62 protein-coding genes, 1 pseudogene and 1 riboswitch (2 of these 64 running past the window's edge) are annotated in these 57,069 nt (G+C 49.6%); of the genes and pseudogenes, 59 read left to right on the top strand and 4 right to left on the bottom strand.

Annotated features, from left to right (window positions below; genetic code table 11):
- The 27 genes from CAGA_RS06280 to CAGA_RS06415 all read left to right on the top strand — a co-directional run.
- Positions 1–303, top strand: the 3' portion of a protein-coding gene (locus CAGA_RS06280) for a helix-turn-helix domain-containing protein (RefSeq protein WP_013623327.1). Its footprint begins 288 nt before the window's first position; the window shows 303 of its 591 coding nt (coding positions 289–591); its start codon lies off the left edge, out of view; it ends in the stop codon at positions 301–303.
- Positions 304–622: 319 nt separating this feature from the next.
- The gene (locus CAGA_RS06290; RefSeq protein WP_013623325.1) at positions 623–1,351 is read left to right on the top strand and encodes a DUF4314 domain-containing protein; all 729 of its coding nucleotides are present in this window, start codon (positions 623–625) and stop codon (positions 1,349–1,351) included.
- Complete coding sequence (locus CAGA_RS06295; protein ID WP_135659039.1) at positions 1,344–2,834, top strand: antirestriction protein ArdA; 1,491 nt, start codon at positions 1,344–1,346, stop codon at positions 2,832–2,834. The genes CAGA_RS06290 and CAGA_RS06295 overlap by 8 nt, the downstream gene beginning before the upstream one ends.
- A gap of 78 nt (positions 2,835–2,912) precedes the next feature.
- Entirely contained in the window at positions 2,913–3,200 is a 288-nt protein-coding gene (locus tag CAGA_RS06300) for a hypothetical protein (RefSeq protein ID WP_013623323.1), read from the top strand.
- Positions 3,201–3,336: 136 nt separating this feature from the next.
- Entirely contained in the window at positions 3,337–3,672 is a 336-nt protein-coding gene (locus CAGA_RS06305; protein WP_330616073.1) for a hypothetical protein, read from the top strand.
- Between the two features lie 8 nt (positions 3,673–3,680).
- On the top strand, positions 3,681–4,511 hold the full coding sequence (locus CAGA_RS06310) for a DNA adenine methylase (RefSeq protein WP_013623321.1): 831 nt from the start codon (positions 3,681–3,683) through the stop codon (positions 4,509–4,511).
- Between the two features lie 63 nt (positions 4,512–4,574).
- The gene (locus tag CAGA_RS06315) at positions 4,575–5,147 is read left to right on the top strand and encodes a hypothetical protein (RefSeq protein WP_013623320.1); all 573 of its coding nucleotides are present in this window, start codon (positions 4,575–4,577) and stop codon (positions 5,145–5,147) included.
- Between the two features lie 41 nt (positions 5,148–5,188).
- The gene (locus CAGA_RS06320; RefSeq protein WP_013623319.1) at positions 5,189–5,743 is read left to right on the top strand and encodes a YodL domain-containing protein; all 555 of its coding nucleotides are present in this window, start codon (positions 5,189–5,191) and stop codon (positions 5,741–5,743) included.
- A gap of 23 nt (positions 5,744–5,766) precedes the next feature.
- The gene (locus CAGA_RS06325) at positions 5,767–6,063 is read left to right on the top strand and encodes a DUF6133 family protein (protein ID WP_227020152.1); all 297 of its coding nucleotides are present in this window, start codon (positions 5,767–5,769) and stop codon (positions 6,061–6,063) included.
- A 33-nt stretch (positions 6,064–6,096) separates the two neighbouring features.
- Positions 6,097–6,456 (top strand): SpoVG family protein, encoded by a 360-nt coding sequence (locus CAGA_RS06330; protein WP_013623317.1) that lies wholly within the window; start codon positions 6,097–6,099, stop codon positions 6,454–6,456.
- 10 nt (positions 6,457–6,466) lie between these two features.
- Positions 6,467–10,378 carry an S-layer homology domain-containing protein gene (locus tag CAGA_RS06335; RefSeq protein WP_135659042.1) on the top strand — a complete coding sequence of 1,304 codons (3,912 nt, stop codon included), beginning with the start codon at positions 6,467–6,469 and terminating at the stop codon, positions 10,376–10,378.
- Positions 10,379–11,072: 694 nt separating this feature from the next.
- Entirely contained in the window at positions 11,073–12,953 is a 1,881-nt protein-coding gene (gene ltrA, locus CAGA_RS06340; RefSeq protein ID WP_167875175.1) for a group II intron reverse transcriptase/maturase, read from the top strand.
- A 216-nt stretch (positions 12,954–13,169) separates the two neighbouring features.
- Positions 13,170–13,400 (top strand): DUF6133 family protein, encoded by a 231-nt coding sequence (locus tag CAGA_RS06350; RefSeq protein ID WP_013623314.1) that lies wholly within the window; start codon positions 13,170–13,172, stop codon positions 13,398–13,400.
- Positions 13,390–13,842, top strand: a complete 453-nt coding sequence (locus CAGA_RS06355) for a prepilin peptidase (RefSeq protein ID WP_013623313.1) — start codon at positions 13,390–13,392, stop codon at positions 13,840–13,842. Before CAGA_RS06350 ends, CAGA_RS06355 begins: the two co-directional genes overlap by 11 nt.
- Positions 13,839–13,973 carry a hypothetical protein gene (locus tag CAGA_RS12925; RefSeq protein WP_013623312.1) on the top strand — a complete coding sequence of 45 codons (135 nt, stop codon included), beginning with the start codon at positions 13,839–13,841 and terminating at the stop codon, positions 13,971–13,973. Before CAGA_RS06355 ends, CAGA_RS12925 begins: the two co-directional genes overlap by 4 nt.
- 28 nt (positions 13,974–14,001) lie before the next feature.
- Entirely contained in the window at positions 14,002–14,826 is an 825-nt protein-coding gene (gene cpaB, locus CAGA_RS06360; protein ID WP_013623311.1) for a Flp pilus assembly protein CpaB, read from the top strand.
- Positions 14,826–15,641, top strand: coding sequence for a P-loop NTPase family protein (locus tag CAGA_RS06365; protein ID WP_013623310.1), 816 nt, complete (start codon positions 14,826–14,828; stop codon positions 15,639–15,641). Before cpaB ends, CAGA_RS06365 begins: the two co-directional genes overlap by 1 nt.
- A complete protein-coding gene (locus tag CAGA_RS06370; protein WP_013623309.1) occupies positions 15,635–17,167 on the top strand; it encodes a type II/IV secretion system ATPase subunit in 1,533 nt (510 codons plus the stop codon). The genes CAGA_RS06365 and CAGA_RS06370 overlap by 7 nt, the downstream gene beginning before the upstream one ends.
- Complete coding sequence (locus CAGA_RS06375) at positions 17,164–18,093, top strand: type II secretion system F family protein (protein WP_013623308.1); 930 nt, start codon at positions 17,164–17,166, stop codon at positions 18,091–18,093. Before CAGA_RS06370 ends, CAGA_RS06375 begins: the two co-directional genes overlap by 4 nt.
- A gap of 10 nt (positions 18,094–18,103) precedes the next feature.
- A complete protein-coding gene (locus CAGA_RS06380; protein WP_013623307.1) occupies positions 18,104–18,976 on the top strand; it encodes a hypothetical protein in 873 nt (290 codons plus the stop codon).
- 12 nt (positions 18,977–18,988) lie between these two features.
- On the top strand, positions 18,989–19,645 hold the full coding sequence (locus tag CAGA_RS12755) for a hypothetical protein (RefSeq protein WP_013623306.1): 657 nt from the start codon (positions 18,989–18,991) through the stop codon (positions 19,643–19,645).
- The gene (locus CAGA_RS06390; RefSeq protein WP_013623305.1) at positions 19,639–20,034 is read left to right on the top strand and encodes a DUF4320 family protein; all 396 of its coding nucleotides are present in this window, start codon (positions 19,639–19,641) and stop codon (positions 20,032–20,034) included. The genes CAGA_RS12755 and CAGA_RS06390 overlap by 7 nt, the downstream gene beginning before the upstream one ends.
- Positions 20,031–20,579 carry a hypothetical protein gene (locus tag CAGA_RS06395; protein WP_013623304.1) on the top strand — a complete coding sequence of 183 codons (549 nt, stop codon included), beginning with the start codon at positions 20,031–20,033 and terminating at the stop codon, positions 20,577–20,579. The genes CAGA_RS06390 and CAGA_RS06395 overlap by 4 nt, the downstream gene beginning before the upstream one ends.
- A 108-nt stretch (positions 20,580–20,687) precedes the next feature.
- The gene (locus CAGA_RS06400; protein ID WP_013623303.1) at positions 20,688–21,260 is read left to right on the top strand and encodes a DUF6550 family protein; all 573 of its coding nucleotides are present in this window, start codon (positions 20,688–20,690) and stop codon (positions 21,258–21,260) included.
- Positions 21,261–21,326: 66 nt separating this feature from the next.
- A complete protein-coding gene (locus tag CAGA_RS06405) occupies positions 21,327–23,027 on the top strand; it encodes a hypothetical protein (protein WP_013623302.1) in 1,701 nt (566 codons plus the stop codon).
- Between the two features lie 13 nt (positions 23,028–23,040).
- Complete coding sequence (locus CAGA_RS06410; RefSeq protein ID WP_330615988.1) at positions 23,041–23,400, top strand: hypothetical protein; 360 nt, start codon at positions 23,041–23,043, stop codon at positions 23,398–23,400.
- 180 nt (positions 23,401–23,580) lie between these two features.
- The gene (locus CAGA_RS06415; RefSeq protein WP_013623301.1) at positions 23,581–23,919 is read left to right on the top strand and encodes a DUF3852 domain-containing protein; all 339 of its coding nucleotides are present in this window, start codon (positions 23,581–23,583) and stop codon (positions 23,917–23,919) included.
- 111 nt (positions 23,920–24,030) lie between these two features.
- On the opposite strand, the gene CAGA_RS06420 is transcribed toward CAGA_RS06415, so the two are convergent.
- Together CAGA_RS06420 and CAGA_RS06425 are read right to left on the bottom strand one after the other, a co-directional pair.
- Entirely contained in the window at positions 24,031–24,378 is a 348-nt protein-coding gene (locus CAGA_RS06420; protein WP_018213991.1) for a hypothetical protein, read from the bottom strand.
- 310 nt (positions 24,379–24,688) lie between these two features.
- Positions 24,689–24,898, bottom strand: a complete 210-nt coding sequence (locus CAGA_RS06425; protein WP_080632397.1) for a helix-turn-helix domain-containing protein — start codon at positions 24,896–24,898, stop codon at positions 24,689–24,691.
- Here CAGA_RS06425 and CAGA_RS06430 point away from each other — a divergent pair.
- On the top strand, positions 24,877–25,215 hold the full coding sequence (locus CAGA_RS06430) for a (4Fe-4S)-binding protein (protein ID WP_230974964.1): 339 nt from the start codon (positions 24,877–24,879) through the stop codon (positions 25,213–25,215). The genes CAGA_RS06425 and CAGA_RS06430 overlap by 22 nt on opposite strands.
- Positions 25,216–25,610: 395 nt before the next feature.
- Positions 25,611–25,904, top strand: a complete 294-nt coding sequence (locus CAGA_RS12820; RefSeq protein ID WP_242841522.1) for a cupin domain-containing protein — start codon at positions 25,611–25,613, stop codon at positions 25,902–25,904.
- A gap of 58 nt (positions 25,905–25,962) precedes the next feature.
- On the opposite strand, the gene CAGA_RS06440 is transcribed toward CAGA_RS12820, so the two are convergent.
- Both CAGA_RS06440 and CAGA_RS12645 read right to left on the bottom strand, forming a co-directional pair.
- The gene (locus CAGA_RS06440) at positions 25,963–28,500 is read right to left on the bottom strand and encodes a cation-translocating P-type ATPase (protein WP_018214001.1); all 2,538 of its coding nucleotides are present in this window, start codon (positions 28,498–28,500) and stop codon (positions 25,963–25,965) included.
- Between the two features lie 113 nt (positions 28,501–28,613).
- Positions 28,614–28,718: riboswitch (NiCo riboswitch) on the bottom strand.
- A gap of 267 nt (positions 28,719–28,985) precedes the next feature.
- Positions 28,986–29,153: a hypothetical protein gene (locus CAGA_RS12645; protein ID WP_167875176.1), complete on the bottom strand. Its 168-nt coding sequence runs from the start codon at positions 29,151–29,153 to the stop codon at positions 28,986–28,988.
- Positions 29,154–29,350: 197 nt separating this feature from the next.
- Between CAGA_RS12645 and CAGA_RS06445 the strand changes: the two genes are divergently transcribed.
- From CAGA_RS06445 to cls, 30 genes and pseudogenes are all read left to right on the top strand, one after another.
- Positions 29,351–30,256 (top strand): conjugal transfer protein TrbL family protein, encoded by a 906-nt coding sequence (locus CAGA_RS06445; RefSeq protein WP_013623299.1) that lies wholly within the window; start codon positions 29,351–29,353, stop codon positions 30,254–30,256.
- Between the two features lie 19 nt (positions 30,257–30,275).
- On the top strand, positions 30,276–30,659 hold the full coding sequence (locus CAGA_RS06450; protein ID WP_013623298.1) for a DUF7768 domain-containing protein: 384 nt from the start codon (positions 30,276–30,278) through the stop codon (positions 30,657–30,659).
- Complete coding sequence (locus CAGA_RS06455; protein ID WP_135659048.1) at positions 30,659–33,046, top strand: DNA cytosine methyltransferase; 2,388 nt, start codon at positions 30,659–30,661, stop codon at positions 33,044–33,046. Before CAGA_RS06450 ends, CAGA_RS06455 begins: the two co-directional genes overlap by 1 nt.
- A complete protein-coding gene (locus CAGA_RS06460) occupies positions 33,022–33,279 on the top strand; it encodes a hypothetical protein (RefSeq protein ID WP_013623292.1) in 258 nt (85 codons plus the stop codon). The genes CAGA_RS06455 and CAGA_RS06460 overlap by 25 nt, the downstream gene beginning before the upstream one ends.
- Positions 33,280–33,281: 2 nt before the next feature.
- Positions 33,282–33,869 (top strand): hypothetical protein, encoded by a 588-nt coding sequence (locus CAGA_RS06465; RefSeq protein ID WP_013623291.1) that lies wholly within the window; start codon positions 33,282–33,284, stop codon positions 33,867–33,869.
- Between the two features lie 82 nt (positions 33,870–33,951).
- Positions 33,952–35,781: a VirB4 family type IV secretion system protein gene (locus CAGA_RS06470; RefSeq protein ID WP_013623290.1), complete on the top strand. Its 1,830-nt coding sequence runs from the start codon at positions 33,952–33,954 to the stop codon at positions 35,779–35,781.
- 20 nt (positions 35,782–35,801) lie between these two features.
- Positions 35,802–36,281 (top strand): hypothetical protein, encoded by a 480-nt coding sequence (locus CAGA_RS06475; protein WP_135659050.1) that lies wholly within the window; start codon positions 35,802–35,804, stop codon positions 36,279–36,281.
- A 13-nt stretch (positions 36,282–36,294) separates the two neighbouring features.
- Positions 36,295–37,332 carry an amidoligase family protein gene (locus CAGA_RS06480; protein WP_013623288.1) on the top strand — a complete coding sequence of 346 codons (1,038 nt, stop codon included), beginning with the start codon at positions 36,295–36,297 and terminating at the stop codon, positions 37,330–37,332.
- Positions 37,333–37,342: 10 nt separating this feature from the next.
- Complete coding sequence (locus tag CAGA_RS06485; RefSeq protein ID WP_013623287.1) at positions 37,343–37,846, top strand: gamma-glutamylcyclotransferase family protein; 504 nt, start codon at positions 37,343–37,345, stop codon at positions 37,844–37,846.
- 22 nt (positions 37,847–37,868) lie between these two features.
- Positions 37,869–39,359 (top strand): peptidoglycan DD-metalloendopeptidase family protein, encoded by a 1,491-nt coding sequence (locus CAGA_RS06490; protein ID WP_333782980.1) that lies wholly within the window; start codon positions 37,869–37,871, stop codon positions 39,357–39,359.
- A 69-nt stretch (positions 39,360–39,428) separates the two neighbouring features.
- Positions 39,429–39,689, top strand: a complete 261-nt coding sequence (locus CAGA_RS06495) for a DUF6103 family protein (RefSeq protein WP_013623285.1) — start codon at positions 39,429–39,431, stop codon at positions 39,687–39,689.
- The gene (locus CAGA_RS06500; protein WP_013623284.1) at positions 39,686–39,958 is read left to right on the top strand and encodes a hypothetical protein; all 273 of its coding nucleotides are present in this window, start codon (positions 39,686–39,688) and stop codon (positions 39,956–39,958) included. Before CAGA_RS06495 ends, CAGA_RS06500 begins: the two co-directional genes overlap by 4 nt.
- A gap of 400 nt (positions 39,959–40,358) precedes the next feature.
- Positions 40,359–40,775, top strand: coding sequence for a hypothetical protein (locus tag CAGA_RS06505; protein WP_013623283.1), 417 nt, complete (start codon positions 40,359–40,361; stop codon positions 40,773–40,775).
- Entirely contained in the window at positions 40,775–43,651 is a 2,877-nt protein-coding gene (gene mobP3, locus CAGA_RS06510) for a MobP3 family relaxase (protein ID WP_135659052.1), read from the top strand. Before CAGA_RS06505 ends, mobP3 begins: the two co-directional genes overlap by 1 nt.
- Positions 43,652–43,797: 146 nt before the next feature.
- On the top strand, positions 43,798–45,216 hold the full coding sequence (locus tag CAGA_RS06515) for a DUF3991 and toprim domain-containing protein (RefSeq protein WP_013623281.1): 1,419 nt from the start codon (positions 43,798–43,800) through the stop codon (positions 45,214–45,216).
- A 66-nt stretch (positions 45,217–45,282) separates the two neighbouring features.
- Positions 45,283–47,106: a VirD4-like conjugal transfer protein, CD1115 family gene (locus CAGA_RS06520; RefSeq protein WP_013623280.1), complete on the top strand. Its 1,824-nt coding sequence runs from the start codon at positions 45,283–45,285 to the stop codon at positions 47,104–47,106.
- Positions 47,107–47,117: 11 nt separating this feature from the next.
- Complete coding sequence (locus tag CAGA_RS06525; protein ID WP_013623279.1) at positions 47,118–47,384, top strand: helix-turn-helix domain-containing protein; 267 nt, start codon at positions 47,118–47,120, stop codon at positions 47,382–47,384.
- 189 nt (positions 47,385–47,573) lie between these two features.
- Positions 47,574–47,714 (top strand): hypothetical protein, encoded by a 141-nt coding sequence (locus CAGA_RS12650; RefSeq protein WP_167875177.1) that lies wholly within the window; start codon positions 47,574–47,576, stop codon positions 47,712–47,714.
- A gap of 160 nt (positions 47,715–47,874) precedes the next feature.
- Positions 47,875–48,210 carry an ArsR/SmtB family transcription factor gene (locus CAGA_RS06530; protein WP_013623278.1) on the top strand — a complete coding sequence of 112 codons (336 nt, stop codon included), beginning with the start codon at positions 47,875–47,877 and terminating at the stop codon, positions 48,208–48,210.
- A complete protein-coding gene (locus tag CAGA_RS06535; RefSeq protein ID WP_013623277.1) occupies positions 48,203–48,748 on the top strand; it encodes a DUF2703 domain-containing protein in 546 nt (181 codons plus the stop codon). The genes CAGA_RS06530 and CAGA_RS06535 overlap by 8 nt, the downstream gene beginning before the upstream one ends.
- The gene (gene arsB, locus CAGA_RS06540; RefSeq protein WP_013623276.1) at positions 48,745–49,797 is read left to right on the top strand and encodes an ACR3 family arsenite efflux transporter; all 1,053 of its coding nucleotides are present in this window, start codon (positions 48,745–48,747) and stop codon (positions 49,795–49,797) included. Before CAGA_RS06535 ends, arsB begins: the two co-directional genes overlap by 4 nt.
- A pseudogene (locus CAGA_RS12995) lies at positions 49,798–49,902 on the top strand ((2Fe-2S)-binding protein); the annotation flags it as partial.
- 99 nt (positions 49,903–50,001) lie between these two features.
- Positions 50,002–50,373 carry an arsenite efflux transporter metallochaperone ArsD gene (gene arsD / locus CAGA_RS12825; RefSeq protein ID WP_027096099.1) on the top strand — a complete coding sequence of 124 codons (372 nt, stop codon included), beginning with the start codon at positions 50,002–50,004 and terminating at the stop codon, positions 50,371–50,373.
- The gene (gene arsA, locus CAGA_RS06550) at positions 50,374–52,110 is read left to right on the top strand and encodes an arsenical pump-driving ATPase (RefSeq protein ID WP_013623275.1); all 1,737 of its coding nucleotides are present in this window, start codon (positions 50,374–50,376) and stop codon (positions 52,108–52,110) included. It abuts the gene before it with no gap.
- A 10-nt stretch (positions 52,111–52,120) separates the two neighbouring features.
- Positions 52,121–52,516 carry an arsenate reductase ArsC gene (locus CAGA_RS06555; RefSeq protein WP_013623274.1) on the top strand — a complete coding sequence of 132 codons (396 nt, stop codon included), beginning with the start codon at positions 52,121–52,123 and terminating at the stop codon, positions 52,514–52,516.
- 388 nt (positions 52,517–52,904) lie between these two features.
- The gene (locus tag CAGA_RS06560) at positions 52,905–53,261 is read left to right on the top strand and encodes an ArsR/SmtB family transcription factor (RefSeq protein WP_013623273.1); all 357 of its coding nucleotides are present in this window, start codon (positions 52,905–52,907) and stop codon (positions 53,259–53,261) included.
- Between the two features lie 25 nt (positions 53,262–53,286).
- Positions 53,287–53,508 (top strand): cation transporter, encoded by a 222-nt coding sequence (locus CAGA_RS06565; RefSeq protein WP_013623272.1) that lies wholly within the window; start codon positions 53,287–53,289, stop codon positions 53,506–53,508.
- Between the two features lie 161 nt (positions 53,509–53,669).
- Positions 53,670–55,511, top strand: coding sequence for a heavy metal translocating P-type ATPase (locus tag CAGA_RS06570; protein WP_013623271.1), 1,842 nt, complete (start codon positions 53,670–53,672; stop codon positions 55,509–55,511).
- Between the two features lie 393 nt (positions 55,512–55,904).
- Positions 55,905–56,477 carry a signal peptidase II gene (locus CAGA_RS06575; protein ID WP_013623270.1) on the top strand — a complete coding sequence of 191 codons (573 nt, stop codon included), beginning with the start codon at positions 55,905–55,907 and terminating at the stop codon, positions 56,475–56,477.
- 31 nt (positions 56,478–56,508) lie between these two features.
- Positions 56,509–57,069: the beginning of a cardiolipin synthase gene (cls, locus tag CAGA_RS06580; RefSeq protein WP_013623269.1), read on the top strand. Its footprint extends 981 nt past the window's final position; only the first 561 of its 1,542 coding nucleotides appear in the window; its start codon is at positions 56,509–56,511; the stop codon falls past the right edge of the window.

The raw sequence follows: 57,069 nt of genomic DNA on the forward strand, positions 1-57,069 counted from the left end.
ATAGATGCGGGTAAATTCATGGAGATGCTAAAGAAAAAGTGGAGCAGCTTTCCGGATGCCCTTACCGTGGGCGATGTCATAAAAATGACGGGCTACAGCCAAACCGCAGTATCACAATGGATATCCAAAGAGAAATTATTCGGAGTGTGGTACTACAACAAATACTTGATACCAAAGGACTGCCTGATAGAATACATGGCAACCAAAGCTCACCGCATCACTCAGAAATCAAAGAAGCATATGGACTTGATACAACAGTACCAAGTTGGACAGACACCGACTGAATGTCGAAAAACCTCATAATCAATTATCCAGTTAAAGAGCCGGAGAATCGGAGTGCAGAATGCGCTTCAATTCCCCGGCTTTTTTTGTTTTTCAGAAGGGAGGAAATCATGTTAGTGCATTACAAGAAAAATAAAAAACCAGCTTGTTATGATTCGGATTCCATCATAACAACAGGCAGAATACCGCCTGACGAGCGGCCCCACGGCCCGTTCAAGAGCTGTGGCAACTGCCCATATCCCTCGCATGGATTTATCTGTTACGGCTCCGAGGGTGACTGCCTAAGAACAGATATGCAGAGGATTCACAGTAGAAATAAGCAGAAAAAGGAGGAACTCACATGAGACATCAGCAAGAATTTCTGAAATTTATAAAAGAACAGTATCCGCCCGGCACCCGCATTCGGTTAACAGAAATGCAAGACCCCTATGCGCCTGTGCCGTCAGGTATGGAGGGAACAATTAACTTTATTGACGATGCAGGCCAGTTCCACATGAAATGGGATAACGGCCGATCCCTCGCTCTCATCCCAGGCGTAGATAAATTTTCGGTTATCCCACAGCCCCTCCAAACGCTAAAGCTGTATATGCCTCTGGCTGTGATGCAGTATGAACGCGATGAATGGGGCTCTTTGGAGGAATACCCCTCGGAACTCGACCAGGGAACGATACTTTCCTATCACGACCGAATCCTTGCCGCCATCCTCAAGGAGCGGATGCCGGAGGAAACGGAACGAGGACTCATGGAATATTATCACGGGGATGACAGCGTAAGTCAGAAAGTGAAGTCCCTCTTTTTCACAGTGGAGCAAGTTGGGAACAAGCTGATGGGTGTGGCTGAATGCCGGGTACAAGGGGATTTGAATGATGCGGAGCTGGAGCAGCTCAAAGATTATGCTTCTGGTCAGGCATCAGATGGTTTCGGTGAGGGCTTCGAGCAGCATCCGATTAAGATTGGCAGCGATGAACTATATGTCAGCCTTTGGACGGCGTCAAGGGACTGGAGCATAACGACAAAGGATGAATTAGAGGCTATGAGCCAGCAAATGGGAGGAATGCATCTTGGATAAACAATCAAGGAATAGGCTTCCCGAACAGTGCCTGTTCATGAATGCGAATGGCGAAATTATGCGCATTGAATATGGGAAGCCAGGATTCAGCCGCTCCGAACTCAACACGGAGAATAGAAAGGCAAACCAGGTAATTGTCAACAGCTACAATGAGAAGCACGGCATTACAGCCGAACAGGTCGATACCATGCATCAAGGGGCGCTGTTTGGCTGGAATGTTCCCCAGCTTTCCCAACAAGAGCATTCCGGCATGGAAGGCGGCCGTATTTTTGAAGTGGAAATTAGCCGCCCCGGTTCATTTGGTGCGGAGACTTCCTCCACTCTCAAGCTCCCTGCTACACCATACCAAATATTGGATGCGCTGGACAAGGCCCGCATCACCGATAAACGTGTCATCTATTCTACGAAAATCATAGGCTGCGAGCTGGACTATCTGCCTCAGTTTATCGGCACGAATGCGAACCTATATGAGCTGAATCATCTGACCGAGCGTTTGTCCTCATTAAACGAATGGGAGCTGGACTGCTTCGAGGGGATGGTCATGATGGATACCATCCGGACCCAATACTCCCCCATCGCAATAGACCGCCTCATCAACATGACCCACAGCATGAAGGACTGCCATGTCGTCTATGAAGCCCATAACGACAGCACCCTCGGTAAATTTTATGCGGATAACGACTTTGTGCCGGAACTCGAAAATGTGCCGGATGAAATTTACGAATGCCTGGACTTCGGTAAAATTGGCAAAGAGATGCGTGAGGGCGAGGGTGGCGTATTCACTCCACATGGCTATGTGGTCCAAAATGGCGAGATTTCGCAGACCTACCATAGCGGTGATGCCGTCCCCTTGGAAAAACCGGATTATACCGTGCTTCTCCGTATCACCAAAGGGTATTTTAACGATCCGCAATATGATAACAATCTGGTTGCTTTCCTGAAGCTCCCCGCGGATGATGAGATGCTCTCTCAAGCCGTTGAAGCGGTGAAAGCAGCATCACCGGAGGAATGTGTATTCTCCGCTGCGGACTGCATGATAACCTCCCTTACTGAAAAAATCGAAGATTCCCTATATGAATCGGAGGGCGACAGATACGGCTTGGTCAATGAATTGGCACAGCAGCTCCGCCACATCAAAGAGGAAAATGGTGTCCTGACCTACAAAGCGATGCTGGAAACAACCCCTGCGGATATTTCGTTAGAGGATGCGCTTGATCTTGCTTTTCTGACGGGGGAATTTGAGATTCTGTCCGAAACTGCTTCTCCCGCCGATTACGCTGAAAAGGAAGTTCAGAGGATGATGTCATTTGAAAGCGACGATGGCTTGGAGCAATTCTGCAACTTGGAAGGATACGGGCGGTATCTCATGGAGAAATACGGCATTGCCGAAACCCCTTATGGACTGCTTGAACAACAAAATGGTCGGACGGTGGAGCAATGCCTTAACCGTCCAAGCCAGAGCCACGGCATGGAAATGAAATAGCAGAATCTTTGTCTGCATTTGGTATAGCTATTTTCATAAATCTGTGGCATGGTGTTGTGCTTGAAGGAGGTGAGCGGAATGGAGCAATGGAAAGACTCCCTGCAAACTGCTCTGGATGATCGGCTCAATGCGGCATTTGCAGAGCTGGCGGAATCCAACGCCGATGTCCGAGATGCTATGAAACAGCAACTGGAGGCATCAATACTGTTAAAGGATCATCCCAAATACGATGATGAGCTGAAACAGATCGCAGACTCATACTTTGAAGCCATGCAGCTTTTATTAGGCGAATACAGTCAGCATATGTACATCCAGGGCGCCAAGGACTGTGTGACAGTTTTAAGGGAGCTTGGCGTAATCAAGTAGCACAGGCAATGATGTCTGTGCTTTTTTAGACCCCCAATATAGAAACAAGGCCGTTTCCCCGACAGGAGGCGGCCCTGTTTTTTTATGCCCTTTTTGCCTTGACTTCCTTTCCGGGGAAACAACCGGAAAGGAGGCAATGATGCTCAAGGAGCAGCTTGCGGAGTATCTGCATCGTTATCATCACGGCGCCGAAAATGCCGTCACAAGCAAAATGATGGAATACGCATTCCACGTTTCAGGTAAGGAACTGCGTGACCTTGTCAATGCCCTGCGCCGTGAGGGTATCCCCATTGCCAGTGATCAAAGCGGCTATTTCTACGCAAAGACCGAGGCTGAAGTGCGCCTGACCATCCGGCACATGAAAAGCCGTATCAGCGGAATCAGCGCCGCCATCACCGGACTCAAGCGTTCCCTCACGGCGTTTGACGATACGCAGATACGCCTGCCGCTGGAGGGAGGTGATGACTCCTGAACAGCTTTATGTCTTGGATCGGTGGCAAGAAATCCCTGCGTGAGCTGATCGTCACCCTTTTTCCCCTCTACTATGAAAGATACATCGAGGTATTCGGCGGGGGCGGCTGGATTCTTTTTCATAAGTTCCCCGGCAATGACTTTGAGGTGTACAACGATTTTAATGGGTTATTGGTCAATCTTTACCGCTGTGTGCGGGATAAGCCAGAGGAACTCATGGACGCACTGCGTTATGTTCTCAATGCCCGTGCAGATTTTGACCATGTCAAAAATACCCTTGCCCGTGACAGCCCTGCCTCGGATGTGCAGAAAGCCGCTTGGTTTTATCAGCTCATCCGCTACAGCTACGCATCGGGGCTGACGAGCTACGGCAGCCAGCCACATGATATTCGGTCCAATTTTCCGCTGATTGAGCAGGCCCACAGGCGGCTTGCCAAAGTGGTCGTTGAAAACAAGGACTTTGAGAAGCTGATTGGGCAGTATGACCGCCCCGTTAGTTTCTTCTACTGTGACCCGCCGTACTTTGAAACAGAGAACTACTACAAAAACGTAGGCGAGGATGGCTTTACAGAAAAAGACCATATCCGCCTGCGGGATGCACTGCTGCGGATTGAGGGCAAATTCCTGCTGTCCTACAATGACTGCGAATTTATCCGGGAGCTATATGATACACCGGGCATTCAAATCGACTCCTATACCCGAATCAACAACATCAAGCAAAGGTATGACAATGGGGCGCAGTTCCCTGAAATCCTCATTGCCAACTACGATATGCGAGAACGGACGAGGGAGGCTCCTTCACAGCTCAACTTATTTGATGACGGAGGGATTGAACTCTGACCGGAAGCAGAAAACAAAATTCGCCCCATATCAAGGGGCAAACATTTTAAGGAGGAACAGACCATGAAAAATCATCAGAAGAAAACCGAGCAGACCCTGCAAATCCCTCTTGTTATTCAGCAGCGGTGCGGGTTTACCGATGCCGAAACCCTTGCAGTGATGGCTGCCGATGGTGTATGCGTTATCCACAAGGGTAAGATGACGGCGCTGGAGCTTATCCGTGTTATCACCGCACTCAGTGAACTGGCAAGCGATATGACGATCCATCTCGCCAAAGCCTGCGGCCTCTGCAATAACTGCGGCGATGAAAATCCTGAAGCTGGTACGGAATGCGGCTGTGGCAACAACCCCGCCGAGTGGGTGGCTAACTGCTCCCTCTGCCATGATCTGCTGGACGAGAGCCAGAGCATCCATATTCCCGACTATCTGCTGGAGGAAGCGGGTATTCCCGAGGGTGCCAAGCTGGAAGCCTATACCGATGGGGACAGCGGTGAAATCACGGTGGTGGAGGCGGACATCCAGCAGGACATCAACGATGTGCCTCCCTGCATTCTTTCAATGCTGGCGCAGAGCGGCATCTGCCTTGCGGCATTGGATGAACTGATTATGCAGGAAAGCATCATCTATGGCAAATAACCCGTATTCGCTCTCCAAAACACCGCTTGGGAGGTGAGAATATGCCGGGGATTTCCCTGAAAAACGGCCTCATTTCTTATTACGGAAACCCGGCCGGTTATACAGAAAAAGAAAATGCAGTTGTGGACAACATCTTTCAGAGCAATGAGCTGTCTGCTTGGCTGAAAAGCCGTTCCCTAACACCGCAGTGGACGGATGGCGTGATGGAGCGGCTTCTTGCCGGGGAACGGCTGGGTGGTATCGAAACTGCTGCTCCGCTGAAAAATGTTCGCATCTGGCAGCTCAAGCCCGACGTGGATATCCACATGAAATTTATTTCCTATGAGGAAATGGTGCGGAAGTTCGGAGAACCGTCTCCCGGAAATTACCGTATCGCCTATGACGGCCAGCTTGATACCAATGATCCAGAAACTATCTACGAGCGGTACAGCATACGGCAGCCTCCCGGCTTTTTAGGGAATCCACTCTCCATGTCAGACATCATTGAGCTATACAACGCTGCCGGAAGCGAGTTCTACTATGCGGACCGTAAGGTATTCCGGCAGATCGAATTTGAATCACCCGAACCCATCCAAACCATGGACATGAGTATGTAGGCAGCCTTGGGCTGTCTTTTCTTATGCCCGCCATCAATAGAACGGAGGAAAACCATATGATTTATGTTATCAAAAAAGTAAAGGCTGCGGTTTCTCATAAGCTGACGGCGGCAAAGGACACCGCCGCCAGACTTGCATTCCGCGGCAGGCGCATTCTCTCAGAGAGTGCCGGGGAGGGCTACATCGACACGGCCATTAAAATCCTGCTGGCCGTTGTCATTGGCGCCCTGCTCCTTGCAGGGCTCTACGCACTGTTTGGCGAAACCGTGCTGCCGACTCTGACTCAGCGTATCAAGGAGATGTTCAACTACGCCGGTTAAGAGTACCGGCAATTTTAAGAAGGAGGAAAAACCATGCCTAAGAATACAACACCGGCTGTCCCCAAGTACGATGTGAAAATCCATTCCATCCGCCCGGAGGGAAGCTGCAAGGCCACCGCCTCGGTTAACATCTACAGTGATTTTGCCGTGCGGGGCATCAAGATCATGGACGGCTCCAAGGGGCTGTTTGTCTCCATGCCCAGCTATAAAGCCGGAAACGGTGAGTACAAGGATATCTGCTTCCCTTGCACCAAAGAAGCCAAAGCAGAATTTGACAAGGCGGTCATCGGTGCCTACCAGCAGGCGCTCACCCAAGGGCAGACCGCCGTACAGAAACAGGAATCTCCCGAACCCCAGCAGGAGCAAAGCCAGCCTGTCATGGGTGGGATGTAGGAGGTAGACGATGAAGGAGAAAATGAAAAGACCTCTCAGCATCCTCCTCGTGGTCTGCATGGTTGTTGCCCTGCTTGCGGGCAGCGCCTATGCGGTAAACCGATATTTTGAGGATGCCAAAGGCCATTGGGCGGAGGAAGCCATCCAAATCCTCACGGATAAGGGCGTCATCAGCGGCTATCCCGATGGTCTCGCACATCCCGACGCAATCATTACAAGAGGCGAGTTTGCCGCCCTGATTGCCAGGACTATGGAACTGCCGGAACCGGATGAAAGTGAAGTCACCATTCGCTTTACTGACATTGCCGGACACTGGTCGGAGCAGTATGTAGAGTCGCTCATCATTGCAGGAATTATCCAAAAGGACGATTTCGGGACGAAGTTCCTGCCGAATGATCCAATCACCCGCATGGAGATGATCCGAATGCTGGTGAGGGCTATCGGCAAGGGCGACCATGATGTATCCTGCCCCTGTGTCACCGGGTTTTCCGATGACGATGGACTCGCTGATGGGGATAAAGCCTGTATCTGTACAGGCAAAAAGTACGGCATTGTGACTGGTTACCCGGACGGTACAGTAAAGCCGGAAGGCAAAGCCACCCGTGCGGAAGCCTTTGAAATGCTGGTGGATACGGAGAAAGCAAAGGAACAGATCAAAAAAGAAGAACCTCCGAAGCCGCCCGTAACACCCAAGCCGGAGGATAAGCCTTCCGGTGGCGGCGGTTCTGGCGGTGGTGGTTCCTCTTATGTTCCCGCTCCGCAGTTCAGCTTCACATTGCCCAAAACCGCCTACACCGCCGATGAAATTGAGATTAAGCCGGAAAGTCGCTATGTGAGCGGTGTGACATGGACAATTCTTAAAAACGGACTGCCCGCCGAGCTTCCCGGGCTGACAGAGGGCGAACTGACCGCTGCAGGCGGCAAGGTGAAATTCACGCATACCGGTAGCATCACCCTCATTGCCACGGCAAAAAACAGCCGGGGCGCCACGGTGACCCATGAGCAGACGGTCAGCATCTATCCGGTGGTGACAGCGGCATTCACACTGCCCGAAACCGCCCATACCGATACCGGCGTGCCGGTGGAGCTTTCCACGGAGAATCTCGGTTCCAATTCGGTGCTGTGGTCCCTCCAAAAAGATGGAACCGCCGCCGATATGGAGAAAGCCGTCACCGGAGAGCTGACCGCTGCTGGCGGCACGGTGCTGTTCAAGGATAAGGGCAGCTATACGCTCACGGCCTCCATCACAGACGAGCTGGGCAAGGTTGTCACCGCACAGAGCAGCATTACCGTCTACCCTGTGGCGGAGGTGAATCTCACCCTGCCGGCAGTTACCCATACCGATAAAACCGCCCAGCTAAAAACAGAAACGAAAGAAACGGATGGGCTCACGCTAACCTACACCCTGACCCGCAACGGAGAATCCGCTGACATCGACACATGGATTGAAGGAGATCCCGACCATGGCAGCATCCGATTCAAGGAAAAAGGTGTCTATGCGCTGACCGCTTCCGTTACCGATGCTACCGGCAGAGTGTTTGCCGGTAGCGCAGGCATCACGGTCTACCCGGTGGGCTCGGCGGGATTCTACTTGCCCGAAGTCTTCCATACCGACAAAGCGGTTGTGGTGGAAGCGGTGTTCGGAGAGATCGGCAGCCATACCGCCAAATGGTCCCTGCTGCATGACGGCAAGGAGGTATCCCTCACCAATGCGGCGGAGGGTACGCTGGGCAACAACGGCGGTGAGCTGAAGTTCCGCTCCAAAGGCAGCTATATCCTGAAAGCGGAGTTCACCGATGATGGCGGCAGGAGCTACCGCTATGAGCAGGGCTTCAAGGTTTATCCCGTGCCCAACCTTACCTACGGCCTGCCAAAACACGCCCATACCGACACCGATATCGTGGTCAAAACCGAAGCCAACCATCTGGACGGTCTCGCCGTTGAGTGGCTGGTGGATAACACATTCGGTTTCCAAGATTGGTCGACTTATGTGGACGGAAAGCTCTCGAATGACGGAGGTACCATCCGCTTCAAAAGAGCGGGCATCTATGAGCTGGTAGCGAGAATCACCGATGATACCGGCCGTGTCTTTCTGTACGAAAGCAAGGACAGGTGCGAGGTGCTTCCCGTACTGACTATCGGCTTTGAACTTCCTGCCTTTGCCTACACTGATACCGCCATTGACCTCAGAACTCATGGCAATAATAATGTTCTGCCTGTGGAGTGGTCCGTCAGCAAGGACGGCAAGAGCATTCCGCTCTCCGAGGCGTTTGACGGCAGCCTCACCCCCCAGGGCGGCAAGATTACCTTTAAGGGCGGCGGCGAGTATGTTCTTACCGCAGCCATGACCGACTATCTGAAACGCAGTTATTCCCACAGCGAAAACATCCGCATCCTGCCGGTGGTGCAGTATGCTTTCACCATGCCGCAGACTGTTCACTACAGTACGGAGTTTGAGGTTGCCGCAAGGGATGTTCGGCATATCGGCAGCTATGCTGTGGTCTGGACACTGCAAAAGGATGGCAATACCGCACAGTATCAGGGTACCCTGGGCAATGACGGCGGTAGAATTGCCATCCGTGACATCGGCACTTTTACCCTGACCGCTTCCATCACCGACAGCGCAGGACGTGTAATCTCACATGCGGAGAGTATTACGGTAACCAATACGGCGCCGAATGCTCCTGTGGTAGAGGCCGTTCCAACCCGTACAGCCAAGGATGGAAAGTTTCTCGTCAACATCACCGCCAATGCCACAGATCCCGATGGAGATGCGGTGACCTTGGAGTATGCGGACACTGCGGCTGACGGCTACTATGCGCCGGGTACCCACACCATCCGTGTCAGGGCGAAGGATATTGCCGGGGCTTACTCTACCTGGACCGAGAAAACTTTCACCGTGACCAATGCCGCCCCCACTGTTACCCTGACAGCCGAGCCAACCCGCATTGTCAAGGACGGCAAGTTCCTTGTCAATATCAGTGCGACAGCCGCCGATGCGGACGGCGATGCAACCACGCTGGAATGGGACAACAAGGCGGCTGACAACTACTATGCCGCAGGCACGCACACCATCCGCGTCCGTGCCAAAGATATTGCCGGAGCATATTCTCCTTGGGCATCAAAGACTTTCACCATCACCAGCTCCGCACCGACTGTAACTCTGACCGCAACCCCCACTCGAACAGCGAATAACGGCAAATTCCTTGTCAATATCAGCGCAACAGCCGCTGACTCGGACGGCGATGCCACCACTCTGGAGTGGGACAACAAGGCGGCTGACAACTACTATGCCGTTGGCACGCACACCATCCGTGTTCGTGCCAAAGATGCTACCGGGCTGTATTCGGAGTGGGTGTCCAAAACATTCAGCATCGTAAACTCTGCACCGACTGCGCCGGTCATCAGCCGAACTCCAAACGGCAACAGCGTAGCGCCGGGAACGCCGGTCACCATTAAGGCAACCAGCTCTGACCCCGATGGCGATGCTGTCACCCTTGTCTGGGAGGGCCGAAATGCTGAAACACAGACCTATCCCCGTGGAAAGAACGTGGTCCGCGTCAAAGCGGTGGACTCCGCAGGCGCTGAATCGCCTTGGGCTGCCATCGTTTTCTTTGTGGCGGACTCAAACGGCGGTGGTGGGATGGTCTTAACAGGGCCTGACTCCGTTATCATGGAAAACGGGCTCGAAGGCGCCACCATCACAGAATATACCTTTACGGTGCCTCCTGTAAGTGGTCACAGCGGCTCGGACTTCGGCAGAGTGCGTGGATACAACAGGCTGACCAGCCAGTGGGATCAGCTTGACTACGGTACCACCACCAACGGCATCACTTTCACTCGCAGCCTTGGCGCAGGCGTATACACAAGGCTGGAATTCTATTATTACACCAATCACGACTGCAGTGCGACACGTTCCTAACTGAAAAGGTTAGGCGTCGATTGAAAGGAGGATAGATAATCGATAGAACTAATGCTCCGAGAAGTGGAATGACGGAGTAACGTCCCGAAACGCTTCCCTTAATACTCCGACTGGCAATTTGAAATGTAATGAGAGAATTGTCAGACGCTCGGTGAAGTCGAGAGAGAGTTGCCCAAACAGGACAAATATGTTGCTGTGGAAAGCTGTTCAGCGATGAATGGTGCAACCTATATTGCGGAGGTCTATAAAATACCTATGGTGAGAATGGGCAGTTGCCCTGACGAACTTGCGAATGTACGGGTCTATAAGTGGTGTATACAGAAATGTATATTTGCCTTCGGGCAAGTGCGTGAGGTAGAGTAAGAATTGCACTTATGAAATACCTTATACTGTTACAGGCAGTATCCAGCGTACAGGCTTAAAGCAAGCACCTAAGGGTATCATGAACAGATAGGAGCATTGGAACGTGGTAAGCCGTAAAACGTGGAGATGATTACACATCTATGATACGGTGGTGACGAAGAACAATAAGCACCTTTAATTACGGTGAAAGCGATGGCACGACCTCAAAGGGCAGAACCAATCTGTCAGAGGAATAGCCATTAGTCGTTAGCGATTTTGAAATGAAAATGATGTGAATAAACGTAGCTTCGAGTATGACCAAGAAAATCGTATCCGAAAGGAGGCGATGCCTATGTTGATTTCGAAGAAGCGAAAAGCCAAAAAGTCAAAAATCAGACACGCAGAATATTATGACCTTGTTGCAACTTTCGATGATTTATATGCAAAGAGCAAAGAAAATCAGATGTTTGATAGGCTCATGCCCCTCATACTATCAGAGGAAAACATACTTTTAGCGTATAGAAATATCAAACGCAACAAAGGAAGTGAAACTTCGGGTGTGGATGAAAAAACAATAAGGAATTTGGAGAAAATCCCCAAAGATAAGTTTGTAGAGAAAATCAGACAAAAGTTAAGTTGGTACAAGCCAAGTCCTGTAAGACGAGTTGAAATAGCAAAACCCGATGGACGAATGCGACCACTGGGCATACCTACGATTTGGGACAGAATTATTCAGCAAAGCATTTTACAAGTGTTAGAGCCGATTTGTGAAGCAAAGTTTCACGAGAGAAGTAATGGGTTTCGACCCAATCGTTCAGCAGAACACGCTGTTGCACAGTGCTACAACATGATACAGCAACGTCACCTGTACTTTGTGGTGGACATTGATATTAAAGGATTTTTCGATAATGTCAACCACACAAAGCTAATACAGCAAATGTGGCATTTGGGTATTCGTGATAAAACACTGTTATGTATCATAAGGCAAATGCTGAAAGCACCCATTGTACTGTTAGATGGCAGTAAAATATATCCACAAAAAGGAACTCCACAAGGAGGTATCCTCTCCCCACTTCTATCAAACATTGTTCTCAATGAATTGGACTGGTGGATAGCAAGTCAGTGGGAAGAAATGCCGACACATTATCCGTACAAAAACTTTGTTCATAAAAACGGAAGTGTAAACCGTGGAAATACCTTTAAGGTAGCACTTAGGACAAGCAATTTAAAAGAAATGTGGATTGTGCGATATGCAGATGACTTTAAGATATTTTGCAAAAAGCGAAATGACGCTGATAAAGTGTTTATTGCAACACAGATGTGGTTAAAAGAACGGCTTAGCCTTGAAATCAGTCCCGAAAAATCAAAGGTTATGAATCTTAAAAAGAAGTATTCGGACTTTTTAGGATTTAAGATTAAGGCACATAAGAAGAAATCTTCCTATGTTGTCTACTCCCACATGAGTGACAAGTCAATCAAAAAGGAAGTACAAAAGTTGAAAGAGCAGATATGGCATATACAGCACCCAAAGAGCCCAAATGCCGAGGGTACTGCTATCAATCTATTCAATTCTATGGTGATAGGTATACACAATTATTATCACATAGCAACCAATGTTAATCTTGACTGTGCCAAAATCAAAGCACAAATAGATATTGTCTTACACAATCGGTTTGGAAACAGGCTGAAAAAGCATGGTGAACTGAAACCTCATGATTATGTCCGAAAACGATATGGAAGTAGCAGTCAGCTACGTTTCCTTAGTGGCAAACCACTTTGTCCTATTGGATATGTTCAAACAAAGCCACCAATGTGGAAGAAACGTAAAGTATGCAATTATACCGTGGAGGGTCGTGCTGAAATACACAAATCCCTTAACATGGACATGACCGTATTGCACAAGCTAATGAGGGCATCTGCAAATGACAGAAGTATTGAGTTTATGGACAACCGAATTTCGTTGTATACAGCACAACATGGTAAATGTGCTGTCACAGGAAAATATCTCAAATATGACGAACTTCATTGTCACCACAAGCTACCTATCTATTTGGGTGGTAAGGATAATTACTCAAATCTTGTTATTTTGCACATAGATGTACATAGGCTTGTTCATGCAGTGGCACAAAAAACGATTGCGTTTTATCTCCAAAAAGTCAGTCCCAACAAAACAATGATGAACAAAATCAACAAACTTAGAAAAACGGCAGAATTAGAACCGATTACCTTATAGCAGTAAAAATCATATCGTTTCGAAGAAATGTGTAAATTCACATAAAGACATCAAAATACGCTAACGATGGAACGCCGTGTGAAGCGAAAGTTTCATGCACGGTGTGGGGCGGGGGAAAATCTGGAGATAACCTCAAAGGATTACCTATCGTCATTGTATAACAAGAGCAACATCACGTATTCCGTAACCTATCATTTCGAGTAAGGAGGAAAATCTATGAAATCTCTCATTTGCAAGCTGAAGAACAAGTCTGCCACAGCCGTAGTCAGAACCCGAAACACCCTTTCCGGAAACCGCGGGGAGGGCTACATTGATACGGCCATTAAAATCCTGCTGGCGGTTGTCATCGGCGCTCTGCTTCTGGCAGGGCTTTATGCCCTGTTTGGGGAAACGGTACTGCCGACCTTGACACAGAGAATCAAGGAAATGTTCAACTATGGAGGCTAATGGCATCGCACAGGCGGCGCTTTTTTCTTCTCTGCTTCTGGCGGCTTCTGTGTGGGACCTCCGCAAACGGATCATCCCGGACAGCATCTGCCTCCTGATTGCACTGGCGGGGCTGATTGATTTCAGCCCCGCCAATTTCTTGGGAGTGCTTGCGGCGCTGCCGCTACTCATTGCCGCCCTATACAAACCGGACAGCATTGGCGGCGGGGATATCAAGCTCACTGCCACCGCGGGCATTGTTTTGGGATTTTGGGGATGCACGGCCGGGTTGACACTCGGTCTGATGGCATCCCTCTTTTTTTATTTCTGGGCCCAAGCCATCAGAAGGCTCCGCAAACTGGAGCCTCAGAAAGCGGCGCAGGCATCCCTGCCGATGGCGCCGTTTTTGTCCCTCGGCTTTCTTGCCATAACCATTCTAAATATCGGAGGAGTTATCTCATGAAAAGAATCCATATCAGCAGAAAAAAGACCATTCTCATCGCCGGTATCGCCGCCGTTTCGCTGGCTGCCGCCCTTATTCCGGGGGCTGTGAAAGCAGCGAAATACCGCAAATACAGCTCCGTCAGCTTCTAAATCACAATGAAATAAAGGAGGAAATCCTATGAGTCTTTTTAAGAATCGCACTGTTGTCGGTGTAATCTGCATCCTTTTGTCCCTGCTTATCTGCTTCGGCGTAACGCCGCTGTTCAACAAGTCCGTCAGCCAGAAAACCGAGATCGTCCGCGTGGTTAAGGAAATCAAAGCAGGCGATGAGATCACAAAGGATACGGTCCAGACCGTGGAGGTAGGTGGCTTCGGTCTGCCCGACAACGTCATCCGCCAGAGCGAAATGGTCATCGGCAAGTATGCCAAATCCGACCTCTCCATCGGTGATTATATCTTGAACACCAAGCTGTCCGACACCCCCGCTGCGGAGAATGCCTATCTTTACAATTTGGACGGCACCAAGCAGGCCATGTCGGTGACCATCAAGAGCTTTGCAAACGGTCTGTCCGGCAAGCTCCAGAGCGGCGATATAGTGTCGGTCATTGCCGCCGACCACAAAAAACAGGGCTCCACCGTCATCCCCGCCGAGCTGAAATATGTGGAGGTCATCAGCGTGACTGCCTCCTCCGGCTATGACGCCAACACCGGTGAGGCCAAATCCGAGAAGGATGAGCGTGAGCTGCCCTCCACCGTAACCCTGCTGGTATCTCCCGAACAGAGCAAAGTGTTGGCGGAGCTGGAGGCTGACGGCAAGCTCCACCTCGCCCTCGTTTACCGTGGCACGCCTGCCAACACCGCAAAGTTTACAGAGGCGCAGGACAAAGTCATTGCCGCTCTGTATCCTGTGGAGGTGCCACAGGACAGCTCATCTGAACCCAAGTCTCAGGAATCGGAGGAAAGCACTGCATCCGAAACACCCGCGGAAAGCGAGGTGCAGTGATGCTGAATTTCAAGAAAAAGAGCATCTTCACCCGCCAGTCCGCCAGGGAAGATGCCCCACCGGAGCAGGAGCCTCAGAGCGGCATTCTTGCCGTTTGGGGCTCTCCCGGCAGCGGAAAGACGGTCACCGCCGTGAAGATTGCAAAGCATCTTGCGGACCGGAAGAAAAACGTGGTACTTCTGCTCTGTGATATGACCGCACCCATGCTGCCCTGTGTCTGCCCTCCCTCCGATCTGGAGAGTGAGCATTCGCTGGGCAGTATCCTTGCCGCTACCCATGTGACCGAAGCCCTCATCAAGCACAATCTGGTGACCCTCAAGAAAAACAGCCACCTGACCATCCTCGGCATGAAAAAGGGTGAGAACGAGTACACCTATCCGCCCTATGAGCAGCTACAGGCACAGGAGCTGATGGACGGACTACGGGAAATCGCCCCATTCGTTGTGGTGGACTGCGGCAGCTATATCGCCAACGACATTCTCTCCGCCGTGGCGCTCATGGAGGCAGACAGCGTCCTGCGCCTTGCCAATGCAGACCTCAAGTCTGTGAGTTATCTCTCCAGCCAGCTCCCTCTGCTTCGGGATTCCAAATGGGATGCTGATAAACAATACAAGGTTGCCAGCAACGTAAAGCCCCAGCAGGCCAGGGAGCAGATCGGTCAGGCGCTGGGTTCGGTAGCCTTTACCATCATCCATTCTCAGGAGCTGGAGGAACAGTACCTTGCAGGAAATCTGCTGGCTGATTTGTCCCTAAAAGACAGCCGCTTGTTCCGCAGGGAGATTGAAAAAATTGCAAAGGAGGTGTTCGGATGTTAGGGAAAAAGAGAAATACCCCGGCATTTGCCAAGGGAAAAAATAAGGCACAGGCCGAACAGGAGCAGAAAAAACAGACACAAAACCAACCATCCACACCCCCGGCGACGGCTCCCGCTTTGAGCAACACCATGGATCAGGAGTCTACGGTGAACCGCACTGTGGATTTTTCAGGGGTAAACCGCACCCATACGCTGTTCTTCACACCTGAAGCAGAGGGTAAGGATTTCTCATCAGTCCTTGCCGATGTGCAGGAGTACATCTCCGAACATTACAGCACCCTCATCACTGCGGGCGGCGAGGATGCCAAGGCACAGCTCAAACGCTACATCACAAAGTACGTTCAGGACCGTCGCGTATCGGTAAACGGCATGAGCGGCGGCAAGCTGGCGGATGCTCTCTACACCGAAATGGCGGAGTTCGGATTTCTGACGAAATATATCTTCGGCACCGGAATCGAGGAAATCGACATCAACTCGTGGCGGGACATTGAAGTGCAATATTCGGACGGCCGCACGGTCAAGCTGGAGGAACGCTTTGAGAGCCCCCAGCACGCTGTCAATGTAATCCGCAGGATGCTCCACATCAGCGGCATGGTCTTGGACAACGCCAGCCCCATCGTGCTGGGGCATCTTTCTAAAAACATCCGAATTGCCGTTCTCAAAAGTCCCATCGTGGATGAAGATGTGGGCGTCGCCGCCTCCATCCGTATCGTCAACCCGCAGAGCATGAAGAAAGACGATTTTGTCAAAAGCGGTACGGCGACCGACCCCATGCTGGACTTTTTATCCCTCTGTATCCGCTACGGCATATCGGTCTGCGTGGCGGGCGCCACCAGCTCCGGCAAAACCACCGTGGCGGGCTGGGTGCTGACAACCGTCCCCGACAATAAGAGAATCTATACCATTGAAAACGGTTCCCGTGAGCTGGCATTGGTTCGGGAAAAGGACGGTAAGGTGATCAATTCGGTCATCCATACCCTGACCCGCGACAGCGACAATGACCGCCAGCGCATCGATCAAACCAACCTCCTGGACTATGCGCTCCGTTTTAATCCGGATATTATCGTAGTGGGCGAAATGAGAGGCGCCGAGGCCAATGCCGCCCAGGAAGCCGCCCGAACCGGAGTTGCGGTGCTGACCACCATCCACTCCAATTCCTGCGAGGCTACCTATCGCCGCATGGTGTCCCTGTGCAAACGTGCGGTGGATATGTCCGACCAGACCCTTATGGACTATGTCACCGAAGCCTACCCCATTGTGGTGTTCTGCAAGCAGCTTGAAAATAAGCAGCGCCGCATGATGGAGATTCAGGAGTGCGAGATCCTCCCGGACGGCACAAGAAACTACCGTCCATTGTTCCAGTATATCATTACCGAAAACCGCATGGAGGACGGCAAATTCATCATCGAGGGACACCACGAACAGATCAATGCCATCTCGGAGAGCCTTGCCAAGCGGCTGCTGGAAAATGGTATGCCCCAGGCGGTCATCGAGAGCTTGCGGGGAAAGGAGGCGCAAAGCGCATGACAACGGTACTCTTAATCGCCTGCATCGGAATGATAGCAGGCTCTTTTATTTTACTCGGCCTTACTCCGATAGAGTTCACCACGGCAGTGTTCGGAAAGCTCACCGACAGGCCCAAGTCTCTCCGCGACGAAGTGGGTGAATTCACCCGCAGGAAAAAGCAGTCCTATCTGCGCCGGGAAATTGCCGAGGTGCAGTCTATTCTCAAGGTAACAGGCAGGACGGCACGCTTTCCCATGCTCTGTGCCCTGTCTCTGCTGTGCTTTGCCGTGGGCGCATCCATCGCCATCATGCTCTCGAACTTTTTCCTTGTTCCTGTGATGGCGGTAGGCTGTATGTTCCTGCCTTTCTGGTGGGTAAAGCTCACAGCCAGCCACTTCAAGCGGGATATTGCGGCGGAGCTGGAAACAGCGCTCAGTATCATCACCACAGCCTACCTCAGAAACGAGGACATCCTGACGGCAGTAGACGAAAATCTGCCGTATCTTAACCCTCCCGTGCTATCGGTTTTCAAAGGGTTTGTGTCCCGTGTCAGGTTGGTTGACCCCGATGTGACGGCAGCGCTCCATGACCTGAAAGACCGCATCGACAACGCTGTATATGTCGAATGGTGTGATGCCCTCATTGCCTGCCAGCACGACCGCAGCCTCAAGACCACCTTGACCCCTATCGTCAGCAAGCTGTCCGATATGCGGGTGGTTAACGGTGAGCTGGAAAACATGGTGTTTGAGCCGAGAAAGGAATTCATCATCATGCAGGTTCTCGTCGTCGGCAATATCCCGCTCATGTATTTTTTGAACAAGGATTGGTACCACACGCTGATGCACACACCGCTGGGGCAGATTATTCTGACCATTTGCGCCGCCGTGATTTTCGTTTCTACGGCGTTTGTCATCAAGCTCACGCAGCCCATCGAATATCGAAGATAGGAGGACGCTCATGACAATCTACATCTTTTTATTTGGAGTCCTCCTGTCGGCAGGGCTCTTTTTCATTACCGCCGATCTGCTGCGGCTGCCCACTCTCGCCACCCAAAAGGCGATGCTGTCGGCGGGTAAGCAGGCCAAGGCAAAACCCAAAGCCACCGATGCACTGCTGCGAAACGCCGCCGTCCAGCTTTCCCGCTACCTCCGCATGGATGAGTACAAGAAAAGCAGAATGGAAAATGTGCTGTCGGCGGCAGGACTTTCCGACTCGCCGGAGCTGTTCACGGCAATGGCAATCGTCAAGGCAATGAGTATTGCGCTTTGCATCATTCCCTGCCTTATCGTCCTCCCGCTGCTGACACCCATTGTACTGTTTGCTGCCGTGCTGGTCTATTTCAAAGAGATACGCAAGGCGGACGAGGCTCTGGCAGCTAAACGAGGCAAAATCGAACAGGAACTGCCCCGCTTCGTTGCAACCATCACCCAGGAGCTGAAAGCCAGCCGGGATGTGCTGTCCATGCTGGAGAATTTCAAGAGAAATGCGGGAGAAGATTTTTCCGCAGAGCTTGATATCCTCACTGCAGATATGCGCTCCTCCAGCTACGAGGCGGCACTGACGAGGTTCGAGTCAAGGTTCAATTCGCCCATGCTCTCGGATATCACGCGAGGGCTGATTGGCGTACTTCGCGGAGATGACGGCGGGATGTATTTTCAGATGCTGGCACACGACATGAAGCAACTGGAACTCCAGCGGCTTAAAGCGCAGGCCATGAAGATTCCGCCCAAAATCCGAGTATTTTCCTTTGCCATGCTGATGTGCTTTCTCATGACCTACATGGCGATTATTGTCTATGAAATCATCACATCCCTCGGCGGGATGTTTTAAGGAGGTGTGCAAATGCAGCGAGAACAGATGATAGATGCATTTCGGGAAAAACTCGACCGCAACTGGAACGATTACCTCCGTGAACTGGACGGACTTTCCAAAGGTGTTCTCATCGGAAAAAGCGATGAGATTACTGCCGCCCGCTTTGTCTATAACGAGCTGTACGGTGGTGGGTACCCGGAGGACTATATGGAATACCTCCTGTGTTTTGAAAACCCGCTGGAGGTCGCAAGGGATCAGTGGATATCGGAGCAATCGGTGGATTTCAGTGAAGAACTCAATCATGCGCTCTGGAGTCTGATGGACAAGGGTACAGCAGAACAGGATTATGCTCTTGACCCGGAATATACGCCGGGTCCCGCAACAGACAAAAAAAACACTGTGCGGGAATTCATTGAACACCATCCCTGTGCCAATCTCGACATGTTGACTCCCGGTGGTAGTGTGTATCTGACTCCGGAAAAAGCACAGCTTCTGCTGTCCGGGCAGAGCATAATGGGGCATCCTGGCAGTCCTGAGTATGGGAGGGAAATCACCGCGGAGGAACTGCTTAATCAAGAAGTCCGTAGGGCCAGTTTCAGCAAGGGTACATGGCGCATATTAAGCGATTACATCCGGGAGCCGGAACAGGAGCAGGCCCCCTTTGAACAGGGGGTGACCATGTGCTGAAAATACTGAAAAGCAAAGCCGGAGAAGGCTACATTGATGTGGCGGTGCTGGTGCTGTGTGCCATGCTGGTTATCGCCCTTGCGGTGAAGGTGTTCCCGGTGTATATCCAAAAACAGCAGATTGACACCTTTGCCGTGGAACTCATTCGGGAGGCGGAAATCTCCGGTCAGATCGGCAGCGAAACCGGCCGCCGTGAACAATTCCTGCGGGAAAAGACCGGACTGACCCCCACCGTGACATGGTCCAAGACCGGCAGGATTCAGCTTAATGAAGAAGTCACGGTGACGGTCACCTACAAGACCAACATCGGGCTTTTTGCCGGGTTTGGCTCGTTCCCCATTACGCTGAGAGCAGATGCAGCGGGAAAAAGCGAGGTCTACTGGAAATGACGGAAAAAATCAAGCAAATCCTACAAGGGAAAAGCGGCTCAGGCTTCCCGCTCATCATTGCCATCGCCTTGTCGCTGGTGATTATCTTTACCGGCATTTCAGAATATTTCCGGCTTGTAATCGTAGCGCAGGGCGTGCGGGATGCGGTGCAGACCGCTGTTATCTCCACCGTCAACGACAACTACGACGATGTGTACCACGGCGTGCGGGAGGGTTATTCGGGAGCCTACCAGCCCATTGCCGAGGATTTTGAGGAAAGCATTGATTACGGCGATATCTATGACAGGCTGGATGGTGTACTCGGTCTTTCCTACAGCGGCGGCTATCATGAAAAACGCACTCCGGACGGCAAGTTGGAATTTAAGGTGTGGAATCTGGAGGTGGATATCCGAAACGCTCCCTTTGCATCGGGCGACCAAGCCTCCTCCCGCTTTGAAGCTGACAGCACCATCATGCTGGAGGTTCCCGTGTCTTTTGGCGGAAAACTGCTGCCCCCCATGACGATCAAAGTCAAGACCAGCGCCGGATACACACCGAGGTTTTAACCCTGCGGAGAAGTTTTCTTGGAATAATGATAGACTTTTTGAAAAGTTCGTGGTAGGGTGTGACTTAACAGGAACCTATCAAAATTTAACAAATAGGAGGACACTCTTATGAAAAATATGAATGCCAAAACGAAGAAATGGCTGGCCGTAACCGGATGCCTCGCCCTCTGTGCGGTGCTTGTGGTACTGATCGGACAGCAATTCATAACCCCAAAGCCGGTGGATACCCCACCCTCGCCCCAAAGCTCCGAGGTGAGCAATGTGACGGTGGACACCAGGGTGCCGGATAGCACAGAGAAAGAAAAAGAGAGCACCGTAGCCCCGCCTGATACCACCCAACCGACAAACATCGACAACGGTGCAGTTTCCAGCGGCACGGAACAGACCATCCAAAGCGATGCAACCAAGCCGGAATATACTGAGGAACAGCTCAAAGACCCCACGCAGAAACCTGACGGCGAAAAGGTCACGGAGCCTCCCAAGCCCGTCGACCATGATAAGGTGGAAAAGCCCAAGGATACCCCAAAAAACGACAATCAGCCGCAGGGCGGCGAAACCAAGGACGGCAAGATTTATGTGCCGGGTTTCGGGTGGATTGACGATAACGGCGGTGGCGGTCAAGGCACAACTGTAGACGGTGACGGCGATATCAATAAACAAGTCGGCAATATGGGGGAATAACAGAATACTTTCACAAGGCACGGTTGAAACAGACCGTGCCTTTACTTTTGCAAAAAGGAGGCCGCAATGAAGAAATTATTCAAGAGCATAGCCAGTCTTATGCTGGTGCTTTGCCTATTCTGCCCCCTAACCGCATTTGCTGATACCGGCGGCAGCGGAAATATCGATGGCGGCGGTGGAGGCATGGGCAGCGGAACCAGCACCAACACATGGAGCGGCGGTAACGAGGGTGTGCGTATTACTGTGGTTCGGGCAAGTGATCACGCAACGGTCACCACGCCGGTAGATTTTACAAATAAGAAACCGGACAATATTCGTGTTCATTTTGGAAAGGTAAGCAAACTGTCCTATAGCTCCGGTCAGCAATTAAGCCCTACCACAAGTGTGTACCATTATATCAATCCAGCTCAAACCATACCCCGCATTATCAGTACCAACGGAAGCAACAATATTGCCGCCATCAAGAAGTATTTCTGCTCGGAATATGTCATCAAACGCATTGCAGATGTAACAGGCATGAATTACGATGTTCTCATCGGCGGTGAGTATAAAATCCTCTTGGAGCCCATTGCCTACTACAAATTTGAGGGAGTTATGATTGCCACCACCGCTACCGAAGCCGCCCTGTATGATGAACAGGTTAGCGGTCTGCTCCGCAGAAGAATGGTGTCTCTTACCCACAAGAATCTGCCCCTCGCCATGTTTTTGGAGGTAGGCGACCTCGGCTATCCCGCATGGGGAGGCAGCAAAAGCAGCGCCGCATCCAATGCGGATATCAAGTCCAGCCTTGGACTTGGCATTGTCCGTTTTACGGAGAAACCAGAGGAACCTCAGATTGACGCCTACGATTATGAGTACCGGGTAAACACCAATGTCATCACGGCGGTGAGGATCAGCGGAGGTCAGTCCGATCCCGACAGGCCCACCCGCATCAGCTTTAATATCGGTGGGCAAACCTACAGTGTGGGCAATGTCTACTACCCCGAAGGCGATAGCCAGCTTGCGTGGGTAAAATGGAAAACCCCCGATACTGAGCAGAACATGACAATTCAGGTGACGGTATCCGGTCCCGGCAGTACGGCGAAAATGACCCTCAACGTCAAAATCCTTGACCTTGATAAGAACCCTCCGCCCAATCCCGTAGCCGATGACCGCAACGATAGCTTCCGTGCTTCTGCCATACCAAGCAGAGCGGTAAAAAGCTCGGCAAGCTGGAGTGTCTGGCGGCCGTGGTGGCAGGAATATTGGGTGTGGCACAGTGATTATGACGATGAAGGAAACGATAACGGATATTGGTGCGATCACGGATGGTGGGAGTTTGACCTGAACCGTTACAGTGCCAGCCTGACCGCCGCCATGAGCATCAAATGCGACAGCATGAATCCGACTGCCAGCGGAAGAACGATGAAATCGGGATATGGCATCAACCAGACCGTCACCGGAAGTATCAGCTCCAACCAAAGCTCGGCGGTTACCCAGCCGCAGAATGCGGTCAGCTATTTTCCCGAATTTGCCTATGAAACCTATTGGCGGCTCTTGGAGCGCATGGGATCGGGGCGATTTGAGCTTCAGCAAAACCCTTACTCCACCTACAAAAACCGCACCCATTTCAGCCCGATCTGGATGCCGGACGGAGCATATACCGTTAACACATGGCTCATTGATGGGTGGACTCCGGATGGAATGCTGTCGGCCAACCTTACAGACAGCCTGACCATAAGGGGCAACTTGTGGCAGGACTGGCACGTCGCTCCTAAGAAGCCATAGCAGGGAGGATACAATGGCATATGAACGAATTGAGGCGCCAAAAGGCAGCCTGTACCACTACACGCAAAAGGACCGGCTGGATGCAATATTGCAGGATGGGCGCATCCGGCGATTTGGAGATCGTGAGTGCTGGTTCTGCACTTCTCTCGCAGACACCCTGCAGCTTATGGAAATGACCGTCATGAAGGAAGGACATCCCTATGTTGATACACGGGGATTTTTACAGAGATACCCCGCTTTTGTACCAGAGGGTTACATCATCCTAAAGCTGGAGCAACGGCATCAAAATGGGGAATGGGTAAGATGGAATCAGGAGATGCCACCCGGCGTCCTCCCGAAATACTTGCGGAGGCTGAAGAATTCAGCTTGTTGAAGAAAGGCTTCCGCGGTGACCTGAAATTTTATCAGAACCCCCAGGTAATTGAAGTGTCCTCGCTCCTGGAAGAACAGGCTCAGGGCATGGATATGACAATGAAACTATAAATACAGAAAAAGAACAAGGCTGCAGGAGCAATTCTGCGGCCTTTTCTTAACTTTTAGAAAGGTGGTTTTTATGAAAAGGTATAAGAAAATTGCTCTTATGCTTATCCTCGTCCTCATGGTAACCATGTTCTTCAGCACAACCGCTTTTGCGGCAAATGGCGATGTTGCGGGAGCTATTGAGGGCACATGGAATGACGCCTCCGGGCAGATTAAGACGGTGGTCAACAAGGTGGTGTTTCCCGCAATCGACCTCATTCTGGCGGTGTTTTTCTTTGCAAAATTAGGGATGGCGTACTTTGATTATCGAAAGCATGGTCAGTTTGAGTGGGCGGCTCCGGCGATTTTGTTCGCCTGTTTGGTGTTCACCCTTACGGCTCCGACTTACATCTGGACTATTCTTGGCATGTAGACAAAGCAAGAGCCGTTGCGTCAAGTAAGATGCAACGGCTCAAATTCGTGATAAGTCAGATTTTATTGTGTAGGTGAAGTTAAACCACTAACAGAGGGTGTGCTCATACCCTTACACAATGTTTTCACCCAAAATAATTTTTGGCATAGTGGTTAAGCATCTGTTCCATCGCTTGTAAAAATGCTCTAACCCTAACTTTGACACCCTTGCGTGAGTTTCTTCATCTCTAACAGTCCAATGTAAAACATAAGTGACTTTGCCTACATTGCGTGTGAGGCGAACAGGCAATGCCCCTTCTTTAACGGCATTAAAATCTGTTTGGCGGTGGGTGCGTTTGATATATCTAACTTCAATAACACCATCCTGCTCCATATAAAAGGCGGCAACCTCTTTCATAAGTTGCTCAATTTCCTCTTGCTTTTCAATCTTTGCCTCATAGATACAAATTTCATTAAACATTTATTGCACCACCTCACACATTATATAAATTATATAAAACTTGCTCACCGAGCGTTAATTTCCCATGCTACCGTTTCACAAAAGTTTTACACGGCAGATATATAAAGTGAGTTTACCATAGTAAAGCGGAACTTTCAATTAAACAAATATGAACAATGGAAAGGACACAGATACTATGAAAAAGTCCGTTCGCCATCCTTTTGCAAGGATACTCTGGACGATTTTGGGGATGTAGACAAAGCAGGAGCCGTTGCATCAAGATAAAGATGCAACGGCTTAATTTCATAATCTAAAATAAGGGTAAAGCTTCTTAAGAAAAATACCATGGCTCACTGATAAATTTGATATATATTTTTTTGTTTGCAATCTCAATTAAGCCTTCGTCCTTCATTCGTTTCAGTTCCCTGAAAAGTGAGGGGCGTTGTACACCGAAGTAGTCAGCAAGCTGCTTTTTTGTGATAGGTAGCAAAACAGATTCCGATTTTTGCTGGGTAGAAAGTGCCAGAAGGTAATGAAGCAAAGTTTTTAGGTCCCAAGTTCATGGCCATTCGTTGGGCGCTCACTGTACTTGCCATAATCATCTTCTCATGGATTTCGGCAAAAATTATTCGGGATGAGGATCTACCGGGAGAAATGCTGGCTAAGCCCGGCCTCCATATTAACAAGGATGCCTGTATGGGCTGTACCCTTTGTGCAAAGAACTATCCCACACTGTTTATAATGCAAGGGAAAAAAGCTGTTGTCAAAGCATATGATAAACAGGCTCTTGATTATGAAAAACTCCAAAGTGTAATAAAGGCATGTCCGGTTCATGCAATAGAATATTCGGAACAATAAAGATAAGGAGTTATATCACAACGTGATGTAGCTCCTTATTTACTTTATTAAAAAGGTTGTAAGCCTATCTTTGTATCCAGGATTAATATCATCGAGAGGGGTTTAAGTGTAATTACCCTCAGGATTCAATCACCCTATTAATCCAATCGCATAAGATATATAAGGGTAATGCTATGCAATTTATAATTTTGTGATGTTACCTAAGCTGAAAAAGGAGGTGTTTTTTTGTGAGTCGATATAATGAAAACAGAAGGGGTTGCGGAAATCAGACCGTAGAGTCATGCCAACAAGACCATGGGCCTTATCCCTATGTTACCAACATTTCGCAAGCAACTGGGCGGAATCAGAACTATCGCACGACATTGTGGACTGGATGTCACCTGCAGTTAACTCTGATGAGTATTCCCGTATGCGGTGAAATTGGGTTAGAGATACATCCAGATACTGATCAGTTTTTGCGTATCGAACAAGGAAACGGTGTTGCTTTGATGGGAAACCGCAAAGAGCAATTGGATTTCCAGCAATGTATAGCAGCAGATGATGTTATTTTTGTCCCTGCCGGAACATGGCATAATGTTGTTAATAAAGGGCGATGCCCTTTAAAACTCTATTCAATTTATGCACCACCACATCATCCGCATGGCACAGTGCACAAAACTAAGGCAGATGCCGATAGATTGGGGGATTGAAACCACAATACATGTAAAAAAAGTAAGAGCCACGTGAGAATTCACGCAGCTCTTATTTTTATTGCATTGAACCATTTTTCAGTTTTTGTCGTTTTACCAGTTTCACTAACTCAAACCAAAACACTGCGATAAATGCAATAATAACAGCCTTTAATAACAGAGAAGCAGAAAGTGGTGCCAACTTTAATAAGCCATTGAGTGGCGAATACAAAATAATGCCAAGCATAGCCAGTGTACCAAGGTTAACTGCCCACATCACTTTGTCTTTCACAAGGCGCTTTACCGATTGAAAGGTAAAATCGTGATCAGAACTATTGACCTGTACAAGAAACAAGTTGGATAGCATGATAATTGCAAGCCCCATTGCCCGGGCAACTGGTGCATTATCAACATTTCCATCGAGGATTACGTAATACGTTCCAAAGGAGGCCGCAAAAATGATAAGTCCCTGCAAAATGCTTTTGGCTAGAGTTTTTGCGGTCAACAGTTTTTCCTTTGGATCTCGAGGGCTTCGCTCCATAATGTCTGCTTCGGCAGGCTGACGCTCTAGTACAATCGAGCAGGTAGGGTCAATGAGTAGCTCGAGCAGAACAACGTGGAGAGGAAGTAAAAGCAGTGCTGAGGGGGCAATGCCAAGGATTGGTGCAAGTAAGGAGGCAAAGGCAATGGGAATATGAATGGTGAACACATAGCCCACAGCCTTGCGAATGTTATCATAAATACGGCGACCGTCTTTTACCGTTTCTACAATAGTAGTAAAATTGTCGTCCATTAGAATGAGATCTGCTGCTTCACGGGAAACTTCACTGCCGCGTTTACCCATTGCAATGCCAATATCGGCATATTTGAGAGCGGGTGCATCATTCACGCCATCACCGGTCATCGCGACAATTTCACCGTTATCTTTGAATGCTTTTACAATACGCATTTTATGTTCAGGAATGACACGAGAAAAAATGCTGACATCCTTCACTTTTTCACGCAGTTCTTCATCGGTCATTTCGCTTAGCATATCGCCTGTAATGATATGGTCGCTGTTTTGCATACCGATTTTCTTTGCGATAGACGCGGCGGTGATGCCATTATCACCTGTAATCATAACAACACGAATACCCGCTTTATTGCAAACGGCGATGTCTGCTTTTACACCTTCACGGGGTGGGTCGGCAAGCCCGATCAGTCCGCAAAGCGTTAAATGGCAGTCTGTGATCTGTGCAGGAATTTCTGCTTCACTTTGTAGCTTTGCAGTGGCAACTGCAATTACACGCAAACCTTGTTTGGACATTTCGGTGATCTTCTGTTCTGCTGTTTGTTTTTCTAAATCTGTAAGCTTACAAATAGTTAAGATACGCTCAGGGGACCCTTTTGCGGCAACGGTAATTCCGTCATCTCTGCGCCAAATATGCCCCATCATCTTCAACTCATTTGTAAAGGCATATTCGCTGATTAGTTCTCCAGCAAAAAGATCTTCCTTTAAAATTCCAAGGGTTTCGCAATGCTTGAGCATTGCCTTTTCCATTGGGTCATAGGCATCGGTCTCGCAGCCCATACCCATTACTTCACAAAGTGCTATGGTGTTGCCATCAGTAGCCCACGTATCCTGCACGGTCATCTGATTCATCGTGATGGTACCTGTTTTATCTACGCATAGCACAGATACGGCGCCAAGCGTTTCCACTGAAGGCAACTTGCGCACCAGTGACTGCTTTTTGGCAAGTCGCCAAGCTCCCATTGATAAAAATACCGTGAGGATGACAGGAAACTCTTCTGGAATCATTGCCATGGCAAGGGTGATGCCCGACAAAATGCTTTCAATCAGCCTGTCGCCAAAGCTGTGGTCAGGAATATTTAGCCATGTGAATATTCCTACAAGGGCAAACAAGACTGCAGCAATTCCTGCGCATAGTTTAACAAGACTTCCGGTTTGCTTTTGTAGGGGTGTGGGTTCCTCTGGTGCAGATGCAACATTAGCACCGATTTTTCCATATTCGGTGCTGCCACCAATTTTATCTACCAGTACCGTTGCTGTGCCCTGTGTAACCAGCGTGCCAGCATAACAATAATCACGCCGCCAATAGTCGCTTGTTGAATCTGCACTCTCAGTGTTGATTTTCCACACACCTTCCGCTTCGCCGGTCAACGAAGATTCATCGACACACAGGTCGTTACATTTTATTATAATGCCGTCTGCCGGGATTTTAACCCCCTCATAAATCATCATTAAGTCGCTGGGCACAAGGTCAGCACTTGCAATGGTCTGCTCCTTGCCATCACGAATAACAGTGACATGCGGGGCAGATAAATCTTTCAGGGCATTTAGGGCTTTATCGGTTTTCCATTCTTGAATTACATCAATGCTAATGATGCCCACCACAAAAATGAGCATAATCGCACCATCCCTGGATTCTCCCAGAATAAAATAAATGGTCGCAGCAACAATGAGCAGTAAGAACATTGGTTCGCAGATAATATGCAGGATTTTTTTGAAAAAGCTTTCTTTTTTCCGTGCGGTCAATTCATTCTTACCATATTGCTCCTGCAATCGTTTTGCTTCGGTGGCGGTTAAGCCAGCCATGTTTTGCTTTTTGTCTGTCATAAAAGTTACCTCCGTTTTAGCCTTTCGGCAGTCGTTTGATAGCTCTATGGCACTCCATTTCGGGGTCATGTGTTCCATCAGGGTATAAAAAATAGCACACCTATGGAACATACTACTGTCCCACAGATGTGCTCAAATTGCAATCTGTTGCCGCTCATTGGGCGGCCCGGCCCCATGACCTTTACAAAAAGGTTCATCGCCTGCTCAGTTTGTACTGTTGATCTCGCATTCATGCTGAATGTAATGCAGTGCAAAGAGATTCTATATATTATATGCAGGATTGCAATCATTGTCAACCAGAATATTATAGAAGATGTAAGGAGAATTAAAATGAAAACAAAAATCCGTTCACCGTCTTTATGCAAGGATTGTCTGGACGATTTTGGGGATGTAGTAAGGTGTTCCGATTATGCATGATGGTGTTTACATCAGAAAAGTAAGGAGAGCAGCTCGTGCCACTCTCCTTACTTTACAAAATGATTCCGCTATTCTTTTTCGCCCTCAGGCCCGGATTCTTTTCTAATCTCAAGTACGATGCCATCATCGCCAGAGATAAAAAGCTCCTCCGTTTTTTGCTGTGCGCGCTGAAGCAACGATATCGCGTCCGTCACATCATTGAACAGCGAATCGTACATTTTTTTGTAATCTGCCATGCAATTGACCTCCTAAGATTATTTCGGCGGCCACCGTTGTGTGGTATTGAAACTCTGAAAGAGCTGATTGTCAAGTTGTTTTTGAGCTTTACTCAAATAAAAATCATTGCTCGAAATTTATTAACCGAGATGAATGAACACACCGTGTGCCTTGCTACGGTGTGATTTTTTATGTCTCGAAGGAGGTGAACTTCCAAATGTTTATATGGGATTTTGTCCTCGGAACCGTGATGGATCAGATCATCGAATGGCTCTACGGACAAGTGGTTGGCTTTCTTGCTGACTTTTTTGCACAAATGGGAAATATGGGCGTGGAGCTGTTCTCTATGGAATGGGTACAGTCCATCGTCCTGTTTTTCTCTTATCTGGCTTGGGCGCTGTACGGGACCGGGCTTGTGGTGTCGGTGTTTGAAACCGGAATCGAGTACCAGCACGGCCGGGGCAGCATAAAAGACGCCGCCTTAAACGCCATCAAAGGCTTTATGGCGGTGTCCCTTTTTACCATCTTACCGGTGGAGCTGTTCAAGCTCTCGGTCAATCTCCAGAGCAGCCTCACGGCAGGAATCACCGGCTACGGAAGCAGCTTCGGTGACCTTGCGGGGAACATCATAGCAGAGCTTGGCAGCTCGTCAGACCTGGGCGGTGCTATGGGCTCCGGTATCTTTGGAGGGCTGTCGGGCATCACAAACCCCATCATGATGCTTTTCCTGATTATCATGATGGGATACTCGGTCATTAAAGTTTTTTTTGCCAATTTAAAACGTGGGGGCATTTTGCTGATCCAGATTGCTGTAGGCAGCCTGTATATGTTTTCCGTTCCTCGCGGTTACATTGACGGATTTACACAGTGGTGCAAGCAGATCATCGGTCTGTGCCTCACCACATTTTTGCAGGCAACCATCCTTGCCGCAGGGCTTATGGTCCTGAGAACCCACGCCCTGCTGGGGCTTGGGCTGATGCTTTCCGCAGGGGAAGTGCCAAGAATCGCTGGAGCTTTTGGGCTGGACACCAGCACAAAGGCTAATGTGATGAGTGCCGTGTACACGGCGCAGGCCGCTGTGAACACCACCCGAACTGTGGTGCAGGCGGTTGCACCGAAATAACGCAGAAAGGAAAAAGGCCATGAAATTGATTTATATGGCGTCCCCCTACGCCGGGGACATCGAAAAGAATACCGAGTTTGCCAAGAAAGCGTGCCATCATGTAATGAACGAGGGGTACGCTTTTTTTGCGCCCCATTTGCTATACCCCACCATTCTGGACGAACATCAGCCGGAACAGCGTCAGCTTGGGCTTGACATGGGAATCGCCATGTTGTCCCGTTGTGATGAGTTATGGTGCTACGGCGACCATATCTCACTCGGAATGCACCTTGAAATCGAGGAAGCGGGCAGACTCGGAATCCCGGTACGCCGGGTAATGGAACAGGAAAACGGCTTTGCCATAGGCAGAGTAAAAAACAATGTACCGGCCGAGGCTCCCGAACAGGCTATGAGGATGGTCTGATGATGACGATGGGGAGCCTCTTCGATGGGATCGGAGGCTTCCCGCTTGTTGCTGTCCGCAATGGAATCACCCCCTTATGGGCAAGTGAAATCGAAGCCTTTCCCATTGAAGTGACAAAAATCCGATTTCCTGAAATGCTCCATGTCGGAGATATCACAAAACTTGACGGAGCGGCATTGCCTCTTGTGGATGTGATCTGCGGGGGCAGCCCATGCCAGGACCTGAGTGTGGCTGGGCAGCGTGCCGGACTTGCCGGAGAACGCTCTGGTCTATTTATGGAGCAGACACGGATTGCAAAGGAGATGAGAAAAGCCGATGAGCAGCGAAACGTACCAGCTCACTTTATTCGACCTCGATACCTCGTTTGGGAGAATGTCCCCGGAGCCTTTAGCTCCGCAGACGGCGAGGATTTCAGGGCGGTCATCGAGGAGATCGTCCGCATTAAGTACAGTGCCTGTGATGTGCCTCGACCTGAGTCCGGGCGCTGGGAATCTGCTGGGGCTGTCATATTGGGAACTGAATTCAGCTTGGCTTGGCGTGTCATGGACGCTCAATTCTGGGGAGTCGCCCAGCGTCGCCGTCGCATCTTCCTTGTCGCAGATTTTGGAGGCACAACCGCACCCGAAATACTATTTAAGCAAGACGGCCTGTTTGGGGATATTGCGGAGAGCGGAAGCCAGGGGCAAGGAGCTGCCGCCCCAGCTCAAGGAGGCACTGACGATACAGGCGGAGCTTGCCTGACCCCATGGGATGTGCAGAGCCGCCGCATCTTTGAGGAAACTGGAACATGGCCCTCTCTTTATGGCGGCGAAGGCGGCGGGCATGGGTATATCCAGACAGAGGAAAAAACAGCGATAGCCTTTGCCGCCAACCAGCGTGATGAAGTGCGGAACCTCCAGGATGTAGCCGGAGCCTTGGGTGCCAGCCCCGGCATGAAACAGCAGACTTTTGTGGCGGATGCTGAAAAAATCAGCGCTTTTCATGTCAACCAACGGGACGAGGTGATTGATCTTGACGGCATATCAGGCGCTCTGCTGGCAACCCGCAATATGCAGATGCAGACCTTTGTCACCCAGCAGCCATTGGTCTGCTTAAACGACCATGGCGGAGAACGAATGGATATCACCGAGGAAGTAACCCCTACGCTCCGTGCAGACATGGGAGGTCATCCTCCCCTTATATCCCAGCCGAACTGTCTAAACGGATGGGATACCCAGCAAAGCCGTGTGTTCACGCCGGAGGGTGTGGCGCCCACTCTTGCCGGAGCGGACGGGGGCGGCGGAAGAAACCCGGCAGGACTTCTATTTGCGGCAGGAGTTATCAGCAAAGGTGACGGCGATTGTTTTCTCACGCCGGAGGTTCATACCTCCATCACCAGCGGCGGCGGTCAGGCCGGACAGGGCTATCCCTGTGTGCTTACCGCAGGATTCTGCGGCAATGCCAGCGCAGAGGCCAGAGGAATCGGTTATCAGTCAGAGTGTTCGCCCACTATTAAAACCGGTACTGCTCCATCCGTGCTTTGCTTAAACGATCAAGGCGGCAGCCAGATGCACTGTACGGAGGACATCACAGGTACGCTCCGCGCCCAGGAGCATGGTCACCAGCCGCTGGTCATGGCGACCCAGCAGGGAGGCGCAGAAATCGGCGTCGGCATCTGCCCAACCATCACTGCCAGCGCAGGCATGAGCGGAAACAACCAGCCGGTGCTGTTTGATAACCATGCCAAGGATTGCAGATATAACGGACCGTTGGAGGTAGCCCCTACCGTCACCTCGACCTATGGTACCGGCGGCAATAATGTACCGCTCGTGGGAAGTGCTATTTTGCAGGAAACCATCTGCATTGCTGGCAACACCATTGACCGGGAGCCGGAGAACGGCGGCAACGGATTGGGCTGTCAGCCGGACATCAGCTATACCATTACCACCAGCGACCGCCATGCGGTATTCAGCCGACAGCGGAGCGATGAATTTTCCGAAAATGATGTGGTTGCCACACAAAGTGCAAGGCAGCATAAGGATGCCACCGATCTCATTTGTCAGCCTGAAGTATTCGGCCAATCACAATATGGCAACTATGCGGAGGGCTGTACCACTCTGCGTGCCCAGGGTGGCGACAACGGAGGCGGAAGCGAAAATCTTGTAAAAGAGAATGGACGCAACCTCATCCGCAGACTTACTCCTCTGGAATGTGAGCGGCTCCAGGGCTTTCCTGATGGCTGGACGTTGATACCGGGAGCATCGGACAGTGCCAGATACAAGGCACTTGGAAACAGCGTGGCGATACCGTGCGTGGACTTTGTCCTCCGTGGCATCGCTTATTTTTTGCGAATAATCCATGAGGAACAGGAGGAATCACCCCCATGTATATCTACCCCGACAACTTAAAGTCAAAGGCTACCCTGTGGCTATGGGAGCTACGGGATATTGGAATCATCGGCGTCGGATGTCTGATTTCTGTCTTTGCCCTTTCCCAGCTCGGCTGGCTGCCGCCCATCGTCCTGACGGCGCTCTATGCCTTTTTATCCATACGTTTTGAGGACGTGAGTATCCTCGATTTTATCCGCTATGCCGCCGCTTTCTTCTTCGGCAAGCAACAATCCTATGAATGGAGGGCATGAATATGAACAGAAAAAGGAAACAGGAGGCAAGGGAGAAAGCCTCCACCCGCCAGCTCATCGGCATCGAGGACATCACAGGCCACAGCCTTGTGACTCCCCATGGTGAGCTGGTGTTTTTTATGGTTAAACCCACCAACATCAGCGTCCTGTCCGATTCCAGCATCGGGGCAAGGATTTATGCTCTTATGAATGTGCTGAAAGGCATCTCGGATATTGAAATGCTGTGCCTTAACAGCCGTGAAAACTTTGAGGGCAACAAGAGCTATCTGAAAGCCAGGATGGATGCCGAGCAGAATCCTGTCATCCGAAAGCTGCTGGCACAGGACATGACCGCCCTTGACCGTATGCAAGTGCAGATGGCAACAGCGCGGGAATTTTTAATCATCATCCGCCTGCGTGGAGAAAAAGAAAAGGACGTAGGCCCCTACCTCTCCCGTATCGAAAAGAGCCTCAAGGATCAGGGCTTTACTGCGCGCAGAGCCGGTGAAGCCGATACCAAGCGTCTGCTTGGAGTCTACTATGAGCAAAATGTCACTACTAAGATGTATGAGGATTATGACGGCGAGCGCTGGGTGATTCTCGGAGAATAAGTAAAATTCAATAGGCCGTAGGGAGGTACCTTGCGGCCAAAAGGCATGGAACCTCCCACGGCTGGACAGGAGGTATTTTTTCATGCCTAAAATCAAAAAAACAAAGGCTGATGCTGGGGCGGCAGAGTCGAAAATCAAGGATTTTCTTGACATGATCGCACCGGGCATCATCAAGTTCAATACGGACCATTTTATATGCGGCAACACCTATCGGTGTGTCTGGGCTCTCCGTGAGTACCCTACCGCAACCGATGAGCAGGCCATCCTGCGTCATCTTGGGGAAAAGGACGGTGTGACCCTGCGTATCTACACCAGACAGGTAACGGCGGCAGAGGAAAAGAGAATCATCCATAACGCAGCCAATAAAAACCGCATGGATAAGAGCAGCACCAACGATCTCCAGCAGACAGTCACCGCCGAAAGCAATTTGCAGGATGTGGTCACACTGGTGTCCTCCATGCACCGAAACCGTGAGCCGCTCCTCCACTGCGCTGTTTTTATTGAGCTGACAGCGAACAATTTGGACGATTTAAAGCTCCTCCAGACCGACGTCTTGACTGAGCTGGTCCGCTCAAAACTCAATGTAGACCGGCTGATACTGCGCCAGCGGGAGGGCTTTCTGTCGGTCGGCCCTGCGGGACGGAATGTGTTCGGCAGCCAATTTGAACGGGTTTTACCCGCCAGCTCGGTGGCAAACCTCTATCCGTTCAATTACAGTGGCAAGACCGATCCCCACGGCTTCTATCTTGGCCGTGATAAATTTGGTTCAAATATCATTGTGGACTTCGATAAGCGTGACGATGACAAGACGAATGCGAACATTTTAATCCTCGGTAACTCCGGTCAGGGCAAGAGCTATCTCCTCAAGCTCATCCTCTGTAACATCCTCGAATCGGGTAAGTCCGTCCTGTGCCTTGATCCTGAACATGAATATGTTGACCTCGCAGAGAACCTCGGCTGTTTCATCGACTTGATGAGCGGGCAATACCGTATCAATCCTCTGGAGCCTAAAACATGGGATGAAGGAGGCAGCCCGGAGGACACCGACGCACCCCAGGCATTCCGCCAGTCCACCAAGCTCAGTCAACACATTTCCTTTCTTAAGGATTTTTTCCGCTGTTATAAAGATTTTTCCGACCGCCACATCGACGCCATAGAAATCATGCTGGGCAAGCTGTACGAAAAATTTGGCATCAGCGACCGCACTGATTTCAGAAGCCTTGCCACCACAGACTATCCTGTCTTATCTGACCTTTATGCTCTCATTGACGATGAGTTTAGGGGATATGACAAAAGTAACTATCAGCTCTACCCGCAGGAATTGCTGCAGGAAATCCTGCTGGGGCTCCACTCCATGTGTATGGGAGCCGAAAGTAAATTCTTCAACGGCCACACCAACGTGACCGACCACCGCTTTATTGTGTTCGGAGTAAAAGGATTGCTGCAAGCCAGCCGGAATGTGAAAAACGCCCTGCTGTTCAATGTGCTTTCCTTTATGAGCGACAAGCTCTTGACCGGGGGAAATACCGCCGCATCAATTGATGAGCTGTATCTGTTCCTGACCAATCTGACTGCGATTGAGTATATCCGAAATTTCATGAAGCGTGTCAGAAAAAAGGAGTCGGCGATAATTCTGGCTTCTCAGAATTTGGAGGACTTCAATATAGAGGGCATCAGGGAGCTGACAAAACCGCTGTTCTCCATTCCTACTCACGCTTTCCTCTTTAATGCAGGGAACATTGACAAACAGTTTTATATCGACAGCCTCCAGTTAGAGGAATCCGAATACAACCTAATCCGCTTCCCCCAGCGTGGTGTGTGCCTCTACAAATGCGGCATAGAGCGGTATAACCTTGCGGTCCATGCCCCTGCCTACAAGGAAAAGCTGTTCGGAAAGGCGGGTGGCAGATAATGAAGAAGGGAGAAAAAGTCATGGACAGAGTTCAAAATCAGAAAGAAAACAAGGCGGGTATCCTCGATGATATGCTGTCTTTTATCCGCTACACTCCGAACCGGGAAGCGGATATATTAGCTTTTATGGAGAAGTACCAAAAAGCGGATCACGAAGAACGCCCTGCTATTTTGGAGCATCTCCGGTGCTGCATGGACGGAAAGGAATACCCCAACCCTTACGCCGGGGGCTACCATTATACGCCGGATGATGTGTCCCTCATGGGAAAGATTCTGGATGAGTACATCGATGATCTCGTATCCGCAGAGGGTGATCCTGCCGCTATCTCGGAGTGTGTGCGGGATACAGTCTTGAAAATCAATGCTCTCAATGAGGAATGCGGACGGTACCTGATTGATACCTGGCGCAGGGAACGGCTGTGCGGATTCATCAACTCTGCTGCGGAAACAGCGGGACTGTCACAGGAAAAAGACCTTACCCTGCAGCACAGGATGTGGTAAAGGCGGTGGGTAAATGGAGATACAAGGTCAGAATTTCGGGATTGAAATTGAAATGACTGGGATTACACGAAGCCGTGCCGCCGAGGTGATTGCAGAACATTTCGGCACGACAAAGGAATATGAAGGCAGCTTCTACGATGCCTATTATGCCTGTGACAGCCAGCGGCGAAAATGGAGGGTCATGAGTGACGGCAGTATTGACTGTCAGAAGAAAGACGGCCGCAGAAAAGTAAGCGCCGACAGGAGCTACAGCGTAGAGATGGTCAGCCCCATCTGCCAGTACCAGGATATCGAAACTGTGCAGGAATTGATGCGCAAGCTCCGGGAAGCCGGGGCATTTGTGAATTCCTCCTGCGGTATCCATATCCACATCAATGCCGCCCCCTTTGATGCCCCCAAACTCCGCAACTTGGTCAACATCATGGCGGCCAAGGAGGATATGATCTATAAGGCATTAAAGGTTTCAAGAGGCAGGGAAACCAACTACTGCCAAAAGATTGACTCTGCCTTTTTAGAGCGGATCAACCGGCAGAAACCCACTACCCTCGACCAACTGAAGCGTATCTGGTACAACGGCAGCGATGGCAGCCGGGAGCATTATCACGATAGCCGCTACCACTGTCTCAATCTGCACAGCGTGTTCCAGAAAGGCACGGTGGAATTCCGTGCTTTCAATGGGGACCTCCATGCCGGAAAAGTCAAAGCATATGTGCAGTTCTGCCTCGCCATGACCGCACAGGCGCTCAACCAGCGGTCGGCAAGCCCGACAAAAACACAGTCCACCAATGAAAAATATACCTTTCGGGTGTGGCTTTTGCGCCTCGGTATGATTGGGGATGAATTTAAAACGGCCCGTAAGCATCTGCTGGATCACTTGGAGGGCTGCATCGCATGGAAAGACCCGGCACAGGCAGAAAGGCAAAAAGAACGGCTGCGGCAAAAGCGTGAAGCGGAGCGGTCGCAGGAGCAGACACCGCCGGAAGAAGCTGTGCCGGAAACTGTATTGGAAGCGGAGGATGAACAGTCCTCCGCTTTTACTATGTCAATGTAAAGGAGATCGTATGAAAAACAAACTGTATATTGCCTATGGCAGCAACCTCAATCTGCCGCAGATGGCTGGGAGATGCCCCACCGCCAAGGTGGTCGGGGCTTCCGAGATAAAGGATTATGCCCTTGTGTTTCGGGGCGGCAGGCACGGTGCGGTGGCTACCATTGAGCCTTGCGAGGGTTCTTCTGTTCCTGTTTTGCTGTGGAAGATCACGCCGAAAGATGAGACTGCCCTCGATATTTATGAAGGCTTTCCCAGATTTTACGACAAGGAAACCATGGACCTCCCGTTGGACGGCAAGACTGTTTCAGCCATGGTCTACGTTATGACGCCGGGGCATCGCCTGGGCTATCCCTCCGACTATTATTACAATACCATCCATGACGGTTACAAAACTGCGGGCTTTGATACCGCTGTTTTGGAGCAGGCGATAGATTATACCGAGCAGCTCATGGAAAGCGAACCGGAGCCGGAACAGCAGAACCTGTTCGGTTTTGGCAGCCAGAAATGGTGGTGATGGCATGGCAGATCCCGCTACCATTACGGCTGTTGCAAAAGCCGCCGCTGCCGCTCTTTCGGATGAACGCACCCGAAAGACCATCGGCTGGACCATTGCCGCCATCCTGTCGCCGCTTATTTTAATCATCGTGCTGGTCTGCTCCCTGCTCTCCGGAACCACCAACCACAACAACACCGCCGTGGAGCTGTGCTTCCATGGCGGTGTGATACCGGGGAGTATGCCCGCGGATTACAGGGAATACATCGGGGATATGCGTCGCAGCTTTACCCTCATAGACGGAGCCATCGCCACAGTGAATTCGCAGATGGAGGACGGCAACAGCCTTGACGATTACCGGGTCAAGGCTATTTTTTATTCTCTGTTTTTCGGCGCTGAGTCCCCCTCCCGGCTGGAACACCGGAAATATGTGGACTGTTTTGTGACCTACGAGGAACGCACCCGCACCGTGGAAAATGATGACGGAACAACCTCGGAGGAAACTTATACCGTGGCTGTTCCCATTACCTCTCTGCCTGCCATCTACAACAACATCAGGACATTGTTAGGCAGAGCTATTACCTATGAGGATCAGGCAAACGCCAATGAAATCTATTACCGTGCCTTATACGGTATCGGAGCTCCGGCCGAGGATGATGATTTCACCATGTGGGAGGGTTGGACTCCAGACCAGCTTGACGGTTTCTTTTCTGACTTGCCTGTGGGTGAGGTGGGAGCTGAAGCTGTCCGCCTCGGCCTTTCCCGCCTCGGTGATCCCTACTCCCAAGAGCTGCGTGGACAAGGAAGCTACACCGACTGCAGCTATCTTGTGCGGTGGGTGTACAAAAAGCTGGGGGTAAATCTTCCCGGCACGGCTGCGGCGCAGGGAAAATACTGCGTGGACAATGGGCTGACCATTCCAAAATCAAGTCTTGCTCCCGGTGATTTGGTGTTCTGGAGCCATAAACCTAACGGCCGTTTCATGAACATCACCCATGTGGGAATCTACGCCGGTGACGGCAAAGTGGTTGACGCTTCCTCCTCCAGAGGACAGGTCGTCTACCGGGACTTATTCGATTCCGGCAATCAGGTTCTGTACGGCAGACCCTACGCCGAGGCACAAAAATCTTCTGCCGATGGCTTTATTTCTCCCCTCGGCAGCGGCTGGCGTTCCATGGTGACCTCGGAATTTGGTGGCAGGACAGACCCCCTCACAGGGGAATGGGCGGGACATACCGGCCTTGACCTTGGCGCCTCCAAAGGAACTGCCATCCGCTCGGCAAAGGCGGGGACAGTGAAAACTGTGGTCTACGGAAACACCGGCTACGGCTACTATCTGACCATTGACCATGGGAATGGAATGGTCACTTTATACGGACACTGCTCTCAAATCCTCGTCCGTGAGGGGCAGACGGTAAAGGCCGGAGAAACCGTTGCAAAGGTAGGTTCCACAGGGCGAAGCACCGGAAATCATCTGCACTTTGAGGTGAGAGTGAACGGTGCGCAGAAGAATCCGAGAAACTATTTGCCGTAAACAGGCTGGTTTTTTCTTTCTGTTTTGCGGCATTGATACCAATAAAAAATTCAAGGGAGGACACTCAATATGAAAAAAGAAGCCATCACCGTACAAATGGATGCCGAAAAACTCCGAGCGGTCAAACGCTATATGGAGAAGAAAGATGCGGACTTGGAGCAGGAGCTTTGCGACCAGCTCCAGCGCCTTTATGAAAAATTCGTCCCTGCCAATGTGCGGGAATACATCGATGAAAGTGCCGATATCGAAACCCCGGCAAGCACTTTGTCTAAAAAACAGAAAGAAAAAATCAGGCAGACCGCAGAGCCGAGGCAGGCGGATGAGCAATGATGCAGTATTTTGATAAGCACGGCAATGAGATTAAGGCCGGAATGTTTCTCCGAATGGAGGACGGCAGCATAGAGGAAATATACGCCTGCACTGACTCATACGGCAAAGAGGATCTCGGCATCAATGCCAGCAATGATGAATTTCTGAAACAGCACGGCTTGGGCGAGTTTGACCGGGAGTTCTATCCGCTTTCCTCTTTCAGCCTAAGAGAAACAGAACTTTGCCAATCTGAGCCTACCCAAGGTTATTCTGGCATGGAGATGAAGTAGCGTACCGCCCTACTGCCCCCGTCACCCAGCGTTGCCCCCTGTTCGCCCCTGTGTGGGCTTTTGCGGGGCTGGGTGACAGGTTTACCCGCCAAACCGAATACAACCGATTTTGAGGGCTTTGTGCAGAGCTGTAAGAACCCCGCTTCTCAGCCAAAGCATACAGAACCCTCATGCGGCCTCTACGGTCGAAAAAAGAGCAGGATAAAGGCGGGTGGTCGCAAGCGCCCTCCTGCCAACCATTTCGCCCAGCAGTGCTGGGCGTTTTTCGCACTTTCCCATGAGGTGGTCGGATTCCGGATTTGTCACGGTCAGGGTGGTCGGGATTTTAGAAAAGGCAAGAAAACAAAGGAATTTACACGGTCACCTCACAGGTGGACACCCATGAAAGGTCGGATTTCACATGAAAAATAACAAGGAACGAACAGCGGTCTGGCTGTACCCCGAAACAATGGAACGGCTGGACGGCTGGCTGTCAAAGGATAACTGCAAGAGCCGCAGCGAGTTTATTGAAAAGGCACTCAGCTTCTACATGGGCTACCTTGGGACGGAGGACATCTCCTCCTATCTCTCCAAGGCTCTGCTTGTATCCATCCAGGGCACATTGCAAAAGACCGAAAACCGGGTGGCAAACAATCTGTTTCGGCTTTCTGTGGAAATCAGCATGATGATGCATCTGCTGGCAACTACGCTGGAGATTACCGATGAGGAACTGCACCGGCTCCGCGGCCGATGCGTTGCCGAGGTAAAACGGACCAGAGGGAAAATCCGTCTGGACGATGCGGTGGATTTCCAGAGCAGCCCTGAGACGGAAGAATAATGGCCCGCATCATTCTCAAGTGCCCCTACCTCAAAGGCGGGGAAAAGACTGCTGCCCATTTAAGCAACCTCGTCAAATACATTGCCACCCGCGACGGCGTAGAAAAAATGGAAAGTGGTCATAAGCTCTGGCACTCCACCAAAAAACAAAAGGATTTGATTGCACAGATACTCCGGGAGTTTCCCGATGCCAAGGAACTGTTTGAATATGAGGATTACCTCGAAAATTCCAACCGGGGAAACGCCTCCGAATTCATCACCATCGCATTGGAACGGCATCTTGATAAAATCAGCGGCCGGGAAAAATATCTGGACTACATCGCAAACCGTCCCCGTGTCGAAAAGTTTGACAGCCATGGCTTATTCACAGCCGGTGACGATCCGCTAGTTTTATCACAGGTCGCTGATGAAGTAGCCAACCACACCGGAAATGTGTGGACTCCGATTATTTCTCTCCGGCGTGAGGATGCCGCACAGATGGGATATGACAATGTACTTGCATGGAAGGCTCTGCTTTCTGAAAAGGCTGTGGAAATTGCGGAGAACATGAAAATCCATCCTGACCATCTGAAATGGTATGCCGCCTTTCACAATGAATCGCACCATCCGCATATTCACATGGTCTGCTATAGCACCGACCCAAGAGAGGGCTATCTTACGAAACAGGGCATCAAAAAAATGAAGTCCTCTCTGGCAAATGAGATTTTTCGTCAGGAGCTCATTCCGCTCTACGGAGAAAAGACGCAGCGGCGGGATGACCTGAAGGAACAGGCGGCCGAGTCCATGAGGGAGATGATCCGTCAGATGAAAGGCGGCGTTTTACAGAGCGGCCGCATGGAGCAGCTCATTACACACCTTGCTGAGCGCCTGCAAAACACCTCCGGTAAAAAACAGTATGGCTATCTCAAAGCAGACCTGAAAAATGTGGTGGATGAAATCGTGGATGAGCTTGCCAAGGACAGCCGTATCGCAGAAGCCTATCGCCTGTGGTGGGAGGTCAGGGGCAGGATCGAATCCATCTACACCGAAACACCGTCAGAGCCGCCGCCCCTTTCCCGCTGTGATGATTTTAAGCCCATCCGCAACATGGTCATTCAAGAAGCATTGCTGATTGGGAGCATGACCTTTGAGGAACCGGCATCTGTGGAAACAGCCCTGCCGGAGTCGGAGGATGATCTGGAGATGCCCTCCTCTGACATGGCGGATGAAGAAGATCAGGAACCGGCAGATGATTCCGGGGAACGGTCCTCCAGCGATGAAGCCTCTGCCGATAAGGAATCCTCCGACTCATGGTGGACGGATGGCTACAAACAGGCAAAGCAATATTTATATGGCGATGAGGATGCCGGAATTTTGCAGGATTTTGAAAAAGCCCATGAACTCTTCCTCATGGAAGCGGAGGCAGATAACCCTCTCGCCTTATGTGACCTGGGCAGAATGTCTGCGGATGGTCTTGGCTGCGAAGCGGACGCCGATGAAGCATACCGCTGGTACGAAAAGGCCCTTGCTGTTTTCCATGCTGCCGAGGAAGAAAAACCTTGGAAGTACACCGAGTACCGTATCGGCAAAATGTATGCCGCCGGACTTGGCACAGAGCAGGACTATCTGCAGGCGGCGGATTGGCTCACCCTGTCTGCGGATGAGAATTACAAGTACGCACAGTATTCTCTTGGCGGCCTGTATTACCATGGCAAAGGTGTGGATCAGGATCATGAATCTGCCTTTGCCCTCTACACCCGCTCGGCAGACCAGAGCTTCCCCTATGCCAGTTTTGAACTTGGTAAAATGCTGAGGGACGGAATTGGCTGTGTAAAAAATCAGCAGGACTCTGACCGTCGTTTCAAGGAAGCCTTTCTCGGTTTTGTTTCCCTGGAGGAACAGGGCCATGATGATAAGCTCCAGTACCGTTTGGGCTGGATGCTTCTGAATGGTGTGGGTACCGACAAGGATGAAGCCAGGGCAAAGGAATACTTTGAAAAAGCGGCATTCGTGGGAAACCCCTTTGCCTACCACCAGCTTGCCAAGCTTATCCTCTCCGATGAAAAAGCACCACAGCAGGATGTGGAGAAAGCCCTCGGCTACCTCAAAAAAGCGGTGGAGGCTGAGAATCCCTATGCCGCATATTTTCTCGGCAAGCTCTATGAAAAGGGACAGCACGTTCCGCAGAATATCGCAGAGGCAATACGGCTTTATACCCTTTCCGCAGGACAGGATAATGACTTCGCCGCATACCGGCTCGGCAAGCTGTACCTCGGCGGTGAGGGCGTACTGAAGGATGTGGAGTCCGCCATTCGCTGGATGACCTTTGCCGCCGACAGAAAGAACCAATTTGCTGAATATGCCCTCGGCGTCCTCTACTTCAAGGGGGAGGATGTTCCGAAGGATGTTCCCAAAGCTCTGGAATACCTAAAACGGTCTGCCGGTCAGGGCAATCAATTTGCACAGTACCGGCTGGGCAAGATTTACCTTATGGGCGAGGATGTGCCAAAGGATATTCAGACTGCCCTGCAATTTCTGACGGCTGCCGCAGAACAGGGAAATCAGTATGCGCAGTACACCCTCGGCAAGCTGTATCTGATGGGAAAAGATGTCCCCAAAGACAAAGAAACTGCCGTCCGCTGGTTTACCCTCTCGGCAGCACAGGGCAACATTTACGCCCGATTTTTCCTCGGCCATATAGATGATTTCAAAGACCCCTCCGTTCTGCTGGCGGGAACACGGCTCCTGCATCACATGAGCCGTGTTTTTGCAGACAACGCCCCACCGCTGAAACCACCCGGCCAGAGAACCGACCGTAAGCTCCTCCGCAAGCTCCGTGAGAAAAAGCAGGCGCAGGGCCATGCGAGGGATGACCACGAACAGACCATGTCATTATAACGATTGGAGGATAACCGTGAAGAAACAGAAAAAGAAAATTGAGCAGCCGCCGATCAAAGAGAAATCGCTCCAGACCTATTGCCGTCCTGTAAAAAGGGCGGCTTTTTTTCATAGAATCGGCACTCGCCATAAATAGGAGGGGGATCATGGGTGTATATGTGCATTTTACAGATGACCAGAAATACCGTGCCAACAATGTAGACCTCGTGGATTTTCTCCATCGGCGCGGTGAGAAGCTAATCCCCAGCGGCCGGGATAAGCGGTTGGCGTCCGACCACAGCATTACCGTCCGGGGAAACGAGTGGTACGATCACTCTGCAGAGAGCGGCGGGTATGCCATTGACTTCGTGCGACAGTTCTATGGCCTCACCTTTCCTGAGGCTGTAACCATGCTGCTGGGCGGTGAGCAGGGCGAAGTCTATCGACCCGCCTCACAAAAGAAACAGGAGGCGAAACAGCCCTTTGCCCTTCCGAATCCCCACAGCGATATGCGCCGCGTCTATGCGTACTTGGTGAAAACCCGGCTCATCGACCGTGAAGTGGTCAGTTACTTTGCCAAGGCGAAGCTCCTGTATGAGAGCTGTGAAAAATCTAAGGACAGCATGAAGGAATACCACAATGCGGTCTTTGTGGGATACGATGAAAACGGAGTTCCCCGCCATGCCCATAAACGAGGGCTCTATACCGAGGGAACCGGCTTCAAAGGAAATGTGGATAGCTGCGATCCGGCATACAGCTTCCACCACATCGGCACAAGTAACCACCTCTATGTGTTTGAGGCTCCCATCGACTTGCTGTCTTACATCACCCTGCATCCCAACGACTGGCGGAACCACAGCTATGTGGCGCTCTGCGGTGTTTCCGAATACGCCATGCTGAAGATGCTGGAGCTGCATCCGAACCTAAACCATGTGGTTCTGTGTCTGGATCATGACGAGGCGGGGATCGAAGCCTCGGAGAAATATCACGATCTGCTCATAGAAAAGTGTGTTTCATGTGATAGGGATTTGTCCATACACAAGGACTGGAACGAGGATATCAAGGCAAATCACGGATTACCGGCAATCCCTGCTGAGGAACATCCCCAGCATTTAATCCGGGATGAAATATGCCGGGAGCTTACCGAAACGTCAATGACTGTGAAATCCAACTGTTCCGCCAACACCCTGTCAGCCCTGCTCGTAAAAGCCCGATCCCATCTGCATTGGGGACAATTTTCAGGGGTGGATGAATGTCTGAGGGAAATGTGTCGCCTCTCCATGGCTGCTGCTGCGAGGGAGTATCGGCAGATGGATCACAGCCGGAATCTCTCCACGGTGCAAAGCCGCCTGCATAGTGGTTTCAGGACTTATGAAAACCGCGGACATCTGAAAACCCGGCTGGATTTACTGGAATCCGATATCATGGCTCTGCAGGGCTTTGAGCGTGTGGTGACCGCCGGTGAAAAGGAAAAGCTGGCAGAGTGCTATGAACGCATTGCCTCCCACGGCCTCAAAGGAGCGATCCTGCTGGAGAAATACCGGCAAAAGATGGAGCAGACCCAGGAAATGAAACTGTCTATGTAATCCCGGCAATAACTCCATCCCCGCTTCTGACATTCTAAATGAATTCAGAAGAAGGAGGATACTATTATGCCGTCTCAGGTCTATATTTTAATTGCAGCGGCCGCCGTGATGTTTTGTGTCATCGGCGGTCTTTCCCTTTTGGCTCACTATTATACCCTAAACGGAATCAAGTCCCGCACGGTAGGTGATGGCCAGCATGGTACGGCACGGTTCGCATCAAAACAGGAAATCAAAAATACCTATAAGCACATCCCCTTTCAGCCGGAGCTGTGGAGGCAAGGACAATGCCTCCCTACTGCCGCCGAGCAGGGAATCATTCTCGGAAGCGTAGGTGCAAAAAATAAAGTTACGGCAATGGTGGATACTGACGATGTCCACTGTCTCATGATCGGTGCCTCTGGCGTGGGGAAAACTGCATACTTTTTATACCCCAACCTGGAATATGCCTGTGCCTCCGGCATGAGCTTCCTGACCACCGACACCAAGGGCGACCTGTATAGAAACTATGGAACTATCGCCCGCAACCACTACGGCTACCATGTGGCGGTCATCGACCTAAGAAACCCCACCCGCTCGGACGGCAACAATATGCTCCATCTGGTGAACACCTACATGGATCAGTACCTTGCCGATGAAAACAACATTGTGGCAAAGGCAAAAGCAGAAAAATACGCCAAGATTATCTCCAAAACCATCATCAACGCCAGCAACGAGAATTACGGACAGAATCAGTTTTTTTATGATGCCGCAGAAGGACTCCTGTCCTCAGTGATTCTGCTGATTGCCGAGTATTTGCCCCCCACTGAGGTAGATGGGAAAAAGGTGGACTGCCGCCATATCATCAGCGTGTTCAAATTGGTTCAGGACTTACTCGTGCCCAGCAAGGTAAAGGGGAAAAGTCAGTTTCAGCTATTAATGGATAAATTGCCATCCGACCACAAGGCCCGCTGGTTTGCAGGAGCAGCCCTAAATTCCGCGGAGCAGGCTATGGCGTCGGTACTTTCCACTGTGCTATCCCGTTTGAATGCCTTTCTCGACTCCGAAATGGAACAGATTCTGTGTTTTGAAACATCCATTGATGCGGAGAAATTCTGTAACGAAAAATCCGCTCTGTTCATCGTATTACCAGAAGAAGATTTGACCAAATACTTTATGGTCAGCCTTATGATCCAACAGCTCTACAGGGAAATCCTTGCGGTTGCGGATGAAAACGGAGGCAAGCTGAAAAACCGAGTAATGTTTTACTGCGATGAGCTCGGAACGCTTCCAGCCATCGAATCGCTCGAATTAATTTTCAGCGCCTCACGCTCTCGCCGGCTTTCTATGGTACCAATCATACAGTCCTTCGGCCAGCTCGAAAAGAATTACGGCAAAGAGGGTTCAGAAATAATCGTGGACAATTGCCAGGACACCATCTTTGGCGGCTTTGCCCCCAACAGCCAGACCGCCGAAGTGCTGAGTAAAGCATTGGGCAGCCGCACGATCATGAGCGGCAGCGTGAGTCGTGGTAAGAATGACCCCAGCCAATCCTTGCAGATGATGGAGCGCCCTCTCATGACACCGGACGAATTGAAATCCATTCCAAAGGGCAGCTTTGTCGTGATGAAAACCGGCACCCATCCCATGAGGACAAAGCTGCGGCTGTTCCTTGAATGGGGCATCCGTTTCGGAGAGGCTTACACCATGGAGGAAAAAGCTCATCGAAAAGTGGTCTATGCCGATAAGCAGATGCTGGAGGAAAATATCGTCCGCAAGCACACGGCCTGCCTTATGGTGGACGAAGAAACCGGGGAGATATTGGAGCCGCCGTCCAGAACAGGAACCCTTCATACCCCGGTAGCAGAACCATCTGAAAACACCATGCGCCGCCGTAATGTACTCAAAACGTAAAGGAGGTTCCCATGAGCTACTTCAACCACATTTATACCGCTTCGCCCGATGAGATTCCCCATCGGGCGAGGGCTGTTTATATATATATTTGTGACCGGGCAGGAAAAGGAAAGGACTGCTGGCCTGCGGTAAAGACCATTGCTTCCGATCTGCAGCTTTCCCGCAGCACCGTCAAGCGTGCCTTACATGATCTGGTGAGGGCGGGACTCATTGAAAAGGAGCCTCGCTTCCGGGAGAATGGGAGCAATACCAGCAACAGACTTATTTTAAGAAAATAGCAGGATGCGGCAAAGCGAAAAGACAGAGTTCCCGCCAAGGGGGTACTCCGTTTTTTTGCTGGACCGAGGTGCGGTTCGTGGTGAACCCACCGGAATCTCTCACTCTAAGAAGATATTATCACAGAAAAAGAACAAGGTGTATCTTACTATGTTTTTATGTAACATTTTGGAGATCTTCTGGAACATCCCGTGATACCTGACAGCGTGGAGCAGCTCGGAAAGCAGTTTAAACATTTGATACCGGAACAGATTGAAATGATTAGCGAAATGGTGGAGGTAAATGATCAAAAAGCACACCACCTCAAAAGAAAAATGGCAGTAAACGAATAAGAGTCTCTCTCAGAGGCTCTTTTGCTATTGATAAAGTGATTGAAAGCTATCCTTGATGTGCGAAAAAACTTTCTATAAAAAATCATGACTTCACATTGACGAATTTCGATTTGAAACATATAATATAACATATCAAAGTATTTAGATTTGAGGTGTTGGTATGAACTATTACTTAGAGAACACAAAAGTGTTCAAAGCATTGGGCGATCCCAAAAGAGCCATGATTGTGGATATGCTCTCCTGTGGAGAACTTTGTGCCTGCGAGATTTTAGAGAAGTTTGAAATGTCCCAATCCACGCTGTCCCATCACATGAAACTCCTCTGCGAATGCGGACTTGTCAAGGCACGGGCAGAAGGCAAATGGACGTATTATTCTTTGGATGATGATGCCATCGGCAAAACAAAGCAGTTTTTCTGGGCGATCACATCCGATAAAGAAAATTGTATTTGCAGAGATAAAACAAATTGTTGTAAGGGGTGTAACGAAAATGAGTAAATGTTGTTGTTCTTCTGAAAATTGCTGCCAGCCAGAGCCGAAAAAGTCAATAAACATTGATTTTCTTTATCTGGACACGACCGTTTGCGGCAGGTGCCAGGATACGGAAAAAGCTCTGGACGACGCAGTTTCCGGCGTAGCCGTGGTGCTGAATGCGTCAGGATATGAAGTCAAGGTAAATGAAGTGAACATCACAACGAGAGAGTTGGCGATACAGTATCATTTGGTCAGCTCACCGACCATCCGTGTGAACGGAAACGATATTGCCGTGGAATCGCGGGAATCAGTCTGCGAGGACTGTGGAGAACATTGCGGTGATACCGTAGATTGCCGTGTATGGGTATATAACGGAGTCGAATATACATCCCCTCCGAAGGAATTGATCGTGGATGCCATTCTACGGGAAGTGTATAACCCCAATCAGGGCGAGCCGGAGCGTGAAGCCTATTGGCTTCCAGAAAATCTGGAAACATACTTTATAGCCAAGACACACAAGGATGAAACGGAACGTCAGGGAAAGGGCGGTGATGTGATATGAGCCAAGAAAAAAATAAAGGTATTGGCTTTTTTGAAAAATATCTAACCGTGTGGGTGCTGCTGTGCATGGCGGCTGGAATCCTTGTCGGAAAATTCCTGCCCGGCATTCCAGATGTCTTGGAAGGATTTCAATACGCCGGGCAGAACCTCCCGATTGCCGTACTCATTTGGATTATGATTTTCCCCATGATGATGAAGATTGATTTCCAGTCTATCAAGAATGTGAGGAAAAATCCTTCAGGCATCCTTATTTCCAGCGGTAGCAGCTGGCTCATCAAGCCCTTCCTCATGTTCGGGTTAGCAACCCTGTTTTTCAAAGTTATCTTTCAAGCCTTCATCCCAGCGGATTTGGCACAGGACTTCGTAACAGGCGCAGTATTGCTGGGCGTAGCACCCTGCACGGCGATGGTGTTTGTATGGAGTCATCTGACCAAAGGCGATCCGGCGCATACGCTTGTACAGGTTTCGGTCAATGACCTCTTGATTCTCGTATTGTTTGTGCCATTGGTACAAATCTTGTTGGGAGTAAACGGCGTTACGATTCCTTGGGATACGCTCTTCTTTTCCATCGTATTATTCGTTGTCGTTCCGCTGGCTGGCGGCGCACTTACGCGCTTTCTGATGATACAGAAAAAAGGCATAGAGTATTTCAACGAAAGATTTCTCCCCAAGTTTGACGGCATCACGACCTTGGGGTTGCTGCTCACCTTGATTATCATTTTTTCCTTCCAAGGTGACATTATTTTGGAACAGCCTCTGTTCGTTTTGCTGATCGCAGTACCGCTGGTTCTGCAAAACGTAATCTCCGCCAACTTTACCTACTTGATATGCAAGTGGACAAAGCAACCACACAATATTGCGGCTCCGGCTTCTCTGATTGCAGCCTCGGACTTCTTCGAACTTTCTGTAGCGGTAGCAATTGCCCTTTTCGGTCCAAATTCGCCGGTTGTGCTTGCTTGTACGGTGGGCGTATTGACCGAAGTCCCCGTTATGCTTTTGCTAGTACGCTTTATTAATAAGACCCACCACTGGTTTCTAAAGGAGGTTTAAATGGTGTATATATGCTATTGCAACAAAGTCAAAGAAGCAGATATCATGAAAGCAATTACAGAAAAAGGTGCAAAAAATGTAGATGATGTTATTAAGATTACCGGAGCCATGCAAAACAGTAATTGCGCTGTAAATAATCCGAAGGGAATTTGCTGTTACTCAGATATTGTGAAAACTTTTAATAAATATAGGGAGAAAATTATTATGAAAAAAATGAAAATCTTTGAACCCGCCATGTGTTGCCCGACCGGGCTTTGCGGCTTGGGTGTTGACCCTGAACTGCTGCGTATGTCCACGGTACTGGAAACACTGAAAAAACATGGCGTTATTGTTGAACGTTTTAACTTGGGCAGCGCACCGGCAGAGTTTATCACCGACCAGACCATCAATGCCTATATTAATGAGAAAGGCACAGAGGGACTGCCCGCTGTGATGCTCGATGGCAAAATTGTCATCACAGGTCGGTATCCCACCAATGAAGAATTCACAAAGCTGCTCGACCTTCCTGAAAATGTGCTGGGCAAGCAGAAAAAATCCGAGTCCGGCGGAGGCTGTTGCAAGGGAGGTTGCTGTTAAATGAATCAATTCGATCCCGGCAGTATCAAACTGACAAAGTATCTTTTTTATACCGGCAAGGGCGGCGTTGGTAAAACCAGCGTTGCCTGTGCCACCGCCGTCTCCCTTGCGGACAGTGGGAAAAAGGTGCTGCTTATCAGCACCGACCCTGCTTCCAATTTACAGGATGTCTTTTCGATGGAACTGACAAACAAAGGAGTGCCCATCTCCGATGTGCCGAATTTAGTGGTAGCGAACCTTGACCCCATACAAGCGGCGGCTGAGTACCGGGAAAGCGTGATCGCGCCTTATCGCGGCAAGCTGCCCGCATCTGTCATCACGAATATGGAGGAGCAGCTTTCTGGCTCCTGCACCATAGAAATTGCGGCATTCAATGAGTTTTCCAATTTCATTACGGACGGTAAGGTTCAGCAGGAATACGACCATATTATTTTTGATACCGCCCCTACTGGACACACCCTGCGGATGCTTCAGCTTCCGTCCGCTTGGAGTAATTTCATCAGTGAAAGCACCCACGGTGCATCTTGCCTCGGTCAACTCTCCGGCTTGGAGAGCAAGAAAGCCATTTACAAGCAAGCCGTGGAAACACTGGCCGACGGAAGCCTGACCACGCTACTCCTTGTCACCCGCTCGGAAACCGCGCCGTTCAAGGAAGCGGAACGTGCTTCCGGCGAATTGTCCGCGCTGGGCGTCGACAATCAAATGCTGGTTGTCAACGGAATATTGATGGAACATAACGATGATCTATCTTCCAGTCTGTACGAAAAACAGCAGTCTGCACTTGCCGCGATGCCGGAAAGTCTGAGGGCGCTTCCAATCCATAGCGTTCCTCTGCGAGCTTACAATGTCACAGGGCTGGAAAATATCCGCGCCTTGCTGAACACCGATTATTTTACTGCTCCCGTGCAAACGCTAAATGCCACGCATATTCCTGCGCTGAACGATGTGATAGATGAGTTAGCGATGGAGGGCAAACGTGTTATTTTCACGATGGGCAAAGGTGGTGTGGGTAAGACCACCGTCGCCGCCGCCGTTGCGCTGGGGCTTGCGAAGCGCGGAAAGAAAGTCCACCTCACTACCACCGATCCCGCCGCGCACCTGAAGTTTGTGCTGGATGAAACTGGCGGCGTGTCCATGAGCCATATCGACGAAGCCGAGGAATTGAAAAAGTATCAGTCCGAGGTGCTTTTCAAAGCCCGCGCGTCCGGCATGGGCGATGAGGATATTGCTTATGTCGAGGAAGATCTACGTTCGCCCTGCACACAGGAGATCGCCGTATTCCGCGCCTTCGCCGAGATCGTCGAAAAAGCTGACGATCAGGTGGTGGTAATTGACACCGCCCCCACAGGGCATACCCTGCTTTTGTTGGAATCCACACAAAGCTATAACCATGAAATTCAGCGTACCAAGGGCGAAATCCCCGAATCGGTGGCGCAGCTGTTGCCGAGGCTGAAATCCGAGGAAACCGAGGTACTGATTGTGACCCTGCCGGAAGCGACCCCTGTTTATGAGGCGCACCGCTTGGAGGACGATCTGAAACGGGCGGGCATCGCCGCCAAATGGTGGGTGGTCAATCAATCCCTTTATGGCACGAACACCACCAATCCTATGCTGGTGTCAAAGGCGGCTGGCGAAGTGGAATGGCTCAACCTCATCGACGAACACGCCGGTGGCAAATTTGCCCTGATCGCGTGGAGCGCAGAGGAAATCAAGGGCGACAGTCTGCTGGCGCTGTAAGGAGGTAAAAATGATAAAAGTTGCATTTATTTGTGTTCATAATTCTTGTCGCAGCCAGATTGCAGAGGCGCTGGGACGGCATCTTGCCGGCGACGCTTTTGAAAGCTATTCGGCGGGAACGGAAACGAAGCTGCAAATCAATCAGGATGCCGTGCGGCTGATGAAACAACTTTATGGCATTGACATGGAAGCGACACAGCGCAGCAAACTCTTGTCCGAAATCCCGCCTGTTGATATTGTCGTTACAATGGGCTGCAATGTCGAGTGTCCGTATCTGCCCTGTAAACACCGCGAAGATTGGAGGCTGGATGATCCAACGGGCAAAAGCGACGAGGAATTTATTCAGGTTATAAAACAGATTGAGCAAAAAATGCTTGAGCTAAAAAATTTTGTGGGGGTTCTTTAGTAGTAAAATCATTGGCTGTAAATGCTAAATTCAAAAAAGCCAATTAAAGTCATTGATTTTAATTGGCTTTTTTGTTTAGAGCAAAACAGAATTTCCATTCAAATTCCTTTTGGATGAATATAAAGTTAAGAGATTTACACTCACTCAATCGAAAAGACTTGCATTGGTATCCCGCACTTTTTTTGCTTAATTGATTGTAAACTTCGTGCCACATGACTTCCGTTCCACGCAGCAGATAAACTGCTACGAACCACTACACAGCCTGATCTCGTGTTGGGATGATTTTAAAAAAATATTCTAAAAACCCCTTGACAATTGAGTATATATTCAACTATACTATATACAGTTGAGCGTTTGCTCAATTAAAATTTCGGAAGGAGGACTAATTATGTCTGTCAGAAGCGATGTTTGCGATTGTGATGTTATACACGAAGAAACCGTCACCGCAGTAAAAACAAAAATGCTTTCAGATGATACTTTTAATATTTTGACGGAATTTTTGAAAGCTGTGGGAGATGGTACAAGGATCAGAATTTTATGGGCTCTGGATGTCAGTGAAATGTGTGTCTGTGATTTGGCAGTCTTGCTTGGTATGACAAAATCCGCTATATCACACCAGCTACGCACTTTGAAACAGGCAAATCTTGTCAAATTTAGGAAAGATGGTAAGATTGCTTATTACTCTCTCGCGGATGACCATGTGAAAATCGTTTTGGAACAAAGTTTAAGCCATGTAACTGAATAAAATTTAATTATAGGAGGAAAATAACATGAAAAAGTCATTTAGGTTGGAAGGACTGGACTGCGCCAACTGTGCGGCGAAAATCGAAAAGGACATCAAGGCGCTGGACGGCGTAACCGAAGTAACCGTAAACGCTATGACGACTAAGATGGTTCTTGTGGCAGACGACGACAAAATGGACGAGATTATTAAGACCGCTGAAAAAATCGTCAAGAAGCATGAACCTCATGTTGTCGTAAAAAAGGCGTAAACATTTACCGGCAATAATTCCAGCTTTTGGCGTAACACTTCAAAGCGATACGCCAAAAGCGAAGGAATTTAAAAAATTCAAATTTTTTTGCGACAATAGTTGAGCGTTCACTCAATGTTACTCGTCATTCTCTTATAGCAAAGATAAGAAAGGAGTTCAATATGAACAAGAAGCTTGTAAGAATTATCATAGCAGCGGTTATTTTCGTAATCGGGCTGCTAGTAAAAACCGACATTGTTTGGCTTAGTCCCGCTATCTTCATTGCCGCCTACATTGTAGTGGGCAGCGAAGTCGTAATAAAAGCCATCAAGAATATTATGCAAGGCCAAGTTTTTCAGGAAAGCTTTTTAATGACCGTGGCGACCGGTGGCGCACTTATCATTGGGGAATATCCAGAGGCCATTGCCGTTATGCTGTTTTATCAGGTTGGCGAATATTTTCAAAGTTATGCCGTTGCGAAGTCGCGGAAATCCATTGCAAGCTTAATGGATATACGTCCTGATTACGCAAATGTTAAGAGGGGCGATGAATTGGTAAAAGTCGACCCTGACGAAGTTGCGATTGGCGATATCATCGTTGTCCGTGCTGGTGAAAAAATCCCGCTTGACGGCAAGGTGCTTGACGGCAATTCAATGATTGATACGTCCGCTTTGACCGGCGAATCTGTTCCGCGCGAAGCTGGTGTTGGCTCTGATGTTTTGAGCGGCTGTATCAATGTGAACGGCGTACTGACGATTGAGGTCACAAAAGAATTTGGGGAATCGACGGTCAGCAAAATCCTTGATCTCGTGGAAAACGCCAGTAGTAAAAAGGCGAACACCGAGAATTTCATTACAAAATTTGCACGAGTTTATACTCCGATTGTTATGGCTGCCGCACTGTTGCTTGCAATTATCCCGCCTCTGTTCTTTGGTGGTACTTGGGGCGACTGGATTTACAGGGCTTTAACTTTCTTAGTGGTTTCCTGCCCTTGCGCTCTGGTTGTTTCTATTCCACTCTCCTTCTTTGGCGGTATCGGCGGCGCGTCAAGGCGTGGTGTGCTTGTTAAGGGTAGCAACTATTTAGAAGCTTTGGCGCAGACTGAAATCGTTGTGTTTGATAAGACGGGGACATTGACAAAAGGCGTATTTAAAGTACAAGAGGTAAATGCTATCGGCATTTCCGAAGCAGAACTGCTGGAACTTACCGCACATGTTGAGAGTTATTCCAATCACCCCATTTCACTCTCTTTGAAAACTGCTTATGGGAAAGATATTGACAACGAAAGGATTACGGATGTTGAGGAAATCGCAGGCCACGGCGTCAGCGCAACGGTTGATAGTCGTAAAGTTTTCGCAGGAAATACAAAACTCATGCAAAAAATCGGCGTTAAATTTTCTCAAGACGAAATTATTGGAACAGCCGTACACGTTGCTGTTGATGGCAAATATGCGGGATATATTGTAATTGCTGATGAGGTTAAGGAAGATGCAGCGGAAGCGATTAGATTGCTAAAAAAGGCAAATATCCGTCAAACGGTGATGCTGACGGGCGACGCCAAGAGTGTGGGAGAAAAAGTTGCCAAGGAATTGGGGTTAGATAAGGTTTACACAGAGCTTCTTCCCGGTGACAAGGTAGATAAAGTAGAGGAACTGCTGGCTCAAAAATCAGCTAAAGGCAAGCTGGCCTTTGTAGGCGATGGGATTAATGACGCACCAGTTTTAGCTCGTGCCGACATTGGTATTGCGATGGGTGGCTTGGGTTCCGACGCGGCTATAGAAGCCGCCGATGTTGTAATAATGACCGATGAGCCGTCCAAACTAGCTACAGGTATGAAAATTTCACAGAAAACGCTAAGAATCGCACAACAGAATATATGGCTGGCTTTGTCGATAAAAGCAATTGTGCTTGTACTCAGTGCACTCGGTTTTGCTACCATGTGGGAGGCTGTGTTTGCAGATGTTGGTGTGACGGTTATAGCGGTATTGAACTCTTTCCGTGCTTTAAACACAAAGAAATTATAATCAGGTCAAAAGCCTGTTGTATCGGAAGCGATAAGTAAAATGTTAATTGTCCTGATTGCCTTGTTAGTTGGGATTTTGTGAACTTGCTTTGGTAGCGCAGTTGCTATTATAACAAAAGAAGTTTTCTGAAAATATGGCGAATTGCCTTTTAGTTTTCGCTGGTGGCGTAATGATGAGCCTTGTGTTCTTTGAGCTTATGCCGGAAACTTTAGAGGTATCAAATGTGTGGATGGTGGCCGGCGGCATCCTCATTATTCACTGAGATAAGGGGCAAAGTGAGAATCATTATATGAAGATTATTTTATTCGGTTTATTGGTGAAAGCAGTTGAGCTATTGAGCGCGATTGAATTAAAGCATAAACAGAAAATATGTTGTATGGAAAGGTGTGTGGCATGAAAAAGCAATGGCTTATCACAGGAATCTTGGCAGCAGTTGATCAAACAATAAAACTGCTGATAGCTCATTTTGCGATAGATAAGATGATTATCTGGATACCGAGTGTTTTGCGTTTTGAACCTTTCCAGAACACAAATTTGAATTGGTTTGCAAGTATGGCTAATTTTAAGACTCCTGTAATCGGAATGATCTTTTTACAGATAACGGCTATAGCAGGATTGCTTTTATTCTATCGATTCCAAACATATAAAGTTGGTGCAAAGAGTCGCTTGTTGAGTGGAGCATTCTGTTTTGCATCTGCTGGCATATTATGTTCATTTATTGATGTAGTGTTCTGGGGCGGCAGCCTTGACTTTATTGGTTTATTCAATTGGTTTATTTTTGATACAAAGGACGTATTTCTGAACACGGGATGGATTTTGGCTCTAATTTGGACGTGGCGGCATGAAAAAAAGCTAAAAAAGTCTTATTCAAACGATCTCAATACAGAAGATATAGCTTTTGCTATATGGTTTCGGAGCGGATGCAAACTCCTTCCCAACACAACGTCTGAATATACCAGAATATAAAATATATAAACACAATTGAGAGGTGGTCACAGTGAAGCGAAAAGAAAATAGAAACTTGACGGGCATATTTCGTATCGGTTTGGCCACCCTTGTTGTGATTTTACAACTTTTATTTATCTATTTTATCATCAATATACTCAAAAACTATGCGGTATATTTTTATGCACTCATTCAAATTATAGCGGTAATAAACATCTTTATTATGGTGAGCAAAAGTAAAAACACATCTTACATAATCGTATGGCTTATTATAATATTTATCCTTCCGGTTTTCGGTTATTTCCTATATCTCTTATGGGGTCGTTCCGATGTGTTCGGACGATGTATAAGAAATAATCGAATAAGAGCGGCTATCCAGCACGGTTCCATGTATTTATATAAGGACCCGGAAGTTTACGCCGAACTCGATCAAATCCATCCGTCAAGAAAAAGAATAGCAGGATATTTAGGCAGGAAAGGATTCCCTCTTTATAAAAATACAACGTGTGAGTATTTCTCGCTTGGCGAGTATCAATTTGAAGCAATGATAAAGGATATTGAAAACGCTGAAAGATACGTTTTCTTGGAATATTTTATTTTAGATAGTGGGGAG

Source organism: Caproiciproducens galactitolivorans, from assembly GCF_004768785.1.
GTDB classification, from domain to species: domain Bacteria; phylum Bacillota; class Clostridia; order Oscillospirales; family Acutalibacteraceae; genus Caproiciproducens; species Caproiciproducens galactitolivorans.

What these genes read in the sequence shown, in the direction of transcription:
- CAGA_RS06535 (WP_013623277.1), top strand. Translation starts at nt 48,203, where the DNA reads ATGAGTAAATGTTGTTGTTCTTCTGAAAATTGCTGCCAGCCAGAGCCG.
- CAGA_RS06495 (WP_013623285.1), top strand. Translation starts at nt 39,429, where the DNA reads ATGAAAAAAGAAGCCATCACCGTACAAATGGATGCCGAAAAACTCCGA.
- CAGA_RS06335 (WP_135659042.1), top strand. Translation starts at nt 6,467, where the DNA reads ATGAAGGAGAAAATGAAAAGACCTCTCAGCATCCTCCTCGTGGTCTGC.
- CAGA_RS06500 (WP_013623284.1), top strand. Translation starts at nt 39,686, where the DNA reads ATGATGCAGTATTTTGATAAGCACGGCAATGAGATTAAGGCCGGAATG.
- CAGA_RS06505 (WP_013623283.1), top strand. Translation starts at nt 40,359, where the DNA reads ATGAAAAATAACAAGGAACGAACAGCGGTCTGGCTGTACCCCGAAACA.
- CAGA_RS12755 (WP_013623306.1), top strand. Translation starts at nt 18,989, where the DNA reads ATGCAGCGAGAACAGATGATAGATGCATTTCGGGAAAAACTCGACCGC.
- CAGA_RS06405 (WP_013623302.1), top strand. Translation starts at nt 21,327, where the DNA reads ATGAAGAAATTATTCAAGAGCATAGCCAGTCTTATGCTGGTGCTTTGC.
- mobP3 (WP_135659052.1), top strand. Translation starts at nt 40,775, where the DNA reads ATGGCCCGCATCATTCTCAAGTGCCCCTACCTCAAAGGCGGGGAAAAG.
- CAGA_RS06410 (WP_330615988.1), top strand. Translation starts at nt 23,041, where the DNA reads ATGGCATATGAACGAATTGAGGCGCCAAAAGGCAGCCTGTACCACTAC.
- CAGA_RS06450 (WP_013623298.1), top strand. Translation starts at nt 30,276, where the DNA reads ATGAAATTGATTTATATGGCGTCCCCCTACGCCGGGGACATCGAAAAG.
- CAGA_RS06305 (WP_330616073.1), top strand. Translation starts at nt 3,337, where the DNA reads ATGATGCTCAAGGAGCAGCTTGCGGAGTATCTGCATCGTTATCATCAC.
- CAGA_RS06555 (WP_013623274.1), top strand. Translation starts at nt 52,121, where the DNA reads ATGATAAAAGTTGCATTTATTTGTGTTCATAATTCTTGTCGCAGCCAG.
- CAGA_RS06330 (WP_013623317.1), top strand. Translation starts at nt 6,097, where the DNA reads ATGCCTAAGAATACAACACCGGCTGTCCCCAAGTACGATGTGAAAATC.
- CAGA_RS06415 (WP_013623301.1), top strand. Translation starts at nt 23,581, where the DNA reads ATGAAAAGGTATAAGAAAATTGCTCTTATGCTTATCCTCGTCCTCATG.
- CAGA_RS06455 (WP_135659048.1), top strand. Translation starts at nt 30,659, where the DNA reads ATGATGACGATGGGGAGCCTCTTCGATGGGATCGGAGGCTTCCCGCTT.
- CAGA_RS06570 (WP_013623271.1), top strand. Translation starts at nt 53,670, where the DNA reads ATGAACAAGAAGCTTGTAAGAATTATCATAGCAGCGGTTATTTTCGTA.
- CAGA_RS06440 (WP_018214001.1), bottom strand. Translation starts at nt 28,500, where the DNA reads ATGACAGACAAAAAGCAAAACATGGCTGGCTTAACCGCCACCGAAGCA.
- CAGA_RS06420 (WP_018213991.1), bottom strand. Translation starts at nt 24,378, where the DNA reads ATGTTTAATGAAATTTGTATCTATGAGGCAAAGATTGAAAAGCAAGAG.
- CAGA_RS06380 (WP_013623307.1), top strand. Translation starts at nt 18,104, where the DNA reads ATGACAATCTACATCTTTTTATTTGGAGTCCTCCTGTCGGCAGGGCTC.
- CAGA_RS06560 (WP_013623273.1), top strand. Translation starts at nt 52,905, where the DNA reads ATGTCTGTCAGAAGCGATGTTTGCGATTGTGATGTTATACACGAAGAA.
- CAGA_RS06375 (WP_013623308.1), top strand. Translation starts at nt 17,164, where the DNA reads ATGACAACGGTACTCTTAATCGCCTGCATCGGAATGATAGCAGGCTCT.
- CAGA_RS06315 (WP_013623320.1), top strand. Translation starts at nt 4,575, where the DNA reads ATGAAAAATCATCAGAAGAAAACCGAGCAGACCCTGCAAATCCCTCTT.
- CAGA_RS06565 (WP_013623272.1), top strand. Translation starts at nt 53,287, where the DNA reads ATGAAAAAGTCATTTAGGTTGGAAGGACTGGACTGCGCCAACTGTGCG.
- CAGA_RS06460 (WP_013623292.1), top strand. Translation starts at nt 33,022, where the DNA reads ATGTATATCTACCCCGACAACTTAAAGTCAAAGGCTACCCTGTGGCTA.
- CAGA_RS06475 (WP_135659050.1), top strand. Translation starts at nt 35,802, where the DNA reads ATGGACAGAGTTCAAAATCAGAAAGAAAACAAGGCGGGTATCCTCGAT.
- CAGA_RS06325 (WP_227020152.1), top strand. Translation starts at nt 5,767, where the DNA reads ATGCCCGCCATCAATAGAACGGAGGAAAACCATATGATTTATGTTATC.
- CAGA_RS06400 (WP_013623303.1), top strand. Translation starts at nt 20,688, where the DNA reads ATGAAAAATATGAATGCCAAAACGAAGAAATGGCTGGCCGTAACCGGA.
- CAGA_RS06480 (WP_013623288.1), top strand. Translation starts at nt 36,295, where the DNA reads ATGGAGATACAAGGTCAGAATTTCGGGATTGAAATTGAAATGACTGGG.
- CAGA_RS12925 (WP_013623312.1), top strand. Translation starts at nt 13,839, where the DNA reads ATGAAAAGAATCCATATCAGCAGAAAAAAGACCATTCTCATCGCCGGT.
- CAGA_RS12820 (WP_242841522.1), top strand. Translation starts at nt 25,611, where the DNA reads ATGAGTATTCCCGTATGCGGTGAAATTGGGTTAGAGATACATCCAGAT.
- CAGA_RS12645 (WP_167875176.1), bottom strand. Translation starts at nt 29,153, where the DNA reads ATGGCAGATTACAAAAAAATGTACGATTCGCTGTTCAATGATGTGACG.
- arsA (WP_013623275.1), top strand. Translation starts at nt 50,374, where the DNA reads ATGAATCAATTCGATCCCGGCAGTATCAAACTGACAAAGTATCTTTTT.
- CAGA_RS06515 (WP_013623281.1), top strand. Translation starts at nt 43,798, where the DNA reads ATGGGTGTATATGTGCATTTTACAGATGACCAGAAATACCGTGCCAAC.
- CAGA_RS06320 (WP_013623319.1), top strand. Translation starts at nt 5,189, where the DNA reads ATGCCGGGGATTTCCCTGAAAAACGGCCTCATTTCTTATTACGGAAAC.
- CAGA_RS06465 (WP_013623291.1), top strand. Translation starts at nt 33,282, where the DNA reads ATGAACAGAAAAAGGAAACAGGAGGCAAGGGAGAAAGCCTCCACCCGC.
- CAGA_RS06370 (WP_013623309.1), top strand. Translation starts at nt 15,635, where the DNA reads ATGTTAGGGAAAAAGAGAAATACCCCGGCATTTGCCAAGGGAAAAAAT.
- CAGA_RS06445 (WP_013623299.1), top strand. Translation starts at nt 29,351, where the DNA reads ATGTTTATATGGGATTTTGTCCTCGGAACCGTGATGGATCAGATCATC.
- CAGA_RS06290 (WP_013623325.1), top strand. Translation starts at nt 623, where the DNA reads ATGAGACATCAGCAAGAATTTCTGAAATTTATAAAAGAACAGTATCCG.
- CAGA_RS06350 (WP_013623314.1), top strand. Translation starts at nt 13,170, where the DNA reads ATGAAATCTCTCATTTGCAAGCTGAAGAACAAGTCTGCCACAGCCGTA.
- CAGA_RS06300 (WP_013623323.1), top strand. Translation starts at nt 2,913, where the DNA reads ATGGAGCAATGGAAAGACTCCCTGCAAACTGCTCTGGATGATCGGCTC.
- CAGA_RS06355 (WP_013623313.1), top strand. Translation starts at nt 13,390, where the DNA reads ATGGAGGCTAATGGCATCGCACAGGCGGCGCTTTTTTCTTCTCTGCTT.
- CAGA_RS06395 (WP_013623304.1), top strand. Translation starts at nt 20,031, where the DNA reads ATGACGGAAAAAATCAAGCAAATCCTACAAGGGAAAAGCGGCTCAGGC.
- ltrA (WP_167875175.1), top strand. Translation starts at nt 11,073, where the DNA reads ATGTTGATTTCGAAGAAGCGAAAAGCCAAAAAGTCAAAAATCAGACAC.
- CAGA_RS06485 (WP_013623287.1), top strand. Translation starts at nt 37,343, where the DNA reads ATGAAAAACAAACTGTATATTGCCTATGGCAGCAACCTCAATCTGCCG.
- CAGA_RS06310 (WP_013623321.1), top strand. Translation starts at nt 3,681, where the DNA reads ATGTCTTGGATCGGTGGCAAGAAATCCCTGCGTGAGCTGATCGTCACC.
- CAGA_RS06575 (WP_013623270.1), top strand. Translation starts at nt 55,905, where the DNA reads ATGAAAAAGCAATGGCTTATCACAGGAATCTTGGCAGCAGTTGATCAA.
- CAGA_RS06470 (WP_013623290.1), top strand. Translation starts at nt 33,952, where the DNA reads ATGCCTAAAATCAAAAAAACAAAGGCTGATGCTGGGGCGGCAGAGTCG.
- cpaB (WP_013623311.1), top strand. Translation starts at nt 14,002, where the DNA reads ATGAGTCTTTTTAAGAATCGCACTGTTGTCGGTGTAATCTGCATCCTT.
- CAGA_RS06365 (WP_013623310.1), top strand. Translation starts at nt 14,826, where the DNA reads ATGCTGAATTTCAAGAAAAAGAGCATCTTCACCCGCCAGTCCGCCAGG.
- CAGA_RS06520 (WP_013623280.1), top strand. Translation starts at nt 45,283, where the DNA reads ATGCCGTCTCAGGTCTATATTTTAATTGCAGCGGCCGCCGTGATGTTT.
- CAGA_RS06525 (WP_013623279.1), top strand. Translation starts at nt 47,118, where the DNA reads ATGAGCTACTTCAACCACATTTATACCGCTTCGCCCGATGAGATTCCC.
- arsD (WP_027096099.1), top strand. Translation starts at nt 50,002, where the DNA reads ATGAAAAAAATGAAAATCTTTGAACCCGCCATGTGTTGCCCGACCGGG.
- CAGA_RS06530 (WP_013623278.1), top strand. Translation starts at nt 47,875, where the DNA reads ATGAACTATTACTTAGAGAACACAAAAGTGTTCAAAGCATTGGGCGAT.
- arsB (WP_013623276.1), top strand. Translation starts at nt 48,745, where the DNA reads ATGAGCCAAGAAAAAAATAAAGGTATTGGCTTTTTTGAAAAATATCTA.